The organism is Oligosphaera ethanolica (genome assembly GCF_030814695.1).
Taxonomy (GTDB): Bacteria; Verrucomicrobiota; Lentisphaeria; order Oligosphaerales; family Oligosphaeraceae; genus Oligosphaera; species Oligosphaera ethanolica.
Genome location: NZ_JAUSVL010000001.1, coordinates 4783250 through 4840920 on the forward strand (window position 1 = coordinate 4783250; position 57671 = coordinate 4840920).

A 57671-nucleotide genomic window follows, 5' to 3' on the forward strand; every position below is an offset into this window, starting at 1 on the left:
ACTCGGCGTTGCAGGCCGTGTTGACGGCGGCCGGGGTGGATTTGCATCAGCAATGCCGTTTGGTTCAGAGTTCGCTAGTTATGTACGGCGCCCCCGAGCCCCCGGGTATTATGTACGACATACCCTTTGCGCCGGCGGTGCGGGCAATAATCAGCAAACTGGGGATTTTTCCTGGCCTGAGTGATGCCGGCGGCCAGGAGGAGATTACCATCCGGCGCAATAGCTGAAAAAAATGGGAGAGTGGTCATGAAGAAGACGGATTTCACCCTGATCGAACTGCTGGTGGTGATAGCGATCATTGCGATTCTCGCCGCCATGCTGTTGCCGGCGTTGAGCAAGGCTCGGGAGAAGGCCCGCGCCATCAGCTGCACGAACAATCTCAAGCAGATTGGCGTGGCAACGATGCACTATGCGGATGAGAACGACGGCTATCTGTCCATGTACAACAAGTACGGTTTTTGGGCGCCGTATATCCTTGGTGGCGGAAAAACGTGGAATTATATCGAGCCGGGCTATCGCGACATCGTGAAATGCCCGTCGATGGAATACAGCGACAGCTGGTCGGACTCCCAGAAGTGCCTCTATACCTACGGGGCCTTTTATGCCAACAACTACGCCATACCGTCGAGCTTGAAAACTTCCGCAGTGATTCCTGGGTGGTCCACGGCGAATTTCATCTGCACCAAGGCCATCAAGTCCTTTTCCAAAACGCTGTTCTTGGCTGATTCCCGGGAGCAAGATCAAGACCGGATGCACTGCGTACTCCAAGTGAGTACCGACGACCCGATTACCCGCGGTATCTCTGACAATCACAATGGCCGTATGAACATCCTGTTACATGATGGCCACGCGGAATGCTTGCGGCCCGGGGAGTTCAAGAATGCCTATCTGGAGATGTTCGCGGCGCAGGAACAGACCGGCGTGAATTCGAAACTGCGCTACATATCGGCTCTGACCAGACAGCCCGCGCCATGCTATTGACGGCGGGGACAGCGGGGATGCCAAGGACGCCGATTGGCGCGGAATGCTCATATCGGGGATAGCGGCGGATACAAGACGCAAGGGTTTTTCGTCACGCCGGGCGGTGGTGCCGGCGATGGCGCGGACGAATAGGACAGGCAAAAGCAGCACATGGAGAAGCAGGTGATGACAGTGATAAAATGGCAACCGCAGGGGATGGCTTCCGGACGGTGCGATATGGCCTGGCGGGCGGTTGGGCCGGGGTTGCGGCGGCGGCTACTACTGGCGACGCTACTATTATGCGTGGGAGGTATGACGATGGCGCAGGAGGCAGATGACAAGAGCAATTATGTGCCGGATATGGCGTATTCGGATATCTACCTCGGGCATTTGCAGCGCCTGCCGCTGTCGGGCTGGTGGCGAATACGGCGGGTGTCGGCTGATCGCATTGATCATGCGGATGACGAAGGGCGCCAGCGCGGCTATACCGATCCTGATTGTGACGACTCGGGGTGGGATCGCGATTTGGTGCCGGGGAATTTGCAGAGTCCCTTCCTGTCCGAGGTGAAGACCAGGAGCAAAGAATCGCTGGCCTGGGGCGGTGTCGCCTATTTTCGCCGTGACTTCGTGGCGCCGGCGCAGCGTCCTGGCGAACGATACTTTTTGCACTTTGATGATGTCAATGGCAACATGGCGGTGTACGTCAACGGCAAGCACATGGTGTCGACAACGGTGTCGCGCATGGACATCAGCGAGTACAAGGGACCGACTGCCACACATGATATTGATGTCACTGCGGCGGTCATCCCCGGTGGCAGAAACCAGGTCGCGATACGCTTCTATCACTCGGGGAAGCCGGTTAAGCCGTGGGGCTACGGTAACACGATCGGCATTTTGGGGCCGGTGTATTTGGATGTCCGTCCAGCGCAGTTTGCCCGCGATATCCTGGTAACGCCGCAGGCGGACTTGGCGCACGTGCTGGTGGAGTGCACGACGGGCGGCGAAGGCGAAGGCGCCGCCGCTGGCTGGACCGGCGAGGTCTTCGAGTGGGACAGCGGCAAGGTGGTCGCGCAGTTGGCGTTGGCGGCCACGGCACGCGCTGGCGACGGCCCCCAGTTGTCCGGCGAGGCCCGCATTGACCAAGCGAAGCTGTGGAGTTGCGAATCGCCTTTCTTGTACGGCGTTAAACTCCGCGATCACAGTGGTGCGACAGTGGGTGTGAAGCGCTTCGGCATGCGTAGCTTCGGTGTCCGTGGCGGCGAATTTCTCCTCAATGGCCAGCCAGTGTTTTTGCGCGGCATCGTGCTTGATCAGGCACTGTTCGGGTTCATGACTCCGGGCAATCTCTTTGGCTTCAAGACCAACCAGCACCAGCTCCAGCGGCGTTATTGGCAGGCCATTCGCGACCTCAATGTGAATCACATCCGCTTTCACAGCACCTTGATGAACACCCTGACCTACGATCTCTTGGACGAAATGGGCATACTCTGTTGCGATGAACTGAGCTTTCCCCAGCAGGCCATCAAGGCGCCCAAACGCTCGGATAAAATCGACACCAAGCTGTTTGCCGAATTCTGCGACGACCAGGGCGAATTGAGTGACGAATTCCGGGACTATCTGTCCTGGCGCTTGCGCTATCTCTATTCCCACCCCGCAGCGGCTACTTTCAGTTTTGGCAATGAAATCCGTCAGGGCGACGACTATCCCGATGGTCGCGTGGGGAGGATGTTCAACCGGCTCTACGATTTGTATCACGGCTTAGACAAGCAGAACCGGCCTTGCACGCCGTCGTCGGGGCGCTTCTGGAAAGAGACGTCGAATATGGCGGAATGCGCCGCCGGCGACAAGCTCGACTATATCGACACCCACGACTATACGGGCACCATCAACAATCTGCCGCTGGGCTACGTGGAGTATTCCCTGCAGAATTTCATTGGCAAAGCCAAGGAGCATTTTTCGCCCTTGCCGCCGATTGTCAATGGCGAATTGTTGTGCATCATGAACAACTACTACCCGTGGGCGTTTGACGACACGTGGGCCAGCGAAGACGCTGACGAGCCCAACTGGCCGGTGCTACTCAAGGTCTTGAATACCTTCCATGAGGAGCACCGCGACTGCGCCCAGTGCTGTTTTTGCCCCATCCGCAATGCCGGCGTCAAGAGCTACCGCTTCCGACGCGAGGAATCATGCACGCGGGACATTGAGTTCATCCTGAGTGCCAACCGCAAGGCCTGGCCCGAACTCGACGGCTTTGAGGCCCTGCAGAAGCCCCTGGTGGTCAATTCCGCGAGCGGACCGCTTTTTCCCTACGACGGCGGCTGGCAGACGGCACCACGCGGCAAAGCACTGCAGAGGGCCAGCGCCCCCAGTATCGCTATTTTTGACTACGTGGCCCCGAATCGCTTTGGTGGTGATGAACTGCCGCTGTCCGCGCACGTCATCAACAACTCCGAAAGCGATATTGCCGCTGCCGTGCTGAGGGTGCAGATGGTCTTGGATGAGCGGCAAGTGGCCGAAGCTCGGGTCGCGGTCGGCGCCGTCAAACGCGGTGAAAAACACGCGGTGACGCTGGCTCTGCGGCTGCCGGCTGAACCCGGTTATTATGAGCTGCGCTACACGCTGCTGGACGGCGACAAGGCCCTGTCAACATCTGCACTAGAGATCAATCTGCGCGCGCGCGCCGCCGTGTTTGCGCCCATTCCCACGACCAAGGCCATAGCCCTCTACGATCGGTCGGATAAATTCGGACCGCTGAAAAGCAACAACACCCGCACCCTGCTGGACGCCTTCGGGCTGCAGTACACGCTGCTGGAGGATTTTTCGGCTCTGGCGGCAGTCGACGTGCTAATCATCGGCAGTGACTCTATGGACGCTGCAGTACGGCGTGGCCGTGACCGCATTCGCGAGTTCTTGCGCCGCGGCGGTCGCTGCCTGGTCTTTGAGCAGAGCGCCCCGGGCGGCGTCGCCTTCCTGCCGGGCCTCGAGTACCGTCAGGCCGGCGCCGTCCAATTCAGCGAGATATTGCGTTTCAAGCATCCGCTGTTGGCCACGCTGTCGCAGCGCGATTTCCACTGCTGGAATCAGCGTGACATGGCGATATACCACTACTTCATCAGCCCGGTGTCAGAAGCCGCCATTACCCACGGCGGCGACTCGACGACCTGGGGATCGGACAACTTCGGCATGACCAACGCCCACGTCCGGGTTGGCGCTGGGGACGCCATCCTCACGCAGATGGAGCTGAGCAAGCTCAGCGCGGTCGATTCTGCGGCGGCGCAAATGGCGCGCAATGCGCTGCTGGTCGTGCTGGATGACGCTACGCGTTCATGGGCGGCAGAGTATAGCGGGCATGCCGTGGTGGATATTGCGCCGGTCGAGCCCGCGCGGCTGCGGCGGCTGTCGTTGGCCGCTGCGGCGACCATGGGCTTCGCCGACCCGGTGGCCAAAGACGGGCAGGGCGGCTGGAGCGACCAAGGGCCGGATAATGATATCCATGCGTTCCCCATCGGCGAGCAGGAATTTGCCGGTATCGGCTTTGGCATAGTGGACCCAGCTAGCAATGCTGGTCGCAGCTGCGTGATTGTCTCTGCCAATTCTGACTTGCCCTTCAAGCCCGAGAGCCGGCCGATCGCCATCGGCATGGCACTGGAACGGCTGTTCTTCCTTCATTCAGGGGCGTGGATTCGCGGTAAGGAGCCCGTCGGGGAATACCTTGTCAGCTATGCCGATGGCAGTACGCTGAGCATACCGCTGACGCCGGGAGACAACTTTGACGACTGGTGGGGAGCGCCCTCGAAGACTATGCGCAACGCCGTCTGTGCGTGGAGTACGTCCAATGCCGGAAATGTGGTCGGGGTCTATCTTTTTGCCTGGCAGAATCCCCGGCCGGAGCAGCTTGTGGTCAGCATTACCGCGCGCAGTTTCGGCAACGCCATGATCGGCCTGATCGGTCTGTCGGCCGAAGCTACGACCGCACAGGGGGGCGCCAAGCCATGATTGTGCGGACCTGGACCCTGTGCCTGGCGCTGGCGGGGCTGTTCCTGGCCTTCGCGCTCCATGCTGAAGACTATCGCAGCGAGGGCATCAGTGCCACCATGGACGGTGCTGGCGGCATACGGGCCATTGCCTTTCGGGGGCGGCCCGTGCTTGATACCATCGTCCCCTTTGCCGAAGCCCGGCTGGCGCCGGATGCCACGGCGATGGTCAGATTGACGCCCGGGGCGTTACCAAGCAACACGTGCGTCTATGAGCGTGAGGGCGACACGCTACTGATGCGTGCCAGTGGCTGCCTGGGTAACGACGAGGTCACCCGCGCTGTGGATTACACCCTGGAGGCGACATTCAGTCCCGACGCGATCGCTATCGAGGTTACGTTTGTCAACGTTATCGACCTGTATGCGCAGAGCGACAACTACGTCAAGAGCCGCTGTTACATGCCTCTCGGAGCGTTCTTTGACTGCGGCCTGAAGGCGGTCGGCATGGCCGATGTCGAGCAGTATTTGGTCATTCCTGACCGCTACAGCAAGAGCTTTCGCGGCAATGGCCGCCGCATGCAGCTGTGGTCTGACGGCGTGCTCCTTGATCTGGCCTGCAGCAAAAGCTCTTGGAGCCTACAGGACTGCCGGGCGTGGGGGGAAAACCGCATGTTGTTGTCGATTATGCCTGATGGCATCTGGACCTGGGAATACCGCCATTTTCCGGCGGGCAGCAAAAAAGAAATCAGCTTTGTCTGGCGGGCATCACTGCCCTTGGATTAAGGAGTCGTTCACAAATTACGTTTACACTTTGCAGGGCAAACGCTCTTTGGTGTAATGCCTTGCCACCAGCCAGTATTTCCCTCGCCGCGAAGCGGCAGAAGCGCTGAAAGCGTGCTTGGGTATAGCTGTAAATGTAATTATCGAACAGCCCCTAAGCGGGTTGGTAAATGGGCGCGGGGGCCTGCGGCCGGCGCTTGGCGCGTATGTAATTCTTTGTGTTGAATGTGTTTACTGAAAGGACTTGTTGCATGTATGATTCCATAGCCCACGCCGAGGCCGACGGCACGTATCGCAGCATTCCCGCCGGCGCGATGTCCTGTGAACAGGTTTTGACCAGTCCGGTCATTGACCAGGCTTTGCGTGCAGGCTCGTGGCCGAGTTTGTCGCTGGTGCATGACTCCGCCCAGGGGCCCGAGGCGTGCCGCATCGCCATTGCCGCGACGGGGCCGGTGCGCTTGTACGCGTCCACCGCCGCCGGGGCCTTCTATGGCCTGCAGACCCTCAAGCGCCTCCGCCGCGATGACGGCGCTTTCCCCGGTGGCGTTTTTGCCGACTGGCCGGACTGCGCTTTTCGCGGCTACCATTTCACGCTTGATGGCGGCATGGCTCCCAGCATGACGCGGATGCGGGAGCTCATCGAGCAGTTGGCCGAATGGCGTTACAACAAGCTGGTGATTGAGTACGACAATCGTTTCCCGCTGAGTTGCCATCCCGAGCTGGTGCATCCCAACGCATGGTCGCTGGGCGAACTCAAGGCGCTGATCGCTTTTGCTGAAGACCATTTTATGGAGGTCGTGCCGGAGTTGGATTCCCTCGGCCATGTGAAACACTATCTCAGCCATCCGGATTACGCCCATCTGGCGGAGGAGCCTGGTAAGACACACGAGATGTGTCCGCAAAACCCGCAGACGCTGGCGCTGATGGAAGAGATATGGTCCGAGGTGATCGCTTGCCATGCGAATGGCTCCTATGTGCATCTTGGCTGCGATGAGGTGTTTCTGGTGGAGCATTTTTGCCCCCGTTGCCGGCCCTATGCCGAGTCGGGGCGTCTGGCCGAACTGTACTGCGACTACGTCAGCCGCTTGTCCCGCTTTATCCTTGCCCGCGGCAAGACACCGATCATCTGGGGCGACATGCTGCTCAAGTACCCCCAACAGATTCACAAGTTTCCGCGTGAGGTGATTATCTGTGACTGGCAGTACGTGTGCAACGACGACGCACGCTGGCCATTCAATGCTTTGACGCAGATGAACCCGCGGCACAACGGCAGCAACGAACACGAGGCGCTCTTCGCCCGCGCTGCCGACGCGCAGCCCGATGGCAGCTACCGGTCATTTCCGTCATTCGATTTTTTCCACGAGCAGGGCTTCACCGTCATTGGCTCGGGCGCGGGCAGCATCGGCCCAAGCAGCTACTACTTGCCGCACCAGACGCTTAGCGTGCGCAACCAGTACGGCGTTCTCAACGCCTTGCGCCGGCAGGACAGTCTGGGCTATCTCCACACGATATGGGGCAACACTGGCGGCGTCGAATACTGCATGTACAGCGCCTTCGCCGGCGGGGAATACGCCTGGCGGACAGAACCGGCGCGGCACGACGACATTCGCCGGCTTTTCAACCGCGACATCCTCCACGCCGCCGCCAATGACGACCCCATCGTGCTCGCCGATCGCATGTATGACTTTATCTATGGCAGGACCGAGGCCTTTACCGCCGTCGCGGCACAAGACGCCCCCGCGGCGCCGCGTTTTCAGCGGTTGCTAGCGGCCAACCTGGAGCTGGGCGCCATTGACAGCGAACTGCGGTCGTTGGCCCGCGCCAGAATTGCCAATCGCCAGACGACGGACTTTGCCCAGCTCGACCTCATGCCTGTGGCTAATGCGCGTTTGCGCGATGCGCTTGCTTCCGAGCAGAATCCATTTCTGCTGCCGCCGGGCCGTTATTGCCTGGGGGCGATTGCGTTGGTGATTGATCCCGATCACGTGGTCAATTTGGATCGTGAGCACTGCCGCGCGGTGGACCTGCCGCTGGCTGGTCGCTGCAATGAGTTTCAATTGGCGTTGTCCGGCACCTACGCGGCGAAAGGCGTACCCATGCTCAAATGCGTCATCCGTTATCAGAATGGCAGCGAACACACGCAGGTCCTTTGCGGAACCGACGATATACCCGACTGGTATGGCATGCCGAGCTTCGGCCGCAATAACACACCCGTGGCCACCGGGGCAAATTTCATGTGCAATCCTGGATGCATTGGCTTGGCCTGTGTGCGCAATCCCCACGCAGGCGAGGCCTTGGCGTCTCTCCGGGTGGAGCTGATTGCCGCCAATCCCCGCGCCAACGTGGTACTGGCCGCCGCGAGTCGCGCCAACGCCGATGCGTTTGTGCAGCCGCACGTGGACCTGCTGGCATGGCGCGAACGCTTGGAAAACAACGTCCAGCGGCAGTGCCGTATTCTTGATGGCTGCCTCAAAAAGGGCGATTTCGAGGACCGTATGCGGGAATGGCTGGTCGAATCGCGCTTGGCGCTGATTGCGCGGGCATTCGCTGGAGATCAATAAAATCTATCCACAGATTGCGCAGATTGTCGCCGATTTCTTTTTTAAGAGACATAAACCCAGTGCCATCCACGGATGAAAAAGGATATGCGTCACATCACTGTTGTTCGTGGAAGGCGAAGACGGTGAAGATGAAGAGTTTGACGTCCTGGCGGCGCCAGGCGTTGCCGGGGAGGCCGGCCTTGTGTTCGCAGAGGACGCTGAGGAACTGCTCTTTGTCTGGCAGTTGTTCCCACACCTGTGGCAGGAACAAGCCGCTGTGATAGCCCGCGCGGATCAGCACGCCGTGCTTGAACGGCTGCACGGCGTCGGCGGAAGCCACTGGCTGCATGGGCGACAGCACCGATATCTCCACGCGGAGCCGCTTCAGTTCGTCCTCCTGCACGGGCGTAAAGCGGTTGTCTTCAAAGGCCGCGGCGCAGGCGGCGTCTTCCACGGCGGCCCAGAGGGGCTCGCGAGCCATGGTCGTGCCGATGCAGCCGCGGAGCTGGCCGTCTTTGGTCAGCGTGACGAAGACCGCTGCCGGCTCCTGCAACTCTGTCAACGCCACCGGCGGCCGATAAGCCCAAGTCTCGCGGCGGGTCTCGGCGCTGATGCGGTTGCGCGCCAAGCTCAGCAGCTCGGCCTGCGCCGCCGCGCTCAAGGCGAACTCCGGCGCGGGCCCGGCCGCTGGCGTTGCGTTTGGCGTCGCCTTGGCGGCGGCGGCGGCGGCGTCGCCGGCGGACTGTTTTCCGGCGTTGGTTGTGCGCGTATCGACAAAGATTGCCGACGCGTAGCCGACCACGCTGGCGAGGTCGCCGCCACGCGCGTCGCCGGAATTGCCGCGGGCGAGAATTTTCACCTCGTTAGCGCCGTGTTTTTGGGCGAAAGTCAGTGCGGTGATGACGCCGCCGGCGGCGCAGATAGCGGTCTGGGTGTTGGGTGCATCGACGCCCTTGCCGGTCTGGCAGTCGCAGAGTCCCTGCAGGTCCATGGCGCTGACCAGCGCCATGGTCGTCTTGTCCAGCGCGATGGCGTCGTCATAGGCGGGGTAATGCGATAAGTCGGTGCTGGCGAGGATGAAGAGCCGGCTCCCGCCAGCGGCTTTCTCCAGTGCCTCGACAAAGCGGCGGCAGTTCTCGACCGACACCTCGCCCATGAATGCCGGAACGATTTTGACGCCGGGCTTGACCACCTGCAAAAAGGGCAACTGGACTTCGATGCTGTGCTCGCGGGCGTGGATGCCGTTGTGGATCATGATGCCCGGCACGTCCCGCAGGGCCTTGACCATGGCGACATCCACGGGCACTTGTCCGAGCGGCGTTTCGTAGGCGTCGACATCGCTGAGCACTGCGAGAATGCCTGGGGCGTTGGCACCCAGGTCGTGGCCGATGATGACCACGGTGTCGATCTCACATGCGCCCAGTGCCTTGAAGACCGGTGCCGAAAAGCGCGCTGAATACACGTAACCCGCATGTGGTGCCATGGCGCCCAGGACTTTCCCGCCTGGGTGGATGTCGCCGGCACCATCCAGTAGGCGCTGGACTTCCTTGCGCAAGGCATCGGCCTTGCCGGGATAGAACGAGCCCGCCACCGCCGCCGGCCGTACGGCCGCCGAATTTCCACCAGTCATAGAATTACTCACGGCACACACTCCCGTCATTAGAAAACCAAGTATAATGTGCAGAGGACGTATCACCGCATCGCCGCCCCTGGTTGATTTCACAGCAGGTCGTTGTCGCTGCTCTTTGGTGCCGCTTTCGGGCACGACTCAGGGCGTGCCTGCCGTCGCCATGGTCTTCCTTAAGATACCCCCCGCCGCCGCTCGGCGCAATGAAGGGAAAAGCTACTGTGGCACGGCGTTGCTTGGCAGAGAGCTATGCAATGGGCGTGGCTACGACGTGGAAAAACGATCCCAGCGTAAATATCAGCGGGTTTGCCGGCGTTCTCTGGCACAATGTCGGTATTTTGTCAACTGAGCAGGGCAGATTTTCGCAGTTTTAGTTTGGATTCGTTCTTGGACAATTGGTATAATGCGGTTTACACAGGATCTATCCATAGGTGGCCCTCGAATACGCAACAGGTTGCGAGTATCTCTAAAACCCAACAGACGAGAGAGTGACCCCATCATGAAGAACCGACTTATCCGCTTTACTCTGATTGAATTGCTGGTAGTCATTGCGATCATCGCCATCTTGGCGGCCATGCTGCTGCCGGCGTTGGCGAAGGCGCGTGACAAGGCGCGGACCATCAGCTGCGTCAATAACCTCAAGCAAATCGGGCTCTTTATGAGCCTCTATGCCGACGATCACAACGACACGTACCCCAAATCCAACCAGAATTTCAATGCCTACAATGTTACTGCGCAGTGGAGTGGCAAATGGCAGGACGCCTTGATGAAATACAGCCATCCGGGTGCGACCTATGGCAACGAACGCTATTTGACTACGGTCAGCGGTGGTCGCCTGCCCATAGACCCATACGCGTGTCCGACGTCCTTCCCTTACAGCGTCACGACTGACAGCCGGCACTACGGTCTGAATACTGCCGGCGGCAGTGACTACTGGGGCAAAGATTTGGGTTTGTTGAAATTTGGCAATCCCTCCAGTCGCATGTGCGTGATGGACATTGACCGCCGTGGCGGCAGCTATCCCGATCCCCATTGCGATCAGCGGTCAGTTATCGTGCAGAACACCGGCACCGTCAGGCATAACTCCATGAGCGCCATGAACGCCGTCTTCTGCGACGGCCACGCCGCGACCATGAAATTCAGCAACATACCCGTCAACAAGGATGCCGCGGACGGCGAATTCTGGTACAAGAAGTAAGGGATTGTTCTCAGCTGTTGTCACACCGCCGGCCATGCGCCAGAGCATGCCTCTGGCGCATGGCCGGCGGTGTTGTTTTATGGCCTGCGCGGTGATATACTTCCGGCAGTTCAGGCAGCCAGCAAGCAGCCTGGCACGAAGTGCCGCTTGATTGCAGTAATCCCACGCTATGAGTATGCCCATGAAATGTCCGGTCATTCGCCCCTTGTGTGTCTTTGCCCTTGTCATTGCGGTCGTCCTCGGTGGCTCCTGCAAAAAAGCGCCGCAGCGCGGCCTTGACGACATCAAGGCCAGCGGCCAGCTGCTGATGCTGACCAACGCGCCGTTTCCGCCCTATGAGTTTTACGCTGCCGACGGCGATCTCATTGGCGTCGATATTGACATTGCGCGCCGGATCGCCCGCCACCTCGGCGTGGAATTGACCGTGAGCATCAGGCCCTTTGACGAGCTGCTGCCGGCGCTGGCTGCCGGTGAGGCCGATATGGTGCTGGCCGGCCTGACTATCAACGACGAGCGTCTCAAACAGGCGTCATTTTCGCTGCCCTACATTGACGCCATGCAGTACCTGATCATCCCCAGCACTGAGAACATCAAGGTGCTGGAAGACCTCGGCGGCAAAACGGTCGGCGCCCAGGCCGGCAGCACCGGCGAAGAGATCATCGCTAAAGCGATCGCGGACGGGCCGCTGCGCAAGACCGGTTGTCAGCTGCTGGCGCTGGCCGATCCGGCCGAGGCCGTGGCGAAAGTCCTCAACGGCGAGCTGGATGCCGTGGTTGTAGACGACACGGTGGCCCTGCAGCTCACCGCCGGCCACGCCGCCCTCAGCGCCACGCCGTTGTTTTCACAAAGCGGCGCCATGCTCTCCGAGCAATACGGCGTGGCCGTGGCGCCGAGCAATCCCGAGCTGCTCAGCGCGGTTAACGAGGTCATCACCGAGCTCAAAAACAGCGGCGAGCTCAGCGCAAAGATCAAGAAATACGAAGCGATGGCACGCGAACAAACCGGCGCCAACGCGAACTAAGCCGCGCCGGCAGGCACAAAACCCTGGCCGCGCGAGGCTACGGCGGGGGCAAGGGTGGACAGGATGGACGCCTGGGACCGTGGGGACTGGTTGGCGCTGCACTGGGGCGAGGACTCACGACTCATAACCTGGATTCCCGGGAAATATAACAAGGCGCGCCTCGCGCCTTTCATTTTGAGCTGAAAAAAACGTCTGCCGGGCTCTTGCCCGGCTTGTTTTTTGCTATTCATTGTTATACTATATAACTAGTTTCATCTTGTTGTTGCTTATCACTGGTTCACGGAGGCAAGACCATGGCAGATTCTGAAGGCGCAGCGCCGAAACGGCGGGTTCAGGTGATCAATGGCGTTCCGCGGGTCTATGAGGACTACCCTTACTGGGACACGGATAAAAAACAATGCCGTCATCGGCGCACATACATTGGCCGTCTGGACGAGCAAGGCGCTTTCATTCCCAGCAAGTCCTACTTGGCCGGCCAAGCATTGTCGGCTGTGGATGCGGTCAAATCGGCTGAGCGGCGTTTTTACGGCGCCGGCTACCTGTTGGATCATATCGGCAAAGTGACTGGCGTGGAGGAGGATATCGCCCAGAGCTTCCCCTCCATGAAAGATCAGATCATCTCCTTGGCCTACTTTCTGGTACAGGAGGGAGAAAGCGCCGTCTATCGTTTTCCGCGCTGGATGCTCTCCCACTGGCATCGCCTCACCCATGCCTTGGGATCACAGGGCATCAGTCGACTGTTCGGGAGTATCACCGAGGAAGCCAAGCTGGACTTCTTCCGCCTGCAGGCGAAGCGCCGCCTGGAACGGGAATACCTTGCCTATGACACGACCAGCATCTCGTCGTATTCCGAACTGATCAAGCAGGTCAAGTACGGCCACAACAAGGACGGCGAGCGCCTGCCGCAGATCAATCTGGCCATGGTGTTTGGGGAGGAGTCGGGACTCCCCGTGTACTACCGCTTGCTGCCGGGTAACATCAGCGACATCAGCACCATGGAAAACATGATTGCCGACGCGGCGTTTCTTGAGTTCGCCAAGGTGAAACTGGTCTGGGATATGGGCTTCTTCAGCGCGAGGAATGTCAACGCCCTGTATCACGCACACTACAAATTCATCGGCGGCCTGCACCCGGACACGACCCTGGCCTGCAGCAGCGTGAAAGCGGTTAGGGACAGGCTGGTTCACTACGCCAACTATATTGAGGCTGACGATGTCTATTGCATCAGCACCATGATCAACTGGGACTATGCCTGGAGCATGCGTAATGGCGGTGAAGAACGGGGAAAGCGCCGCATGTACGTCCACGTGTACTATAATGAACAGCGCGCGGCAGCGGAAAGGGCCCAGTTCAACCACGATCTGACGGAACTCAAGACCGCCGTGCAAAGTGGCAAAGCCACGGACGCGCAGCTGAAGAGGGCGCAACGGCTGCTGACCATCAAAACCACACCAGTCAAGGGAACTCGAGTCGAGTACAATGATGAGGCTATCAAGCAGCACACGAACGATTTTGGCTACTTCGTGCTGTTGTCCAATGACGTGAAAGAAGGAGACAAGGCTCTGGAGTGCTACCGGAACAAGGACCTGGTGGAAAAGACCTTCAACAATCTGAAGAACCGCCTGGATTTCAACCGTACGCTGGTCAGTTCGGTTGAAAACCTCGAAGGTAAGCTGTTCGTGGAATTTGTCGCTCTGATCTACATCTCCTACATCCACAAGGTCATGAAAAGCAGGAATCTGTACCGCAACTATTCCATCCAGAGCCTGCTGGATGAACTCGACGTCATTGAGCGTTTCGACTATCAGGGGCAACGCGCACGATACAGCGAAATCACTGAAAGACAACGGCAAATCTATGAGGCCTTCGGCATCCTGGCCCCCGATGGCAAGCCGTCCAAGACCTACAAGCCGGAGACGGCGACCGCCACCCCCGCCCCGGAGGCATAGTTATATTTCCCGGGAATCCAGGTCATAAGGCATGGTCTCATGGATTGGACCGTGGGGACTTTCGGGACCGTGGGGAATGACGCTTTGGACTCAAGGGACCGATTGGCCGACGTCTGGGATGCTTGGGAGCGCCGCCGTCCCGGCGGCCTTTTGTTTTCAACGCCAAAGGCGCGGCCTAAGATAGCCCAGGGCAAGCGCCCGCAGGGCGCGTCGCCCTGGGTAAGAGTCCTATCCGAAAGGAGCCCTGAAAGGGCGACCTAAAAAACACTGCGAAGGTCGCAAGGCACAAAACGGGGAAAACGTTACATGGTTCCTCGGCCTCATGCGACGGCGCGGGCTGAAAGTCCGCTTGGAGTTTGGCAAAACTCGACATTGCGCCGTAGGCGCTTAACCATGCTTAACCCCAGGCTTTAGCCTGGGGAAATGGCTCACTCCCGGAATCCGTGCCTCGTAGAGGCACCACTTTGCCTGACTTTCGCCAAGGACTCTGAAAAATGTTCTTTTTGATCTACCGACTGCGCTGGCAGTACCAACTGGCAGTATAGTTGGAACCCCATCTTGGGACATCGAAAAAACGGCTTGTTATCAGCCATTTTCTCTCTCTCCCCATGAACGAAAACTGCAGCGATAGGCGACGTGGACGCCAAAACTGTAGTGCCTCTACGAGGCACTGTCTTTTGATGGTTGTCCACCCCAGGCTGAAGCCTGGGGTTAAGCATAGTAGTGCGCCTACGGCGCACCAAAGCCAAGCCAGTTTTTCTCCGTTCCGGCTCAAAACCGACCAGAGCCGGAAGGTTTTCCCGTGCCGCAAAAAGCCAAACTCCAGGCGGGCTGAAAGCCCGCCCCACGGCCGAAAGACGAGCGCGCCTAGGGCTCCCGGTTGCTCTACGGCTCAATTATCAATGGGTGACCGACATGCCCCCCTCCGGCGCGGCGGGAGAAGACGTGCCGGGCCAATGTGGCGCCCTCCGGGCGCAAATCCAAGTTGCTTTCAGACCCCGGGTTGCGGCGCCCTCCGGGCGCCTCACCCGGGGCTGTGCATGGTACGGCCCTTCGGGCCGAACTTGGCCGATCAGTCTGATGGTTTGCGGCTGGGCGATCAAAAAGGCCGCAGGGACAACGAGTGTCAGATGGTTTGCGGCTGGGCGATCAAAAAGGCCGCAGGGACAACGAGTGTCAATGGGTGAGACATTACTCGGAATGCGGCGTTTGCTGCTTTGGGGCGTGGAAAAAGACCGCTGCCGGGTTACGTTTATAGCTTTTCGTCTTGCAGCTGATCACCTCGGAGCCGCGCTTCATGGTCCCCTTGGCAGAACATCCCGCGCCGTGCGCAATAAAAAGACTCGGATTATTTGCGTTGTCGGGCGCGCCAGACCCTGTGCGCGCCGAGCGCGGCCAGGCGCGCCTGCGGGATTTCGGGGTGACCGTCCTTGCACCCGTGCCGACAACGCCCCGCCGCTATTTGGCGGGTGACGACCACGAGCGCCTGGCGAGCTTTTATGCCGCATTGACGCGGGACGACTGCGACGCCTGCATGGCCGTCCGCGGCGGTTTTGGCGCCGCCAGGCTGCTGGACGCCATGGACTGGGAGCGCCTGCGCCGCAATCGCAAGCCCGTCATCGGCTACAGCGACGTCTGCGCCTTGCATCTGGCCGCGCTTCAACACGGCTGTCGCGGGCATATCCACGGCCCGATGCTCTGCAGTGAATTCGGCCGCGAATTGAGCACGCCCGAGCAGGGCCGGTCGCTGGACCAGGTCTGGTCGTCACTGCTTGACTGCATGAACGGCCGTGAGGAACTCCTGCCGGCTTGGGCGACCAGCGGCGTGGAGATACTCAAGCCGGGCATGGCGTGCGGGCAGCTGCTGCCCACCAATCTCTCGCTGCTCAATTCGCTGTTGGGCACAGCGCATTTTCCCACGCGGGTTGATAATCCCATCTTGGTCCTTGAGGACATTGGTGAGGCTGCTTACCGCATTGACCGCTATCTCACGCAGCTACGCTCGGCGGGCTACCTGCGGCGCCTGCGGGGGCTGCTCTTCGGCCAGTTCAGTCAGGCCGACGACCGTGACTACATCCCCGATATTCTGCGCGAAGTCGCCTCCGAGATCGACGGTCCGGTGGCCTGTGGCTTGCCCTTCGGCCATGTCTTTCCCAGCATCAGCCTGCCGGTGGGGGCGGACGTGGTGCTGACGCTTGCCGACGCCGGCGGCATCCAGCTCCGGCGGGCCGGCGCTGGCCGGGCTGGCGCCGGGGAAGGGAGCCTCGCATGAGCCGCCCTCGCGTTTCTCCCTGGCTGCTTTACGGTGCGCTGGCGGCCCTGGTGCTGGTGGTGCTGGTGCTGGCGCCGTTTGCCGGTATCCGCACGATACCGCTGCGGGCGGTGTTTGCCGACGGCGGTCTGCCCCTGGAGCACCGCATCTTCTGGCAGATGCGGGTGCCGCGCGTGCTTACTGCGTTCATTGCCGGTGCGGCACTGTCTCTGAGCGGCATGTGTTTCCAAGGCCTGTTCCGCAATGTACTGGCGACGCCCTTTACGCTCGGGGTATCCGGCGGCGCGTCTTTGGGCGTGGCGATCTACGTCCGTTTCGGGGTCAGCGTGGGCATCATCGGCGTTTCCGGCATGAGCACAGCGGCTTTCCTGGGCGCGTTGTGCGCCATCGCCTTGGTCTATGGCCTGACGCGCCTGCGCGGCAACAGCTCCACGGCGGTCATGCTGCTGGCCGGCGTGGCCGTCAGCGCCTTCTTTTCCAGCCTCATCCTTTTCGTGCAGTATTTGGGCGATGCCAACGACATGTTCCGGGTCATGCGCTGGTTGATGGGCGGCCTGGACGCGGTGGACTATCCCACGCTCGGCGCCATGGCCGCGCTGTGCCTGGTGACCACGGCCGTGGTCATCAGCCAGGTCGAGGCGCTCAACCTGCTGGCCGTCGGCGAGGATTTCGCAGCCAGCCGTGGCGTGAACCGCGAGCGCAGCAAGCTGCTGTTTTTCTTCTGCGTGTCGCTGCTGGTTGGCGGTGTGGTGGCGATCTGCGGCCCGATTGGCTTTGTCGGCATGGTCTGTCCCCACATCTGCCGGCTGCTGTTCGGGGCCAACCACCGCGTGCTGGCGCCCGCCAGCGTGCTCTTCGGCGGCGCCTTCCTGGTGATCTGCGATACCTTCGGTCGCAGCGTCGTCGCGCCCGTGGAAATCCCTGTCGGCGTCATCACCTCGCTGGTCGGCGGGCCATTCTTCCTCTGGCTGCTGATCCACCACGACGTGTAGGCGAAAAGACTTGTTACGAACTAGATTAAGGCTCTGTGCGTCTTCCATCACGTCCTGCTGGAGTTGCTGCCACAATGTTTTTGGGAACAGCAGGTTCTTGGCCAGTGCTGGTATTGTGGTCGAGCTGGAGGATGATGCCGATCAAGCAACCGGGTGCCGGGATGGCCGCAGGTTCGCCAAGGAGTGTGACCAATGAGGAAATTGGAGAAGCTACAGATTGAGAACTTCAAATCAATCCGTCAGCAAACGCTGGAATTGGGCGACCTGAATGTACTCATCGGCGCCAACGGTGCTGGCAAGTCCAATCTCATGCAGGTTTTCCGTTTTCTGCGGGAGATTCGTCTGCAGAATCTGGCGCGTTATTCGCTTGAACGGGGCGCCGATGCGTTGTTGTACCGTGGCCGCAAAGTGTCGCCAGCGATGAGGGTTGCCGTGGAGTTTGGCGAGAAGGGCCGTCGCAACGGCTATCGCCTTGCTCTCATTCCTACTGACGAGAATACGCTGGCCGTTGATCACGAAACGGCGTACGTCTACGACCACCAGCCCAAGAATGGCCCGCGCACGGTAGAGCTTGGTGGCGCCAGCCGCGAAGCCCGTCTGGCTACCAGTGAAGAGAAGATAGCGCAGATTATCCGAACAGACTTGGAGAGCTATCGAGTCTATCATTTTCACGACACCGGCGCCACGGCGGCGCTGCGAGGGCCGGCGGAGGTCCACGACAACCGCTTTCTGCGTCCGGACGCGGGCAATCTGGCGGCGTTCCTGTACGGATTGCAACAGGCCCACCCGGAGCATTTCCGCAACATCCAGGATGTCTTTAGGCAGATTGCGCCGTACTTCGATGGCTTCAATCTCGCCCCAGCCAAGATCAATCCCGACAAAATCCGGCTTGAGTGGCGTGAAAAGGGCAGTGATTCCTATTTCAACGGCGTTGCCTTGTCGGATGGTTCACTGCGCTTCCTGTGTTTGGCCACACTGTTGTTGCAACCGGACCTTCCGGCCATCATCCTGCTTGATGAGCCGGAACTGGGGCTGCATCCGGCGGCAATTGGAGTGTTGGCTGACTTGCTGATTGCGGCGTCCATGCGCACCCAGCTGCTAGTGGCGACGCAGTCCGTGACGCTGGTTAATCATCTGGCGCCGGAACAGGTGTGGACCACCGAACGCAAAAACGGTGAAACCGTCTTCCAACGTCTTGCCAAGAGCGACTTAACGACCTGGCTGGAATCTTTTGCCGGAGCTGAAGGCTATGGTCTGGGGGATATGTGGGAGAAAAACCTGCTGGGAGCGCGACCGTAATGAAAAGGGCGCTGGTACTGGTTGAGGGCTATACCGAGGAACGCTTTGTCAAAGACGTTCTTCAGGAACATTTTTGGACGCTGAACCTTAGTCTGACCCCTACTCTGCTGGTGACGAAGACGGTCAAGGACGGCGCCGACTTCCGGGGAGGCGTGACCACTTTCAAGAAGTTCGCCAATGATGTCCGGCGGTTGCTTCAAGGCGCTGGGGATGCGTTGGTGACGACATGTCTTGATTACGATGGCCTGCCGGTAGATTTTCCTGGCATGGCGACTCGACCGGCAGACAAGGCCGGTGCTCACGTCGCACAGATTGAGCAAGCTATCGCGGCGCATTTTGCCGATCCACGTTTCCTGCCCTATCTGGCGTTCCACGAGTTTGAAGCGCTGCTTTTTGCATCGCCCGACGAATTGCCCAAGGCCATGACTGACATGAGCAAACAGGCACAATTCCAGGCCATCCGGGAGAGCTACCCGACGCCGGAAGATATCGACGAGGTCAATTGGCCGTCAAAGCGCATTGTCTCTTTGTTCCGGGCGTATCGGAAGGCCCTGCATGGCCCACTGGTGGCCAAGCGTATTGGTCTGGAACGGCTGCGGGCTGAGTGCCCACACTTCGCCGCCTGGATCAGTAAACTGGAAGATTTTGCCAGGCAATAGCATGTAGGTAATTCACTCGTTTAGCGGTTGCAGGCTGTTGCGCTTACGAGCGTGAATTGCTTGTCGGACCTTGCTGGCGACTAGCGTTCCTTGGCGCGGTAGGCGGCGACGGCGATGGCGGACATGCAGCCGGTGTTTTCGCCGAGGGCGGCGGGGACGATGCGGCACACGGCCAGGGCACTGGGGAGGGCTTCGCGTGCGAGTTCGGCGCGCATGGCCTGTTCGAGTAGATGTCCGGAGCGGGTGTAGATGCTGCCCAGGGCAATCACTTCGGGATTGATGATGTCAATGAGGATTGCCAGGGCGCGGCCCAGGTAGCGGCCGCTTTCGGTCATGATCGTGAGGGCCTCGGGCACGCCGCGGTCGGCGGCTTCGGCGACGTCCTTGGCGCTGGGCTTGTCCATGCCGGGGAGCCGCCCGGCGGCGAGTTGGGCGATGCCGCCGCCGCTGCAGAAGCCCTCGAAGGACCCGGCTTTGTGATAGCCCACGGGGCCGTTTTCGGCGAGCCGGACGTGGCCGAGTTCGCCGGCGTCGCCCGAGCTGCCTTCGTAAAGCGCGCCGTTGAGGATGAGTCCGCCGCCCATGCCGGTGCCGTGGGTGAGGAAGGCCATATTGCGTGTGCCTTTGCCGGCGCCGAACTGCCATTCGGCCAGCGCGCAGGCGTTGGCGTCATTCATCAGGTAGGCGCGGCCGCCGAAGCGCTCTTGGAGTAGCTGGCAGATGGCGATGCGGTCCCAATCGGGCAGATTGGGCGGCGAGAGGACCACGCCGGCTTTGGCGTCGAGGGGGCCGCCGCAGGCGATGCCGAAGGTCTGCTGGCCGTCCGGCCGGAGATCGTGCACGGCGGCGAAGATCGCCGCCAGCGTGTCGTGGACGTTCGTGGTCGGAAAACGTATGACCCGGCCCATATTGCCCTGGTCGTCCGCGGCGACCACCGCGCATTTGGTGCCGCCGATATCAATGCCGATGATCATGTTGCTGCGTGCTCCCTGGAAATCCGTGGCTGCTTTAGCGCCTGTGCGGTCAGACTTTGGGCAGGGCGGTGGGCGTCGCGCGCAGGACGGCATAGGCCTCCTGCACCAGCGCGCTGAGGGCGTTTTCCGGGGCGATGCCGGCGACGGTGGCGATGGTTGCGGCCACGCCTTGTTCGCGCAGTTGCCGTTGGAGTTCCTGGGCGCTATTGTCGTCGGTGGGTGCGAAGAGGAGGGCGGCGGCGATGCCCCAGGCGAGATGCCGCGGGCGCAGGCCGGCGGCGCAGGCGAGATTGGCCGCGCCGGTGAGGCGGTCCTCGGCGGCCAGTTTGCGCAGCGGGTCGCGTCCCAGGCGGTAGAGCGTGTCGCCGAGCTGGCGGTTGGCGAAACGCAGCAGGAGGTCGTCGACGTGGCTGTAGAGCCAGGCGGGATCGGCGCCGAACTCGGCGCAAATGCCGTCGACGCTTTCGCGCAGGCCGGCGAGCATGAAAGCGCGGATTTCGTCGTCAGCCATGGCTTCATAGCTGAAGGTGTAGCCGCGCTGATAGCCCACGTAGGCCAGCAGTGCGTGGCCGCAGTTGTGGACGTAGAGTTTGCGGGCGGTGTAGATGCCGAAGTTGTCTTCCGCGTGCATGGCGCTGATGGTCGGAATGGTGCCGACGAAGCCGCTGCGGTCCACCGGCAGTTCCTTGTAGGGCTCGACCTTGATGAAACTGACGTCCGCCGCGCGCATGTCCGGCGTGGGGGCCGGGACCATACGGCCGATGACTGTGTCCACGAAGCCCACGCTGTTTGCAAGATAGTCGCGCGCAGCCGGCTCGCTGCTGCGCGCTGCCGTCAAGTCCCGCAGGTGCTGCGCGGCGCCGTGGAGATTCTCGCAGACGATGATGTTGAGCGGTCCGGCGTTGGCTGCTGAGCGCAGAGCCAGGCCGGCAGCGAGATTCGGGGCGACAAAGCGCAGCGCGTTGGCGCCGACCGCCGTCGCGGCGATGCTCGCGCCGGCAATGGCCTGGGCGACGGCCGCGCTATTCGCGCCATTCACGGCCGACACCGGCCCGATGTGGTAGTCTTCCACGCCGGTGTTGCTCACGGTCTGCAGGTGGTAGCGGTGGTCGCGATTGAGGGCGGCGATCAAGTCCTGGTCGACGTCCACAAAAATGACCTCGTAGCCCGATTCGGAAAACAGCTGGCCGATAAAGCCCCGGCCGATGTTGCCGGCCCCGAAGATGACTGCCTGTTCTTTCATGATTCTCTCGATGATGGTGGTCGTAAGGTCGTAGTGAGGGACGCACGATATGCGACGTTTATGGGTGGCAAGGACGGCCTGAAGGGCTCAATAGCGAAGAGTGATGGCGCCTTCACATGTTCTCAAGCCGCCATTATTGATTCTTTTCAGCGTTGCCGGTTGGCGCGGCGGCTTCTGCGGGGGCTTTGGTGTTGGCGGTGACGACGACGGTGGTGGACTGGGCGATGCTCAGCGTGGTGGTTTCTCGCATGTCGAGCGTTTTGCCGCGATAGACCATGGTCAGCGCCATGCCTGCTGGCAGGTCAGCGGTATCCCAGCTTAGCTCGATGGGCTTGCCGGTGAAAGGCTGGCAGTTGAGTTCCCAGGACTGTGGCAGTTCCGGCGCACGGACGTCCTTGTAGAGGGTGGGCAGTTTGCCGCCGGGCGAGGGCATGGTGACCATGCCGGTCTGCATGCCGGGCGGGGGCGCAAAAATATCCTCGCCGCGGTCGTATTTCTTTGATGCGCCGGCCTTACAGCCGAGCCAGACGTCTTCGGTGTGAGAATTGACCAGGACAATGCGCAGGAGAAACTCCTCGGCCAGCAAAGCGGAACAGCCTAACAGCATGGCACAACAAAGCATCTTGGCGTACATCGGATGAACTCCCCGGGTTATGAATTGCTTTTTTCCTCAGAACGGCCTCAAAAAATAACCGCCTTGTTGCTGAAATCAACGTCAGGAGCGCCGGAGGAGGGCGGCGTAGGCGCCGTCGTGGCTTGCCGTGGGCAGGAGCTGGCGTTCGGCGAGCAGGACGAAGTCAGAATGCGAGTCCAGAAAGGCCCGGATCTGGTCGTGGTTTTCCTCTTTTTCGATGCTGCAGGTGCTGTAAACGACGCGGCCGCCGGGCTTGAGTAGCACTACGCCGGCGTGGAGAATCTGCGCCTGCAGCGCCGACAGTTCCCGCAGGGACGCCTCGCTGAAAGCCCAGCGCACATCGGGCCGGCGGCGGATGACGCCGCTGTTGCTGCAGGGAACGTCGAGCATGAGTGCATCAATGGTCGCTGCCGGCAGCACCGGGCTGCTCGCATCGGCGGCGGCGAAGCTGACGTTGGTGAAGCCGGCGAGGTTTTCCCGCACGCGGGGCAGCTTTGCTTCCGCGCGGTCGAAGCAATGAAGGTGGCCTTGGCCGCGCAGGGCTTCGGCCAGCAGCAGGGATTTGCCGCCCGGCGCGCAGCAGAGATCGGCGACCTGTTCGCCGGGGCTGGGCGCCAGCAGCGACGGCGCCAGCAGGGTCGATGGGTCCTGGATGTAAAAGGGTGTGCCGCGGCCCATGATCTGCGACAGCGGCACGCCGTCGGCACTCTTCAGCACGAAGAGCTCTTGGTCGGGCGCCCAGGGCAGAGGCGGCAACGGCTGCAGCAGTGCAGCGGTGGCCTCGGGTAGGGCGATTTCTGGCCAGCGGCGGCGCCGAAATACCGTGGGCGCAGGCTGTTGCAGCACGGCTGCCATGGCTGACAGATCGTCTGGCGTGAATTGCCGACGCCAGCGCTTCCAAAGCGTTTCGGGCAGTTCCAGCTGTACCCAGGCGGGCGCGCCGGCGGTCAGGCCATCGCGGCCCGCCTCGGCCTGCCGCGCGCAGAGCTGGCGTAGAAAGGCGTTGACGAAACCGGCTTCGGCGGCCGCATGGCGTTTTTTGACATAGGCGGTCGCGACATCGGCGACGACTGGCGCGGCGACGCCGTCCGACCACAGAATTTCGGCCATAGCCCACCACAGGACGCGGCGGGTGCGTGGACGGACGCGGCCCTGGCTGAACTCAGTGATGAGCCAGTCCATGCTGGCGCGGTGTCGGTGTATCGCCAGCAGCAGGTGCTGCGCGAGTTTGCTGACGGGCTGTTCTGAGGTTTTTGTCCCCCCAGGGGCAGAGTCGTTGAGCATGGCCGTGACGTCGGCGAGCGACTGGCTCAAAACACTGTCGTGATTGCGGGGGCCGTGGGCGGCAGTGGGCATGGTGGCAGCCCTATGGATGATGGGTGAAGTCACGTGAACAGAAAAGCCGCCCGTTGGCTCGGAAAATCGCCAGCACAACGGCGGCCCTTGTGGATTTTTTAGCGTTTGACCGATAAAGTAAGATCTTTTATGGCTCTTGCAATGCTGCAGGGCAATTATCGCCGCGGAACCATGTACCAACGGAGGTGCCGCCATGGGCATTTTTACATATTACGTCCTACCCGTCGCCAGCCTGGCGGCATTTCTTGCCACACAGAGCGTCAGTCTGGCCGGCGCTGCGACCACGGGTCGGCTCTACGCCCAGGCTGGTCGCCCGACGGTTGTGGTCAATGACGCAACCCGAATCCAGCGCGACGTCGCCGCCATGCAGGCCGACATGCGGGTCCTCCAGGAAGACCAGAAGATGCTGCTGGCGCGGATCATGGGTCTCGAACAGGAGATTCAGAATCGCGACGAACGCGTCAAAGAACTGCAGAATCTGCTTACAGCTACTGACAATCGCTTTGAGGCCCTCGACCGCGAATGGCGTCAGCGTTTCGATGCCCTCAATGCCGCTCTGGAACAGGAACGGGCCAGCCGCAGCCAGGAAATACAGGCCGTCGGCAAGGCCATGGCCGCTGAAATTGTCCGTGTCGAAAAAAGTGCTGCGGCGGCAGCCAAGCCGTCGGCGCCGTCGGCCTATTCCGGCAAGTACAAAGAGCTCGTGGTGCAGAAGGGCGACACGCTCAGCGGCATATCGTCTTTGGCCGGCGTGTCTATTGAGAGCATCCGCGAGGCCAATGGGCTCAAAAGCGATGTCATCCGGGTAGGGCAGGTGTTGAAGATACCGACGAAATAAGCGGCGATGCATGCTCAGGCGACGCCAAGCATGCGGACCGCATGCGTAACACAGAGGACAGATCATGAACGACGATGCGTTGAAAAAGGAAATCGTGGCCCTGCTGCGGCGGAATGCTCGCATACCTGAAAAGGAACTTGCGGACAGACTGAACAGCTCCGCCGAAAAGATCGCCGCGCTCATCCGCGAGTTGGAGAAGGACCGCGTGATCATGGGCTACGCCGCCATTATCAACCAGGAAGCCGAAAATGGCGAAGTGCGCGCCATCATTGAAGTTGGCGTGCAGCCTGAACGTGATACCGGCTTCGATACCATCGCCGAACGCTTGGGGAAATTTCCCGAAGTGCACTCGGTCTATCTGGTGTCGGGTCACTACGACCTCCGCCTGGAAGTCGTTGGGCAGTCCATGCAGGACGTTGCGTCTTTCGTGTCGAGTAAATTGGCTTCGCAACCGGGCGTAAAATCGACGGCGACCTACTTCTTGCTGAAGAAGTACAAGGAAGCCGGCGTGCAAATAAGTAAGGATGAGCATTATGAGCGACTCAAAATTGTCCCCTAAGCAGTGGGTGGCGCCGCACATTGCGGGCCTCCCACGCAGCGGGATACGTGATTTTTTCGAGCTGGTCAAGACGATGGACGACGTGATCTCGCTGGGCATTGGCGAGCCGGATTTCGTCACTCCGTGGCATATTCGCGAGGCCTGCATTTACGCCATCAATCACGGCTACACCAGCTACACGTCGAATTTGGGCGATCCACGCCTGCGCAAGGCCATCTGCAAGTATAGCGCCGAGAATTTCGGTCTTGAATACAAGCCAGAGAATGAGTGCATCGTCACCGTTGGCGTCAGCGAGGCGCTGGATATCGTTTTGCGGGCCGTACTCAGTCCTGGCGACGAAGTGTTGTACCACGAGCCCTGCTATGTGTCCTATGCGCCCAGCGTGCGCATGACCCACGCCGTGCCGGTGCCGGTGCTGACTCGCGAGGAAAACGATTTCGTACTGCAGGTCGAGGACCTGGAAAAGGCGGTGACCCCGCGCAGCAAGGTGCTGCTGTTGAACTACCCCAACAACCCCACTGGTGCCGGCATGACGCTGGCGGACAAGCAGCTCATGGCGGATTTTGCCATTCGTCACGACCTGCTGGTGCTCAGTGACGAGATTTACGAAGAGCTCAGTTACATCCCCCGGACGCCGTCCATCGCGTCGCTGCCGGGGATGAAGGAGCGCACGGTGACGCTCAACGGCTTCAGCAAGGCCTTCGCCATGACGGGCTTCCGCATTGGTTACGCATGCGGGCCGGTTGATCTCATCGAAGCGATGATGAAGATTCACCAGTATTCCATGCTCTGCGCGTCGAGCATCGCCCAGGCCGCCGCCATTGAGGCTTTGCAGAATGGGCAAGGGCCGCGGGAAGATATGCGCCGGGAATACGAACAGCGCCGCAATGTCATCGTCAAACGCCTGAATGAAATCGGCCTGCCGTGCTTTATGCCGCGTGGCGCTTTCTACGTCTTTCCCCGCATCAGCAGTACCGGGCTGGATTCGGCGACGTTTGCCAAGCGCCTCCTGCAGGAAAAACATGTCGCGGTTGTGCCGGGAACGGCCTTTGGCAGCTGCGGCGAGGGCTTTGTCCGTTGTTCCTATGCGACATCGCTGGAGGAAATTGAGATCGCCATGACTCGCATCCAGGAATTAGTGTCCGCGTTGTCATGATCCACGTCCTGACCAACACCTACCACCTCCACCCCGTGCCCGCTGCGGCGCGGGTGGAGTTGGACATGGGCTGCGGCAAGGGCCGCTTTACCCTCGCGTTGGCTCAGCGCTACCCCGAACGCGTCGTTCTAGGCAGCGACGTGATGTTCGGGCGACTGCGGCGCCTGGAAGCCAAACGCGAAAAACTCGGGTTGGACAACCTGTCGCTGCTGCGAGCGGAGAGCGGCCAGCTGGTGTCTTTCCAGCTGCCGCCGGCGTCCGTGGACCGATTGCATCTGTTGTGCCCGGACCCGTGGCCCAAAGCGCGGCATCAGGTGCGTCGGCTGGTCTGCACGGAATTTCTCTGTCGGTTGCGGCGCATCCTCAAACCGGGGGCCATACTACACCTGTCAACCGATCACCGGCCTTATTACGACGACTGGCTGCAATTGCTTGCTGCAGTGCCGTTCTATCAGCCGTCAACGGAGGGCATTGACGACATCCGCGACCTCAAAACGGATTTCGAACTACAGTGGAACGCCATGGGCAAAGAAGTCAATCATCTTTGCTATCGCGTTGTTGACGAGTAGAAAGCAACAGCAGAGAGGGAGTGACAAATGAGGAGTTTTTTTGTTTCGACACTGTTTGTGTTGGTCGTTCTGACCCTGGCTTACCTTGGTTACAAGCATTTTTATCTGCAGGACGGAGCGAGGACGGACAATGCGGCCGTAGAGCTTGACGACACTGCAGCCACTGCCGGGCCGGGCGTGACGGCGAACGGCAGGACTGAACCCGACCAGGCCAGTATTGCGGGAGATGTTATCAATTCCGATACCGTGCAAACAGGGATCGACCGCGTGATTGCGGTTGAAGAAAAAATCGAAGAAAAGTTCCAGAGCAATCAAAAGAACGAGGAGAATGCGGCGGCTATCAGCGACCTTGAAAAACAGATTGCGGACATGCAAGCCAAGATTACCGAAGAGGATATTGTTCACCGCCAATTGCTCAAGCCCTTGCCCCAGACGCCCATTTTTGATCTGGAGATACCTGGTGCGCAGGCGGAACGCGACAAGCAGATTCGCGCTCAGATGGAACGAAAAGAAAAGATCAAGGCATCGGGGCAGCGGCTTCGTGAGCTGAATAAGGAATTGCAGGGGCTGAGGAAGCTGCTGTATGATCTCAAGCATCCCCGCTGAAGATCACTAGCAGCCGCCTGCCTGCTTCCCACCAGGCCGGGTGAGACCCGGCGGTATTGTTGGAGCCGCAGTGACTTCCCGAGTAATCGGTAAGTTGTTGAGAATAGCTGGCCTTGCGGCCTTTGGTTTTCAGCGCCGAAGGCGCGCCCTAAGATAGCCCAGGGCAAGCGCCCGTCAGGGCGCGTCGCCCCGGGTAAGAGTCCTATTCTATCGGAGCCCTGAAGGGGCGACCTAAAAAAACACTGTGCTGCGCAAAGGTACTGGAAAGGAAAAAGACATCGTTCCATTGCCCCTTTTGCCCCAGTCAGCTTCGCCGACTGGGGCAAAAGGGGCCGAGGAACACGATCAATACTGGCGCTCTACCCAGGGCGACGCTCCGCCTTCGGCGTCGCTTGCCCTGGGCTATCATAGATCGCGCTTTCAGCGCTCAAATGCCACCGGGATGACGGTATGCGGTAGGACGGTCAAAAAGGCCGCAGGGACAACAGATATCAATGACTGACCGATGACTTTTTTCCCTCCATTAATTCTGAGTTTTGGGTGGCGAAGTTGAGATTGCTAGAAACAACTTAACGCTTATGGGCTAAAGCCTGGGGTTAAGCATGGTTATGCGCCTACGGCGCAAAAACATGGATATTTAATGATGGTGGTTTTCGGCCCGAATCGGACAAAGCAAGTCGTCTGATCGGCCAAGTTCGGCCCGGAGGGCCGTACCATGCATAACCCCTGGTGAGGCGCCCGGAGGGCGCCGCAACCAGGGGTGTGACAACAACTTGGAATTGCGCCTGGAGGGCGCCACATTGGTTAGGCACGTCCCGTCTCACCGCGTCGGAGGGGGCATGTCGTGCATCCAATAGCAATGGCTGACCGATGACGGGGCGAAAGTAATCGGTCAGCCATTGATAACAGCCATTCCTGCAGCCTTTGGTTTTCAGCGCCGAAGGCGCGGCCTAAGATAGCCCAGGGCGGCGCGCGCTTTCAGCGCTGCTTGCGCTGGGCTGTCAGAGATCGCGCTTACAGCGCTTCTGCCGCTTCGCGGCGATAAAATGCCGTGACGTCATAATTCCAATTAAAAATCAAATTGCACTAATCATCCAAGGCCAGCAAAACATTTGGGACACTTTATTGACCATTGTCAATGTTCCCTGTGCCAGTTTGCCCAGTTCGTGTTCAACTTTTTCCACCACATCATTCAGATTTTCAAAGTAACGATTAGCGCAGGCCTTTTCGCGAGTGTAATCCCAAAGGTGTTCAACAGGGTTCAACTCTGGGCAATAGGGAGGCAACTGTAGCAAATGGACGTTTGCTGGGATTTCCATCTCTTTTGAACGATGCGAACTGGCTCCATCGACTACCATTAACAAGTAATCATCAGGGTACTTGCGACTAATTTGCTGTAGAAACAAAATCATGTTTTCAGTATTCATCATGTCCGTCACACTCCAGTCAATGTCCCCATCAAACGGGCTTATGGCGCTGTATATGTATTTAAATTGTCGTTCAATAGCTGCTACTACTAATGGCCGGACGCCAGAGGGAACCCACGCTGCACGAATCACCGGTAATCTTCCAAAGCGAGCCTCGTCCTGGAACATTATGCGAAGATTTTTTCCCTCCAATTTGGACTGGATGGTTGCCATGTGTATCGCTTCAGGAAACGTTTTTTTTTGAATTCCTCAAGTTTTTCAGGGTCATTTTTGGGGTGCGCTTTGTCTGGAACCACTTTATGCCACCTGTGACGATAAAGAATATTGTAGACAGTTTGTTGACTCATTTTGCGGCCAGCTTTGGTTTCCAAGGCACTTTGGATGTCGCCGACTGTCACGACATGTCCTTGAATTGCTTCAGGGGTCATCTGATCGAGGACTTCATTCTCCTCTTCCCAGGTCAAAACCGATCGCCTGTCACCACCCCAAGCCGGGGCATTGATTTCTTCGTCTGCGGAACTTTTCTGTTTGAAATTCTTGATCATTCGTTTGACGGTAGATTGGGATACCCCCAAAACTTCACCGACATTCGCTTGGTCAAGCTTACCCTGAGATGTCAGCACAACGGCGAAGGCAACGAGAAGGTCATCACGATATGGCAAATTATCAATGATTTGTTTAGCCTTTGTCAATTCGGTTTCTGTAATGATAACGCGAGGCCCGGGTTTTCTCATTGTATGCTCCATGTTTTGTGTGGTGGAAAGAGACACCACACTTACCATACAGCAAGAAAACCAGGCAGCCAAGATTAATTGGGTCAATTTGATTTTTAATTGGAATAAGTTTATTTGCAGAAGCAACAAGCGCCATAAAGTTTCTGTGAAGGTATCCTGATCCGTCGTTTCCAAGGATCAGACATCATCAATGGCTGACCGATTAGCTGTCCGGTCACAATTTGGTATTCATTCGCTGACACGGGGCATTGGGGCGTTGGGGGGGATGGGTATAGTATTGCCCGGTCGTTGTGACGACGGCGCGTTATCAGGTGCGATGCAGTGGTCCGGTGTGGTGATCAGGCAATCCCGGGAGCCCTCTTCATGTTCAATACCTTCGCTGCTGACAAGTCGTATTTGCAGACCAAATTCAAGACGCCGAGTTTTGCAGCCGGCAGTGGCGTGGATAATGCGACGGTGAAGCGGCGCATTCTGGAGCTTGCCGACAGCATGCCCGACGCGTCGCATCCGGTGGTCAAGGGGCGGGCTTTCGAGCTGATCACCCGTGAAATCCAGATTGACGTGAGCAAGCACGACTGGTATCCCGCCTTCGGTTGCTACGATCGCAACGATCGGCCGCTGAGTGTACTGGTGCAGCGCTGGGATCGCGAGGTCAATGCCACGCGTTTGCAGTGTCGCCAGCTGTGGGACGCTATGCAAAAGAGCGGCGCCGGCATCATGTGGAAGGACTTCGACCACTCGGTGCCGGACTGGGACGCGGTGTATACGCTGGGTTTCCCCGGTCTGCGTGAACGTGCCCGGCAGTACCGCCGCCAACATGAGGAACGGGGCACACTCACGCCGGACGTCGCCGCCTATTTTGACGGCATCGACATCACCTACACGGCCATGCTGGACATGATTCTGCGCTTCCGGGATTTCGCGTTGGCTCAGCGTGGTGACAATCCGCGCGCGGAGGCGGTTGCTGCTTGCCTGCAGGCCCTGCATGACGGCCCGCCGCAAGACACCTATCAGGTCCTGCAGCTGGTTTATTTGTTTTTCATGTTCGGTGAGCACATAGACCGTTTCCAGGTGCGCTCCCTGGGCAATCTTGACCGCACGGTCATGCCTTACTATCGCCGTGACATTGACTCGGGGCGCTACAGCGAGGCGCAGATTCGCGAGTTCTTCGCGTACTTCCTGATGCAGTGGGCGGGCATTGACAACTACTGGGGCCATCCCTTCTACTTCGGCGGGACCCGCGCTGATGGCGAGAGTGAGATCAACGAGTTGTCGTACCTCATCCTGCAAGTCTATGACCAGCTCGGCATCTGGACGCCGAAGCTGCAGCTGAAGGTCTCGCCTAATACGCCGCAGGTCTTCATAGACCTGGCTCTGGACATGATCCGCCGCGGCCACAACAGCATCGTCTTCCTCTGCGAGCCAGGCATGTGGCGCGCACTGAAGAGCAAGGGCTTCAGCGACGAGGAGGCCCGCACCTGTTTCATCTCCGGCTGCTACGAATTTGGCGCGCTGGGCCGCTCCAACGGCACTGCCGCCGGCCACATAAACATGCTCAAGCCGCTGGAGTTCATCTTCAACAACGGCCTCGACCCGCACAGCGGCCTGGCCTGTGGCCGCAAGACTGGCCTGCTCAGTGAGCTGCGTCGTTTTGAGGATTTCTACCAGGCGTACCTCATGCAGCTCGAAGGCATCATCGAGAACATCATTACCTGCTCCACGGATTTTGAAAAGGACCTGCACATCATCAGCCCCGCGCAGGTCTTCTCAGCGACCATCAGCAACAGCCTGGAAACCGGCCGTGACGCCTTCAGCAATGGCTCGGTGCACAACCTCTCGGCCATTCTCCAGGCAGGACTAGGCACCGCTGTCGACGCGCTCATGGCCGTCAAGGAACTCGTCTACGAGATGAACCTGCTCAGCCTCGACCAGCTGCGCGACATTCTCGCCAACAACTGGCAGGGGCAGGAAAAACTGCGCCAGCGGGTGCTGCACGGCCGTCGGAAGTACGGCAATGGCATCGCTGAGGTGGATGCCCTCGCACAGGATATTGCTCGCTTTATCGGCGACAAGATCAACGGCCGCCCCAATAGCCGCGGTGGCATCTACGTGGCCTCGGCGCACTCGGCCAAGCAATTCCTCGACATGGGGGTGAAGACGGGCGCGACGCCGGATGGGCGCTTGGCTGGCGACGAGATGTCCAAGAACATCTCGCCGACCATGGGCATGGACCGCGCGGGCGTCACCGCCATGATCTCGTCCATCACCAGCATCGACTCGGCGCTCTTCCCAGGTGATTTTCCCCTTGATGTCATGCTGCATCCGACGACTGTTGCCGGCGACGAGGGCCTTGCGGCCATGCGCGCCTTGCTGTTCACCTATATGCAGCGCAATGGTATCGCCATGCACTTCAACGTCTTCGACGCGTCTGTACTTCACGATGCCCAGGAACATCCTGACAAATATCAAGGACTGCAAGTGCGCGTCTGCGGCTGGAATGTTCTCTTCAATAACATGGCAAAGAAGGAGCAGGACGCCTATATTTTCCGCGCGGAAAATATCCGGGACTGACCCGGCTGCGGCCAATCTTCTTGATCCAGAAGAGCGTGATCTCGGATCACCGAGGTTAGGAGCCGTTTACTAATTACGTTTACAGCTATACCCAGGCACGCTGAAAGCGTGCGACAGCGCAAACATAAAAAGGTTAGGTTCCATTGCCTCTTTGGCCCCAGTCAGCTGCGCCGACTGGGGCCAAAGAGGCCGAGGAACACGAGCGTAATAGGCGCTGTACCCAGGGCGGCGCTCCGCCTGCGGCGGCGCTTGCCCTGGGCTACGATAACAGCGCCCCTCCAGGGCGCTTGCCGCTTCGCGGCCAGGGAAATGTTGGCCGGCGACAAGGTATGACATGAAAGAGCGTTTGCACTGCAATGTGTAAACTTAATGAGTGAACAGCTCCTTGGCTTTTGTCTGAAAGCCAGGTGAAGGGATTATTGATGAGCAAATCCGAGCGTTTTCAGCAGGGCGCAGCGCGCCTGCAGGACATGGGCAACAACAGCCCCATTGGTTCACGGCTGCTGGAAGTTTGTCCCGATCTCAACGACTATATCCGCGAGTTTGCTTTTGGCGACGTGCATTCGCGTCCGGGCTTGAGCAAACGCGAGCACGAGCTGGTGATTCTGTCGGCGATTGCGACGCTGGGCTATGCGCCAGTGGAGCTCAAGAGCCACATCAACATGGCCCTGAATGTTGGCGTAACTCGCGCCGAGATTCTCGAAGTCTTCATCCAGCTGGCAGTCTATGCGGGTTTCCCGGCGGCGGTGAACGCTGTTTTCACGGCCAAAGAGGTCTTTGACGAACGCGACCAGCAGGGGCTGGACAAAGACTGCGGGAAGGACACTCACTAACATGTTGCAGGCCAATAGATTGGTGATAGGTGGTACGGTTCTTGGCTGTGGTCTGGCGATGGCAGATTCGGCGGGCACCCTGCTGGTGGAACGGGGCATGGTCCTCGGCTACGATTATAGCGCCGCGCTGCATGAACCGGCTTGCCCGGAAGCGACCACGCCCGCCGGCCGCGAACTCGCCGACGCTATGGTCGAATGGGGCCTGCTCCATGACGGCCGGGTGCATTTGCCGCCCGTGGCTGATCTGCTCGCGGCGAGACTCCATGAGCGGAATTGCCGGGTGCTGCTCTATACTGAGGTCTTGAAGATCGAGGCACACAACGACGGTGGCTGGGCGGTCACGCTGTGGAATCGCGATGGCATGAGCACAGTTGCGGCCGAGCAAATTGTCGACACCACTAGCGAGGGGGTCGGCCATGCGCTTGCTCAGGGCGTGCCACTGCGCAAGAGTTTCTGTGGCGCTATGGTGGCGACAGCGGCTGGCGCGCCGGCGCCGGAGTCCATCGAGCCCGAGCGCTGGTGCTGTCTGCGCGGAGCGTTGCCCGACGAGTTGATCCTCAAGGTCGCGCTGCTGGCAGACGCGGGCTGGCCACAGGCCCGCCAGGCGTTGCATGACACTTGGGCGGAATTGCGTGGGCGTGGTCTGGCGCGGTCCTGGCAGTTGGGCGCCGAGGCTGGCGCGATTGCGCACGAGTACATCGCGCCGATCAACCGGGCGGTCGGGCCATCTTGGCGCTGGCGGCCGTCGGCATCCTACGGGTCGCTGATGGCGGCTTACGAAGGGAGGACCGCCTGATGACAGCAACATTGCATACGCTTAGTGAACGCCGGCACATCGTGCTCGACGATGTTTTTGCTCCCCAGGCGAGTGTCGATCTGGCAGTGGTCGGTCTGGGCACGGCCGGCGCTGACGCGCTGATTACCGGTGCGCAACTGGGCCTCAGTTGCCTCGGCGTTGAGCGCCAGCACGGCCCCGGCGGCCTGATGACCCTCGGCTGCGTCTGGGATTATTACTACGGCAGCTGCGGCGGGCGCTGGCAGGAACTCGACCGGCAGGCCATGCTCCTCAGCCGTGTCGGCAATTACACTCAGTGCCAGAGCCATCCCGACGAGGGCCGCTGCATCCCCGGCATTGTTCGTACGGCTGTGCTGGAACAGGCCGCACTCAGGGCCGGTGCCGAGCTGGCTTACGAGACGACGCCCTGCGGCGTGTGGCTTGACGGCAACATAGTCTGCGGCCTGCGGCTCCTGCGGCGTGGCGTGGTGCGTGACGTCGCTGTCGCCGTGGTCATTGACGCCTCGGCCGAGGGCGCGGTCCTGCGCCTGGCCGGCGGCACCATGATCTATGGTCGCGAGTGGGACGGCGCGCAAATGGCCTTTTCCAAGACCATCGGTGATCTGAACAATGGCCTGGCGCGCGGCTGCTGGGCTTTCTGCGGCTTTCTCAGCGATCCCAGCGCGGAGGAGCTCAGCCGCGCCATCCTCGCTGCGTCTACCAAGGGGCCGCTGAAACGCAAATACGGCAACGGCACGCGGCTGCTCTACAACGGCGCGGTGCTGGGACAACGCGAGGAAGGCCACGCATTGTGCGAGGACATGCTGACTTGGGATGACGCACTTGCCGGCAAAACTCCCGCCAAGCCGCTGTTCTACACCTTTACGCCGCAAGACCTGACCAACATGAATGGCGATTACGCCTACGAAAGCGACACGATGGTCGATTGGCGGGTACTCTGTGGCATGCAGCGCTACGGCTTCTCAGCGGCGCTGTCCTACGACGCGCTCTTGCCCAAGGGGCTCGACGGCCTGTTGGTGGCTGGCAAAATCATGGGTTTGGACCACGATCTCGGTGGCGGGCTGCGCATGGAACGGGACTTCCGCAAAGCTGGCGAAGCGGCGGCCGTAGCAGCGGCGCTGGCTAAAAAGCACGGCGTGGCCCCCCGGGATGTCCCCTACGACGAATTGGCTGCGGAACTGCGCGCCAGTGGTTGTCTGAATGAAGAATGGCACTGCGGCATAGCCGACCTGCATGGCACGCGCCGACCCAACGGCGTGCCGGTGCCGGCGCAGTTGCCGCAGACGGCCGCCGAATACATTGCCGCGCTGAGTAGGGACATCGTCGCCTACCGCTGGCATAATTCCGATGTGCGTTTGCCAGCGGAAGAGCAGAGTCCGGCGCTGGCGCTGTGGGCCGCACGGGAACTGCGCCGGCAGCCTGCAGCGGTACGCAAGGCCATTTGCGATGGTATTTATGCTGAATTGAGCAAGGACGGTCCTTATGTGGAGAATCTCGCCATTGCGTTGGGCCTTGCCGGCGACGGCCGGGCCTGCGCGCAGCTGCGGCAGTCGCTTGCATCGCCGCGGCCGGTGCCGGCGGGTGCCTATCCCAATCGCATCAAGGCGTTGTGCCTGCTGGGACGCCTGGGCGATGGCGAAGCCGTGCCATTGCTGCTGGCGCTGGTGGAGGACTACGCGGCGGCTTTCTGTGCCGACCTCGCAGGCGACGGTGGGCCCTACGCGCAGGCAAATCACGTCAACAACGCGCTGTCCTACGCGCTCTTCGCTTTGGCGGCCATCAATGACCGCTATCACCCGGCGGGGCTGGCGGCGCGCTTGCGGCAGTGGTCGCAGCGGCCCTTCGTCCTCCATTGCGGTTTGAACGGCGACGACCGCGCGCCCATGCTCCGGGACATTGTCCAGCGTCGCTTTGCATGATCGCCCACGACGGACAAGAGGGACTTCTATCCGCAGATGTCGCAGATTTTGTTGATGTGCGAAGTTTTGTGATGAAACTTGTGGTTGCCAATCGGTAATTCCTTGTGCCAATGTGACCGATACTCTTATTGTGCAAAAAGGATTTTTACAATTGGCTGTTTATCAATCAGTTGTGCATGGATTTGCCCTGTAGTCGCAGGCAAGGGATTCAGAACCACTGCGCCAAGTTTCTCTTTCTATCACAAGATTTCGCACATTACCCAGATTTTGTTAATGTGCGAAGTTATGTGATGAAACTTGTAGTTGCGCCAATGTGACCGAAACTCTTCTTTTGCGAAAGGCTTTTTGACAATAGACTCCTTATCAGGTGTTTATGCATGAATTTGCCCCGTAGGCGCTGAGAAAGGCTTCAGAACGACTGTGTCAAGTCTCTCTTTCTATCACAAGATTTCGCACATTACCCAGATTTTTGGTTCTCAGCAAACAAAGTAATCTGTGTTAATCTGCGAAATCTGCGGAGAAGTATTCCCATTTCATTGGCCCTCACACCATATCTGCGCGTCGTCGTAGCCACCATTCGAGGCAGAAGAGGGCGATGAGTGCGGCCAGTGCGAGCCAGTGGTTCCAGATGGGGTATTCGGTGGACGATTCGCTTTCGCGGGGGCTGTGGTCGAGTTTGGCGAGCAGGTCTTGCTGTTCGGCCCAGGGGACGTATTTGCCGTTGCTCATGCTGGCGAGGCGCTGGAGGAGGCCGCGATTGGCGGGCTGGCCGGTGCGTTCGTGTTCGGGGAAGCGGGCGAGGAAGACGGTGCCGGCGTCCTGGGTGCCGTCGGGGCTGGTGACGGTGACGCGGTAGGGGCCGACTTCGTCGGGGACGAATTCGCAACGGAAGCCGTCGCTGGGTTGGCTAAGACCGACGTCGCCTTCCAGGCGTGCGGGGGCCATGGGAATGGCCAGTTCTTTGCCGTCGGGGGTACGGATGCGGCAGGTCACGCTGTTGACGCCGCTCTGCTTAAGGCCGCTGAGGCCGATGACCACGCGGGCGCGGAGATCGACTTCGCCGTCGGCGAGGAGAATTTGCATGAGGCCGCTGTCGTCGCGGTCGTCTTGGCTGGGGCAGAGCCAGGTGAGCAGCTGAGTGACGAAGCGGCCGTAGATGCCCTTGCCGCCGTTGTCGTCGCCGCTGCCCATCTGCCAGCGCCAGAGTGAGTCGCTGAGGATCATGGCGACGCGGCCTTGGCCGTAGCGGCGGGTGACGACCACGGGCGTGTTGTCGCTGCTGGTGAGGACGACGGTGGTGAAAGAGCCGGTTTCGACGGGCGACCAGAGGCTGAGGATGGGCGGCAGGCGCATTTCGTCAGCGAGGCTGGACAAGGCGGGGACGGCCCGGCCGGCGGCGGTGAAATCGACCATGAAGCGGCCTTCGCGCATGGCGGCGTCGGGGCCGGATTTGGCGGGCATCATGGCCTGGATATGCTCGTTGCCGATGATGCCGTCGCGGCCGTAGGCGCGGGCGGCGCCGAGGATGAGCAGGCCGCCGCCCTTATCGACGAAGTCCTGGATGTGCTTGGCGGCGTCGGCGTCGATGGCGCTGCCGGGCATATCGCCGATGATGATGGCCTTGTAGGCCTTGAGATTTTCGGCGTCGAGCGTGGGCAGGGCGCCGCCGGCGAAGCCGCTCTGTTCATCGAAGTTGATGAAAGCGCCGTCGCCGCCTTGGACGAAAGCGCTGAGTTGGTAGCTTTTTTCGGCCAGGAGGGCGCGTTTGAGGAATTTGAATTCCCAGCGCGGGACGCCTTCGAGGTACAGCACGCGTTGTTTGGCGTCGGTGACTTCGATGAGGAGTTCTTTGCGGTTGTTGCTGCTGTCCTGGTCGCCTTCGGGTTCGATAACGACCTCGTAGAGTTGACTGCCGATTTGGTCGGGGGTGATGGTGAAGGCGATTTTGCGGAAGCGTTCGTTGTCGGCGAATTCGGCCTGTTCGCTTTGGATGGTTGTGCCGTTGTGGCGCAGGTGCACGGGGAAAGCGGCGTTGCCGCTGCCGGTCTTGCGTTGGACAGACAGTTCGATGCGGGTGTCCCATTTGACGATGACGCGTTTGGGGTAGGCCAAGTCGGCGATGGCGAAATCGATTTGATCGCTGTCGGCGATGGGCGCTGGGTCTTCGAGTTCGGGAATGAGCAGCGGCGCGGTGAAGGCGATGCCGTCGAGGTCAAGCATGGACTGGTCGAGGCCATCGCTGAGGAGGACGACGCCGGCGAGGTTTTCGGCGCGGAGGCGGGCATTGAGGCGCTGGAGGGCGTTGAGCAAAAAGGTGCGCGGGGCATGGAAGGACAGGTCAGCCGTGGGAGCGAAGCCCTCATCGAGGTCGTTACCGACCGCGAAATAGAGCACTCGGAAGTCCTCTTCTGCCTGTTTGATGGCCTTCGAGCGGAGGAATGACGCGGCGCGGACGGCGCGGGTCTGGGTGGCGCGGGTGGGATTGTCGTCCATGCTGGCGGAGACATCGACGAGGACGGCGAGGGCGGGTTTTTCGCTTTCGCGGCGGGTATCGCGTCGCGAAGGCTGGGCGAGGATGAAGCAGAGGATGACGAATGCGGCCATGCGCAGCGACCAGAGCAGCAGGCGTTTGCGGCGTTCGATGCGGCAGTCGCGGTAGGTCCGCCAGGCGAGCCAGGCGAAGACGGCGCCGCAGAGCAGCATGACCACGGGTGGCAGCACGGGGTTCCAGAGGATGACGGCGGGGGAGGTCATGATACCGCGCCTCCCTGTTTGAGGATTTTGGCCAGGAAGCTCGGCTGGTCTTGCGGCCGGCTGCGGAGATTGGCGAAGATGACTTCGATCATGCTGAGGGCAAAGGCCATGATCAGCAGCAATGGCCAGAGGGGGCTGCCCTGGCGGAGGGTGGTGATTTCTTGTCGGAGCTGTTCGTGGCTGAGGCAATGCGCTGCCGGTATGCCCTTGGCGCCCGCGACCAGTTCGTTGCCACGCCAGTAACTGAGGTCGCTTTCGGCGGCGGGGATGTTCACGGCGAGTTTGCGGGTCATGCCGCCATATTGGACGCTGTGGATGCCTGGTAGGCTGAAGCCGCCGAGCACGAAGGGCTCGTTGGCGTTCTGGCGCTGCACGGTCAGGCGGCGTTCGGCGCCGTCTGGCGCGGTGATACTGAATTCGGCGCTGGTGATCTGGCCGGGCCAGGGAATGGCGATGGCGCCGCCGACTTCGGCCGCCAAGCGTGGCTGGCGCAGGCCAGCGGCTTCCTTGCACAGCTCCTGCATGAAAATGAAGAAGAACGGCGTCATTGGCCAGTCGGACCAGTCGCGGTTGGCGCTGGTGGCGCAGAGCCAGAGCCAGCCTGCGCCGCGGCTGGAACGCATCACGAAGGCGTTGCCGCCGCGGAAGCTCAGGACGGCTTCATCAGCCGTCGGCGGGTGAATGTTGAGGTATTTGCGGATGGGCACGGCCCATGGTGGCGGCAGCAGCGCCTGGAGTTTCTGCACGAGGGGATCGTGGGCGTTGCCGACGGCGACCGGCAGGCGCTGAATGTCGCCCTGGTCGGCAGGCGCGGCGCGCAGCTGCTCCCAGGGTGCGAAGGCACGCAGGGTGCTTTCGCTGAGGCCCTGTTCTTCGCCTGGGAAGAACATGACTACGCCGCCGCCCTGGAGATAGCCGTCGAGCTTCTGGCGCACAGCGTCGTCAAGCACGGGTGGATTGCAGATGAAGATGGCGGCGTTGGCGCTGATGTCACCGGCCATGAAGCCGGCCCAATCAACGACTTGCGGCAGCATCAGTGACGCGGCCTGGCCGCCGGGGCGCAACGCCCGTTCCAGGAAAAACGAATCGCGGTCGCTGCCGCCATTGACCAGCAGGGCCGGCGCGCCGGACAGCCTCGGCAGAGAGAAGTAGTGGCGGTTGTTGAGCGCGAAGACGTCGTCACTCAGTTCGAGGACGCCGGTCCAGTCGGGTGCGGCGCCGCTGCCCATGCCCTGCAGGCGTGTTTCGCGCTTGTCCTTGGGGAGGAGGTCCAAGGCGACGTGGTTGATTTCCTCGCCGGTGGCGCCCTGCAGGCGGAGGATGCTGGTGCCGACGAATTGTTCGTTGGTGCTGATGGTGGCGACGGTGGCGATGGTGCCGTCGCCGAGGATGGCCGGCGGCATGAAGAGCGCACTGGCGATGCCGCTGTCACCGCCGCCGGCGCTCACGAGTTGATTGAAGAACAGCGCGCCGCGGTGTTCCGCGATGCTGTCAAGCATGGGCTGGAGGGCGTCGTTGTTCCATGACGCGCGTTGGAAATCACTGAAGACGTGAATTTCGACATTAGCGAGGCCGCCGTCTTGGCGTTGCAGTTGATCGCGGATGCTTTCGGCGACGTCGGCCTGGCCGGTGCCGGCTTTGAGTTCGAGCAGCGCGCTTTTGACGGCCTGGTGGTCGGAGACGGGCGGGAAGACGACGCGTGGATCATCGCGACCGGGGGCGAGAATGGCCACGCGGTCGCCCTCGGCGAGGCCGTCAACGAGCAGGGCTGCCCAGGTCTGGGCGAGTTCGAAGAGACTCTTGTCGCCGCCGGCTGCCTGCATGCTGGCACTGCTGTCGATGACGATGACGGCCACGCGTTGCCCCTCTGAGAGGTATTTGTTGCTGCGGACCAGCGGCTGGGCGAAGGCCATGGCCAGGATGATGATGATGAGCACGCGCATGAGCAGCGTCACGCATTGGGTGACGCGGCGTGAGCGGCGGGATTTGGCGGTGGCGTCCTGGATGAAGCGTACGGCAGCGAAGAAATACGGCTGGGGCTTGCGCTTGTGGAGCAGATGCAGCGCCACGGGAATGAGCGCCGCGAGGCCAAAGAGGAGGAAGCCATTGAAGAGAAAAAAAGGCATTGTGCCCCTGTTGCCGGTGAATTATCGTTGGTCGTTGAGTTTTTCCAGCCAGCAGCGCAGGGGCTTCTGCAGCAGTTCGTGGCCGCCTGCGAAGATAGTCACGCGGGCCCTGCCGGAGCTGCGTCGGAACAGCACGGGCTTGGCGCCGTAGGCGGGGTCTTCGGGGGCGGCTTGGAGGTGGTCGGGAATGCGCCGTTCGCTGGTCATGATTGCGATATCGGCGGGGGCGATCCGATCGGCGGGATCGGCGACGGCGTTGAAGGCTTCGAGGCTGTGTGAGATGGGCACTGAGCCGGTGTGGCCGTCGTGGATACCAGCGTTGATGTCGAGGATGCAGGGCAGGCCGGGCTTGAGCCAGGTAATGGGCGAACGGCGGGCCAGCTGGGCATCGACCGCCGGTGACGAGCCCGGTTTGCCACCGCAGGCGCTCGCGATGTGCTTTGCGTAGTTGGCGATGTACTCGACGTCGCTCTGGCAGCAGTGCGCATGCCATTTGGCCAGATCGGATATGCCCACCCAGGCGCTGACGCCGGCCCAGAGCAGAGGATGGCGCGCGGCCATCATCATGGCGAAATGGCCGCCGCCGGAACAGCCGACCAAATAGATGCGCGAGTCGTCAACGGCGGCATGCTGACGGGCGTAGGCGACGGCGTCGAGGACGTCTTGAATCGCCAAGTCCGAGGCGCAGGACGATGCATTCCATGATGGGCCGCGGAAATCGGGCGCCATGATATGCCAGTGCTGGTCGTGAGCCCACTGCTCGACATCGGGCGCCAGCCGCTGCTGGTAGGTCGCGCTCCACGCATGCAGGAAGACAATCATGGGACGCTTGGCGCTGTCGGGCGCCAAGTAGGCCCGAGCGGGCTGGACGTTGTGATCAATGCTGCTGGTGATTTCAATGTCGCTGGTCACCCATGGAATCTCAGGCTGGGCCGTTGTCGCACTCATGAAACACATGCTCCTGCGTTGCGGATAAAGACTACGGGGGAAGGTGCTGAGTCGAGGAGCAATAAGGTATAACCCGCTACGGGGAAATCAATGCGCGCGGGCGGGGAGGTGGCCAGCGTGGACAGCGTGGACAGCGTGGACAGGGGTGGTGCCTGCCGGGAATTTCACGGCAGGGCGATATCGGCGAGTTTTTTTGCTTTGGTGCCGACGCGGATGCCGGAGAGTGTTGGCAGCAGGCTATGTTTGAAGAAAGTTCGTGCGAGTATTTCGTCGCGATAGACCTGTTGGCGGTTGATGACCTGCCAGCCGGCGCCTTCGGCGATGGCTCGTTCGACCCAGATGACATCGATGCTGTGGATGCAGCCTTTAAGGACGGCGCCGCTTTCGGCCAGGGCGGTGCCCAGGCGCATCTGCTGCATGAGGACGCCGGCGCGGTTGTCGGCCACGTCGATGCGTTCGATCTGTTTGTTGTCAAAGAAGCCTTCCCAGCCGCCGATGCGGTCGTCGCGGAGGCCGAGGCTCTTGCGGATTTCGTCGATGTAGAGTTTTTCGCGTTCGCTGTCGATGCTGTCGGCGAGGGCGTTTTTGATGAGTGATATGCCCTCGTGGAAGGTCATGGTGCTAGCATCAATGACCATAACATCGTAGTAATCGGGCGGGAGTTTGGCGAAGAAGGCGCAGCGGCCGTCTTCGCGCAGTTCGGCTAGGCGCGGCTTGAAGGCTTCGCGTTCGGGCTCGGTGGTGCCCTCGCGGCCTTTGCTGTCCTTGCGGTACTTGCGGCCGAAGGCGATGACGAGGCGATGAGGGCCGGGCGTGGTGAAGCGCAGCTCGAGACTGCCGGTGGCGTCGGGGACTTTTTCGAGGTCGGCATAGAGGTAGGTCCCGACGGGCACGACGCTGCCGCCGGCGAACAGCGCTGGCATGCCGGCGAGGACGAGCAGGACGAAGGCGCTGGCGATGAGTTGCTTTGGCATGGCTGAATGACCTCAAGGCTGAGTAAAAGTGAGATACAAGGCTGACGCTGTTTTATTTGATTTTTGTTCTGGCGCTGTCGGCGAGGGGGTGGTTGGGGTATTCGGTGGCTATTTTCTGGTAGAGCTTGTGGGCGTCGTCCTTGCGGCCCATGTCGTCGTAAATGCCGGCCTGTTCGAATTCGACTTCGGGGAGATTGGGCAGGAGGGGCTCGGCGAGAATGGCCGCGTTGAGTTCGCCGATAGCGCCTTCGAGCCAGCCGCGCTGGCGGAAGATGCGGGCTCGTTCCAGACTGAAACTGCCATCGCCGCGGGCCATGGGGGCAATTTCGTCCCAAGCGCGGAGGGCGACAATGGCATCGAGCAGGCGATTTTCCTCCCGGGCGCGTCGGGCACTTTCGGCGAAGGCGTTACCCTGGACGGCGGCGATGCGTTGGTCGTCGCGGTTGCTGCGGCCGCGGAGGAGCGCCGCGTAGTGTTTGCGGGCGTCGTCGATCTTGCCGGCCTGGAGGGCGATATCGAGTTGGAGGGCGAGGCGAGTTTTGTCCTTGTTGCGCAGATTGCGGCCGTGTCGGTCGAGCATTTCCTGGGCGAGGGGGAGGTCGCGCAGGCGAAAGACGACGAATTCGATCAGTTCCTGGATGAGTTCGCTGCTGTCGTCATTGGGGCTGTCCTTGAGCGCGTCGGCGTACGCCTTGACGGCTTTTTGGGGCTCGTCTCTGGCGGCGGCGCGAGCGAGGGTGAGGTTGGTTATGGCGCGTTCTTCGCGGTTGCCGCCACGCGCCTGAAGCAGCGCTTCGCAGAGCGGCACCTGCGCGGGATGGAGGTCCACGAGCATATAGAATTCGAGGAAGTTGCGAATGCTGTCGCGGTCCTTGAGTTTATCGACGCCGGCGGCCAGGATGAGCTGTTCGTAGTGCTTGTAGTCCTGTTGGCGTTCGGAGAGCAGGCGTTTTGGCGGGGCTGCTTCCGGGAACATCACGGCGCCGCTGGCGGTGGCGCGGCCGCTGCGGACTTCGACATCGCAGGATGCGAGGGTGGCGAAGACGCGGCGGATTTTGGCGCCCTTGAGGGTGACGCCGTCGGCGAAACGCCAGGTAGCTTCGTCGCCGCTGTAGGTGCTTAGCTCGGTTTCGGTGAGCGGTGCGCCTTCGGGGAGATTCATGTAGGAGAGATGGGTGTAGGTGAAGGCCGGGTTAGGCGCGTTTTGGCGAGCTTCGACGGCGCTGAGGGTGCCGTTGCCGAAGCGCACGAAGGCGGACGGCGGCACGGGCTCGACCTTTTTGGCGTTGACCCAGCGCCCCAGCGCAGCAGTGAAGGGATTGCGAGTGTTGACAGCGATGAGCCGCAGTGAATGGGCGCCGGGCTTCAGGCTGAGCTCCTTGCGGTTTTCACCGCGCAGGGAATTGTGCACGCTGGTGGCGCCCTGGCGGTCGATGACCAGCACGTCGTCAAGGAAGAGAAAGCTGTTTTCGTCGCTGGCGATAAACAGCGATTGGTTCTGTTGCTGTTCAGCGAGGATGCTGCCTTCCTGGACCATGACAAAGCTGCTGCGGGAGTCGATGGGATTGCAGACTTGCTCCATGCGGTCAGTGACGAACTGGCCGATCAGGCGGCCAGCTTGGAGGCGGCCGGAGAGATCAGCCCAGCCGGTGTTTTTGAGGTCGTTGACGGCATAGACAGAACAGATAAGCGGCATGACTACGAATTTGGCCGTCGGAGCGCGTTGCGGGGAGCCGAAGTAGGCCAGAATACTCTTGCTCTCCTTTTCGGTCTGGACCAGCATGAGGGCGCAGTTGTTGGTGGCTGGACCGAGATTGGCGGCGGGGAGTTGCCGGCCGCGCTGGTCGAAGCAGAAGACGTCCTTGCCGTCGGCGTCACCCAGGCCGCAGACCGGCACGGCGATGGCTACGCCGGCGCGTGGGTGATTGCCCACGTCCTTGATCGCAAAGATCGCGCGGTATGGCGAGCTGCCGTGATGCCAGGTGATGCCGCGGCGTTCCTGGGCATGGAGCGATAATGCAATGCCGAAGAGGGCGAAGAGACTGCATAAACGTGAAAGCAATAGCATGGTGGGAACCCTGTATGGTGACGGCAGCTGGCGAGGTTATCGGGCGGTGGGCAAGATCGCGAAGAGCGTTACGAGCGACGGCTAACTTAATACCACTGCGGCGTTTTGCCGAAACACGCAGGGTGAGTTGGCCGGAATGAGGTTGGCGCTTGGTGATGGATAACGGCTGGCCCCAGGGGACACTTGAGACCGATGGTACCGGCTATTCACAATCACGGATCGATTACGTATTTTCTAGCAAATTGTCTATCAGTGACTTGCGAAAATGCCATTGTTGGATATAGTATTCATTCTGCAAAACGCTGCGCGTAGGAACGCGATGATGCGCCAAGACTGGCTGCTGGAGCGTTTTACGTTGTAGCAACCCTTTTTGAGAGACTCATGGATTTTACAAATTTCGGCCTTCATTCGCAGCTTCTCCCGCTCATATCCGCCGCTGGTTACAGCAATCCGACTCCGATTCAAGAACAAGCCATTCCGCATGTGTTAGCTGGCCGGGACGTCCTTGGGCTGGCTCAGACCGGCACGGGTAAGACCGCTGCCTTTGTCCTTCCCATTTTGCATCGCCTAGAGGCGGGGCCGCGTCGGCAGGTCCGTTGTCTGGTGATTGCGCCGACGCGTGAGTTAGCGGCGCAGATTGAGGGCGTCTTCGAGCAGTTTGCGGGGCCTTTTGGCCTGCGTTCATGCGCGGTTTACGGCGGTGTGGGCGCCAAGCCGCAGCTGGATCATTTCCGGCGTGGCACGGAGATCATCGTGGCCTGTCCCGGTCGGCTGCTGGATCATTTGCAGCAGAAGAGTGTTGATCTCAGCCATGTTGAGACCCTGGTGTTGGATGAAGCGGATCACATGTTCGATATGGGCTTCCTGCCGAACATCCGTCGCATCATCAGCTATTTGCCCCGTCAGCGTCAGACCATGCTGTTTTCGGCGACCATGCCGAGTGAGATTCGTCATCTGGCCATGGAAGTGCTGCACAATCCCGAGACGGTGGAGATTGGCCACGCAGCGCCGGTTGACACTGTGACGCACGCGTTATACCCCGTCGCGCAACATCTCAAGCCGCAGTTGCTTTTCCATATTCTTGATGATCTGAAGAGCGACTCAGTGATCGTGTTTACGCGGACGAAGTTTCGCGCGAAGCGCTTGAGCGAGCAGCTGGTGAAGCGCGGGATGCGCGCAGCGCAGCTACAGGGCAACATGTCTCAGAACAAGCGACAGGACTCGCTGGACGGTTTTCGCAAAGGCGACTACCACATCCTGGTGGCTACGGATATTGCCGCGCGCGGCATTGATGTGAGCTGTGTGTCGCATGTCATCAATTTTGACATTCCGGACACTGTTGATGCCTATACGCACCGCATTGGCCGTACCGGCCGGGCGTTGCAGACTGGTCAGGCCTTTACCTTGGTGACCGAGGAAGACCGCGGCGAGATTGCCGCCATTGAACGGCTGCTGGGCTATTATATCAAACGCCAGCTCATGCCCGGCTTCGACTACAACGAGGCGCCGAGCCAGCAGCATCGCGAGGCCTTTTCACGGCCGCCGCTGCCGCCCCGTGGTGGTCGTTCGGGTCGGCCGTCGTCTTCGTCTTCGTCATCGCCGCGTCCGCAGGGCGCGTCGGCATCAGCGGGCGTTGGTGCCCATCGTGCTGGCGGTTCAGGTCGTCCGGCGCGGCCGAGTTACGGTGCCTCTTCGGGTGCGGCCGGTGGCCGTGGTGGCTCGGGGATGCGCTCTCGCGGTGGCCGGTCGTTCGGCTGAGTTGTTCCGACGCCAAGGCGCAGGCTTTCTTTTCTCTGCGCGGCGGGTTGTTCTCGGCTGATAATCGTAGTAAAGTGATTCGTTGTTTTCACGCTAACAATGACTCACCCTGAACTCCGAGGAGCCCGCCATGCTGAATGCCAGGACGACGCGACTTTTTCTACTTGCCTTGCCCGCCATGCTGAGTGTGCTCATGGCCCAGGATGCGTTCATGCCTTTGTGTGCCGATGGCGGCGTGGTCAAGGCCGCGCTGCAGCCGGCGGTGGGCGTGGACGCCAGCTTGGCAGCGCTTCCCGCCGGCGAGGCAGGCGGGCCCCTCTGGCGCATCGCGTTTACGAAAAAAGGTGCCGAACGGCGTTTTGTGCCGCTGACGATTGAGGCTCCGGCCGCCATGCCGGCTTTCAAGGCTTTGGAAGTGACGGTCGCCGCCAACGCAGATGAGGCAGTTGCCATCCGACCGGCCATCATGTTCTTCGACAAGAATGGGGATGCGTGGTATCGCTATGGCACGCCAGTGGGCACCGACGGCAAGGCCGCGACGTTGCGCATGAACTTGGTCAGTCTGCGGCGGACGAATTTCAGCAGCGGTGCTGGCAAAGAGCTGGACTGGTCGGGGCTGAGTCATTTTTGGGTTGGTTTTCTGGCCGATGGCGAAGGCGCTGGCCGGGTCGAGCTCAGCAATGCAAGCTTGACGAGCAGGCCCTATGTGCCAACGGCGCCTCTGGAGATAGCGTTGTTGCCGATTCAGAAGTGGTCGCTGGGCATTGACAAGGCCGCCACGCAGAGCACGGCGATGGTTAAGGACGGAGACGTGGACGTGCCGACGGTGTCCTTCCGTTTTCCGTTGAACCGTCACATGTTCGTGACGCCGGTGATGCCATTGCCGGAGGCGGAATACGCGTCCTACAAGGGCCTGCGTCTAACCTACAAGGCGAAAGTGCCTGCAGGTATCAAGGGCCTCCTCATTATGCTTGGCGAGGGTGGCGGGTCATTCTACACGACGGTCGCGGTTCCTCCTAGCGCGGACTGGCGGAGTATCGAGCTGCCTTTTGACAGCTTCATGATGGCATCCTGGAGCAAAAAGCTCAGCGGGAGCGACCTCGATGTGAGCAACATCAAGAGTATCACCATCGGTTGCCACGGCTCGGCGACGGGCGATAATGGCGAAGGCGAAATCGCCGTCAAAAAACTTGAGCTGATGCCCTGATGGCGGTGAACGGTGGATGCACTCAGCGTAGTTAGGTGGTCTGAACATGGCCCAGCAGCGCATTCTGCTTACGGGTATGTCCGGCACCGGCAAGAGCAGTGTCATTGACGCCTTACGGCAGCGGGGCGTTGCTGCCGTGGATATGGACGAACCGGGCTGGTCTACCTGCAACGAACTTGGTCACCAGCTTTGGCATGAAGAGCGGCTGCAGCGCTGGCTGGACGCTCACGCCGGCCAGGCGCTGGTGGTGAGTGGCTGCGCAGAAAATCAGCGGCAATTCTATGCCCAGTTTGATCACATTGTCCTGCTGAGCGCACCGGCGGCGGTCATTCGCCGGCGATTAGCTGAACGGAGCAACAATCCCTATGGCAAGCGCCCCGACGAGCTGGCGGAGGTCATGGCGAACCGCAAGGAAATCGAGCCGTTGCTGCGCCGCCGCGCTACCCACGAAATCGTCACGACGAAGCCCCTGGCCGACGTCGTGGCGGAGGTGCTGGCGTTACTGGTAGGAGATAGCACCGGCGGGGAGTAATCGGTCACCCATTGATAATTAAGCCATAGAGCTTCTAGCTGAGTCAAACGCGCCCGTTTCCCTGGCCGCGAAGCGGCAGAAGCGCTGAAAGCGCGAAACATACCAGCCCAGGGCAAGCGGCGCTGAAAGCGCGCGCCGCCCTGGGTACAACGGTGACACTGTTCGTGTTCCTCGGCCCCTTTTGCCCAGTCGGCGAAGCTGACTGGGCAAAAGGGGCAATGGAACTCACTTGCTTACCTGGAATTGACATCGGCGGCATGTTTGGCTGTCATTATCAATGGGTGACCGATTACGGCGGCGATAGGTCTTCGTGCATGAAGTTGCGGCAAAGCGCTTGTTATTCGTCTCGGCGAGTCGCTTTCCATTGGCGCGGTGTACTGTGACATCACGTCTCCTCACTCAGTTCAATGCGGTGACGCTTTGGGGGGCGCGGCGGCCTTTCCCTGAAAAAAGACGCTGTCAGATGTCTTTAGGTAATCGGTCAGTGTACCCCCCGGCGCTTCGCCAGGGTGTACACTCCTATGAAACACGCTACCGCAAAGGTCGGCGGAAATCAAGGTCGGATGGCTGGGCGGCGGCGGGCCGTGGGTTTCCTGCAAATTGTCCCAGCGAAGCGCTGGGAGTGTACACTGACCGATTACTTCTTTAGCAGGATGCCTGCGTAGGGCTCTAGACAATGAAATTACCTGGCTGTATATTCGCGGATCAATGTATAGGTTGTGGGTGGCTTTGACCTGGGCATGAGTGGTGGTTAAGGGGAAATAGGCATATTATGTCTGAGGGTGAAGAGAAGAAGTCGCGTGGCAAGGATCGCCTCGGGGTTGTCATCCCCGTTTACAACGAAGAGGGCGCATTGTCGGTAGTGCTGGACAGTTGGCTCGCTGCGCTTACGGCCTGCGGCTGTGAATTTGTAATGCATCTTTATGATGACGGTTCGCGCGACGCATCGGCGGCGATATTGGCGGATTACGCAACGAAAGATTCCCGGGTTGTAGTTCATCACAAAGCTAACACCGGCCATGGCATGACGGTGCTGCAGGGATACCGGGAGAACATTGGTTGTTTTTCGTGGCTGTTACAGATTGATTCAGATGACGAAATGGGCCCAGAGGAGTTTAAAACCCTGTGGACTATGCGGCAAAATTTTGATTTCCTGATTGGCATTCGAACCGGTCGCCGGCAAACTTTGAGCCGCAAACTGGTGAGCTGGGGGGCGCAGTTGGTTGTCCGAACTTGCTTCAATGGTGGGATTCACGATGTCAACTGCCCGTATCGTCTGCTGCGCTGTGAGGCATTCGCGCCGTTGATAGCGCGGATGCCCGTTGGAACCTACTCACCCAATCTCATTATCTCGGGCTGGGCGATGACTGCGCGTCTTCGCTGTTATCAGCTGCCTGTTCAGCATTGGGGACGAAGCACCGGGGTGGTCACGCTACGAAATTGGAAGCTGCTGAAGACCACCTTGTTGTCGATTATTCAGCTTGCTGTCTTCGCCGTAAGACATCGTACCCTTGTAAACGAAAGGTGACATATATGGACACCGCATTCGTTTTAGCATCGTGGCGTCGCCGTTTTATGTGTTGGCCGGCGGCATTGTACTGCCTGTTTGCAGCGTTGGTCGCTTTTTTTTTCCAGCTCGGCGATTTGGTGACGGTTGGCAATCACGGCTATGTCTTACTGGAGTGCGCCTGGGATGGCCGGCTACTGTCATTTTACGAAATTGCCGGTGCCTATGAGGGCTTGGATATTGTCTGTTACGAGCTGCCGATGTATATGACCTTCGCCTTGTGGAATCTGCCGCTCTTCATTATCAACAAGGTCTTTGGCCTGGCCTTGAATTACGGCGTGGTCACCTATTGGTGTCGTTTGCTGTTATTCCTGATGTTTCTGCTCCTTGGCGCTGTGCTTGAACGCATTATCCATCACGATTTCCAAGCTGAGGAAAAGACCGGCGAAGACGCCTTTGATCTTTTTTTGACCGCGCCGCTGGCGTTCTTCTGCATCGTTCTGTTGGGTTGTTACGATGTCTTCTGCGTTTTTTTTATGCTTTTGGGGGTTCATCACCTGCTGCGGGGCAACAAACGGCTTTTTGTCATCATGTTTGCTTTGGCGAACTGCTATAAATTCTTTTCGTTTTTTACCTTCGTGCCGTTGTTGTTGCTATGCGAGAAGCGTTTCTGGTGGTTGTTCAAGGCAGTTGTAAAGAGTCTCGTACCGATCCTATTTTTTGTTTTGGTATCCTGGCGTTTGCCTGGTCGTGACGTCACCAGTGATTTTACGTCGCGGATGCTGAGCAAGTTGTTTGCGGTGTCGTATCCGATGGGTTCCGGCTATTATGGCAGTGTTTTTGCGGCGTTTTTGGCCCTGCTGTGCATTTTGGTCTATGCGTACATCCCGCCGGATGTCGCCACTCGGCGTCGCCTGATAGCGTACATTCCATTGGTTGTGTATTCACTGTTCATGTTGTTGATTCCCTGGCATGGCCAGTGGGTGCTGTTGCTGGTACCATTTATGATCATCAATTTGCTGTTGTGCCCATCGCAACGGCGGACCTTGCTCTATCTGGAGGGCGGTATGGCGTTGACTTTTTTTGCGGTCAGTTCTCTGCACGGCGGTTTTGACGAGCGACTGATCACAATTTGTTCGGCGGCGTCATGGCTTTTCGGGATGGCGAAAGCTCACGCTTTCGAGTATAGCATGCGGACTTTTCTGCTTGCTTCGCCGATGATTTCTGCGTTGGCGATATCCTTGTTTTCGGCAAGCCTAGTGGCCTATCCGTTGCTTTGTTGTCCATTCTGGTATAAGCGCTTGGAGCGGGCGGCTTTTCAGCCTTCTTTCACCCGCGCGGAAAAAGTGCTGCGGCTGTGCTGTGTGTTGGCTTTTATCGCTGCCGCGTTCCTGGGGTGGTCACTTAGTACTTACTGCTCGTAAGTGATGCGCTTCCCCTCCGATCTGCCAAGAGTGACGTGGATCGGAAGGAGGAGCGGGAGTAGGTTTCTGTGGGGAGGAGATGCTTATAGGTTATCGAGGGCGTCGGCGAGGGCGCTGGTGATATCGTCGATATGTTCGAGGCCGATGGAGAGGCGGATGAGTTCTGGGGCGACGCCGGCGGCGCGTTGGTCGTCGTCGCTGAGTTGTGAGTGGGTGGTGCTGGCGGGGTGGATGATGAGGCTTTTGGCGTCGCCGACATTGGCGATGATGCTGAAGAGGCCGATGTTGTCCACGAGCTGCCTGGCACGTTCAGCGCCGCCGTGGACGCCGAAGACGACCATACCGCCGAAGGCGTCGCCAGTGAAGAGGTGTTTGGCCAGGGCGTGGCCCGGGTCCTCGTTGAGGCCGGGGTAGCGCACCCAGGCGACTTTCGGGTGTTTCTGCAGGAAGCGGGCGACCGCGCGGGCATTTTCGCTATGTTTCTGCATGCGCAGGACGAGCGACTCCACGCCCTGGAGGAAAATCCAAGCCGCGTCGGGCGCGAGGGTCGCGCCCTGGTTGCGCAGGCCGACGATGCGCAGGCGGAGGATAAAGGCGAGGGGATTGAGGTCGCCGAGGTCATGGGCGAAGCGCAAACCGTGGTAGCCGCGGTCGGGTTCATTGAAGAGGGCGAATTTGGGGTCACTCCAGTCGAAATTGCCGGCGTCAATGACCACGCCGCCGATGCCGGTGCCGTGTCCGCCGATCCATTTTGAGAGCGAGTGGATGACGATGTTAGCGCCGTGGGCGATGGGGCGGAGGAGGCTTGGGGTGGTGAAGGTCGCGTCGACAATCAGTGGCAGGTGATATTCGCGGGCGATGGCCGCGTAGCCGGGGATGTCGGCAACGTCGAGAGTGGGATTGCCAACGGCCTCAATGTAGATGGCGCGGGTGCGCTCATTGATGGCGGCGCGCACAGCGGCAAAGTCGTTGACCGCGGTGAAATTGACCTTGATGCCCTGTTGGGGGAGGATAGCGTCGAACTGCGTGTAGGTGCCGCCGTAGAGATTGTTTGCCGAGACCAGCTCGTCGCCTTGGCGGAGGATGTTGGTGATGGTGAAATAGATGGCAGCGGTGCCGCTGGCGAGGGTCAGGGCGGCGGCGCCGCCGTCGAGGGCGGCCAGGCGTTTTTCGAGCACGTCGTTGGTGGGATTCATCAGGCGGGAGTAGATATTGCCTGATTCTTTGAGGGCGAAGAGGTCCGCGCCGTGCTGTGAATCACGGAAGGAATAGGCCGTGGTGCGATAGACCGGCACGGCGCGGCTCAGGGTGGCGGGGTCCGGCACTTGGCCGGCATGGAGGGCGAGAGTTTCGAAGCGATACGATGGGTTTTTGATCATGCAGGGCCCTCCATTATTACTCATACAACCAGGTTGACAGATATCGCTCGCCATTGTCGGGCAGGACGGTGACGATGCGTTTGCCGGACCATTCCGGCTTTTTGCTCAGCTGCAGCGCGGCGTACAATGCCGCACCGGACGAAATGCCAATGAGCAGACCCTCCTGCTTTGCCGCGGCGCGGGCGGTGGCGCCGGCGACATCGGCACCGACTTGGATGATCTCGTCAACAATGTCCGTGTTGAGCGTGCCCGGCACGAAACCCGCGCCGAGGCCCTGAAGTTTATGCGGGCCGGGCGCACCACCGGAGAGGACTGGGCTGGCGTCCGGCTCGACGGCGAAGGCCTTCATGGCCGGATTGCGCTGCTTGAGGACTTCGGCCACGCCGGTGATGGTGCCGCCGGTGCCGACGCCGGCGACCAGTGCATCAATGCGGCCATCGCAGTCACGCCAGATCTCCTCGGCGGTCGTGCGACGGTGCACGGCCGGATTGGCCGCGTTTTCAAACTGCTGGGGCATGAATGCGCCCGGCGTGGCATCCAGGATTTCCTGTGCCTTGGCAATGGCGCCCTTCATGCCGCGTGTGCCGTCGGTTAGGACCAACTCGGCGCCAAAGGCCAGGAGGAGTTTGCGACGTTCAATGCTCATGGTCTCAGGCATGGCCAAAATGAGCTTGTAGCCCTTGACTGCCGCAGCCAGCGCCAAGCCAATGCCGGTATTGCCACTCGTCGGCTCAACAATCGTGCCGCCGGGTTTGAGCAGGCCGCGAGCCTCGGCGTCCTCAATCATCGCCAACCCGATGCGGTCCTTGACGCTGCCACCAGGGTTGAAATACTCAATCTTCGCCAAGACCTCCGCTGAGCCAGCATTCAAACGACCAATGCGGACCAGCGGCGTGTTGCCAATCAACGATAAGATGCTGTCGTGAATTCTTGTCATGAGCGGTGCCTCCTTCGTGACGAATATGGGGACGCGTAAAGTTTAAAACCGGCATTACTATCGTTTGGTTGTGATGTAATACAAGCGATTAACTTAAGAATTATTTTCTGGGGGCTGGGAAGACGGGGGGATGTGGCGGACGCATAGGTCCGCCCCTACAGAATTCGACGGCAATCGCGGGCAATCGCGGGCAATCGCGGGTAATCGGCGCTGTGAACAGGGGGGGCTCAGTCCACGGGAGGGCGTCAGGCGCGTTGAGGGCGCTTTATTTGGTGCCTGGGAGTAAGCGGTTGAAGAAGGCGACGGCTTCATCGCTGCGCTGGGCGGCCGAGAAAACGTACTTGCCGACGGCGTTGCCACCGAGGGCATAGTAACCGACAGCCAGGCCGCCGATGGCGACGCCGCCGACAGCCATGCCACCGATGGCGACAGCGCCGATGGCCATGCCGCCGAGGGAGAGTAGCCCCAGCGACACGCCGCCGAAGGCGAAGGCACCGATGCTGACGCCGCCAAGAGCGAAGACGCCGCGGGCGAGGCCGCCCAGGGCCAGGAAGCCCACGGCGATGTCGCCGATGGCGATAAAACCACGGGCGACGCCGCGCATTTCGTTGTGCTCCGAGTCCGGCCCCATGGCGATGTCGTAGAGGTGCTGGCCGCAGAAGGTGCGGGACGAGCGGATGCGGATGGACCGTGTGCGCGTGCGGTAGTTCATGACGGACCTCCTGGAGTTGTTTGGCGCAGGATAGTTGCGGATCTCTGTTGACACGGCTCTGAAACCGGTAGTGATACTCTTGGAGTTGTTTGGCGCAGGTCGTTGCGGATCTCTGTTGACACGGCTCAGAAACCGGCAGTAATACTGCAGGTGTTGCTTAACGCTGGTCGTTGTGGAACAGCTCGTCCTCAACGAGGGAGCAGGGCGCAGTCAAGGGGAAGAAGGTACGTGCCCGTTTGTCGCTGGCGAAACGGCTGAAGAGAACGTCGAATTCACGGTAGCTCTGATTGGGGATCATGCAGGGGACGCGGATGAGACCGCTGTCGGCGAGATACTCGGGGTGGCCATTGATGGCTAGCAAGTCCATGGCGTGGCCGTTGAGCTGGTTGCGTTCAAGTTCCACGCCATAGACCAGCGGGCCGCGCATGAGCGCTGCCCGGCCTTGTTGTGCCATAGTGCCGCGGACGAGGCGTGGCGTCATGGGCATGCTCAGGCGCAGCTGGTGGGTGCCGGACCAACGTCGGCGCAGGCTGAACCAGCCGCCGCCCGGCGCGCTGAAAGACTCGTCGTCGAGGCATATTTCTGCCTGGCGGCACCACGCCGGGATGCGCAGTTGCAGCGTCATATCCCGATTGGCGGTGATACTCATCGTGATGCAGTCGTCTTCGGGGTAATTGCCGCGCTGGGCGATGTGGACATTGGGGAGGTTGAGGGTGGCGTCGCCGTAGAAATTGACGGCATAGCCGTCGGGGGTCTGGAAGAAGAACGCGTCCGGTAGCTCGAACATCATCCGACGCAAGTTATTGGGGCAGCAGTAGGTTTCATTTTCGTACCACTGGCCGGCTTCATTGAAGGGGATGAAATAGCGCTGGCGGAGGCCGTCGGCCGACTGGGCGCCGAAGAAGGCGTTGTAGAGCACGCGTTCGCAGAGATCGCCATAGACGCTGTCGGCGTCGAGTTCGAGCATGGTGAGGCTGCAGCGCAGGAGGTATGCGGACACGCAGGTCTCGCCCCATTTGCCGAGGCCAGTCTGGGTGTTGTCCCAGATTTCGCCCCAGTTGATGCCGCCAGAGCAGGAGCCCGTGATGGATGTGTAGCCGCCGTGGAGAACGCGGGTGTAGAGTTCGCGGGCGCCGGCGAAGAGCTCGTCTTTGTCGTCGCCGGTGATTTGCGCGTACTGGAGTTGGGCGAGGACGCGGGCGATCCAGGTGTAGACATGGGCAATGCCGTTGACGGTGAGCATGCGGTTGTAAACATCAAGATTGCTGCAGAGCTTGAACTGATTGACGCAATAGTCCAGGAAACGCTTGTCGCCGGATTCCTGGTAGAGCATGAGAAAAGCTGTTTCCAAGCCGAGGTTCAGGCCGGTATGGCGCTTGATCAGGAAGTCGCCAAGGCGCAGTGCCGCCGCGAGAGCGGCGTTGTTGCCGGCGTGGCGGTGATCGAGGACGAATGCCTGAATCATGTAGGCCTGCTCGTGGTTGTCCCAGAAGCCGATCTTGTCGGCGAAGGCCGTGATTGCGCCGTCTGCAGACTGGGTGGCGATCAGTTCAGCGATGCGTTCGTCCTTCAGGAGCCGCAGTTCCTCGCCGCCAATGCTCCGCGCGGCGGCCTTGACGATGCCGTCCATGAGCATGCCATAGCCGACAAAGCCGCCGGGGACCTCCGGCTCGCTTCGGCGCTGTTTGAAGTGCCGGGCGAATTTCCCTTCGAGATCGAGGTGATGGAGAATCTTGTCGGCGCTGATGGCCAGGCGCTGGCCGATTTCGCCGCCGACCGTAACGGAGCCGACGGGCACTTTCTGGAAACGGTTTGTCATGGTGAGCCTGCCTATTAGGTGGTCGTTGAGGAACGGTATTTGTGACGTGTGGCTAGGTCAGTGCGGGTAGGCATCGCTGAGTTTACTGATGACGCCAGGCGCACCGGGCATGGGCAGGCCGCGGGTCTGGATGGTCCGGCTCAGCTTGTCCACTTCACGGTCGGGTATGCGGGTGACCGTACCCAGTGATTTGGCGACAAAGAGCGACTGGGCCATGGCTTCGACCATTTCCAGCAGTTCGAGGGCGCGCCAGGGGCCGTCTGGACTGCAGATCATGACACCGTGATTGCGCATGATGAACGCGTTGGAACGGCGGATGACGCTGTCAAAGGCGGCCGCTAGCTCAGCGGACAACGGCTCGGCGTAGGGCACGTAGAGCAGGGGGCCAAGTTCTATGATCGGCTCGGGCAAGAGTGGCGCGGAAAGCAGCGGCTCATCAATCAGCGAAAAGCCAGTGAGGACCGGCGGATGGGCATGCACCAGGCCTTTGATGTCCGGTCGCTGCCGCAGGATATTTAGGTGAATAGGCGTTTCGCCAGTTGGCTTGCGGCTATTGCCGGCGTAGCGCGTAGTGCCGTCCATGCCGATGATGACGATGTCGTCAAAGGTCAACGCGCGCTTGGCGACTTTGGTCGGCGTGATCAGCACGGTCTCGGCATCGACTCGGCTGGAGAGATTGCCGCCGTGAGAACTCACATAGCCCAATTCGCCCAGACGGACTGCTGCCGCAACCAGTTCGCTGATGGCTGATTCGTATTTCTTCTGCTGATCATGCATCGCCGAGTGCTCCCGTTGTGTCTGGATGGTGCTGGGCGGCGCCGCCCAGCGTGACAGAGGCTAATGTAGTCCCTGGAAACTGCGTAAAAAAGTGTGGGCTGAACAAGTGGTTACTGGACGTAGCCGGCAATTTGCCACGGTTACGGTCTTTCATGTATGGTAAACAAAGCTAGGTTGAAAAAAGTCATGGAACGTGTTATAACTCCCTTAAATCATCATGAGTATGATGCCCGTTGGGGAAGCGTGAACACAGGCAGAAAACTGTCCAGGAGGTTGCGATGAACGTATGGCTGATAGCGGCGGTGGTGGCGGCGTTGGGACTGGCGTGGGTGAACTTCCGCATCGTTTGCGGCCAGCAACCGGGAACGGACAAGATGCAGGCCATTGCCAAGGCCATTCAGGAAGGCGCCGACGCCTTTTTGCGCCTGCAGTACCGGAAGATCGCAGTCATTGCAGTGCTGATTCTGTTGGTACTGGCGGTGGTGGTATCCTGGCAGGCCGCGGTTGCCTTCGTCATCGGTGCGAGTATGAGCGCGACTGCAGGCTGGATCGGCATGAAGACGGCGACGCTGGCGAACGTGCGCGTGGCCAACAAAGCTCGGGAGACTGAGAGCCTGGGCGAGACGCTAAAAGTGGCCTTCCTCGGCGGGAGTGTGATGGGCCTGGCGGTGGGCGGCTTCGCCTTGTTGGGCCTGGGCGTGGTTGTTTACGTCTTTGGCCATCTCATGGGGCAGATGCGACCGGAGATGCTGACCGTGCATGGCAATTGGCTGGGCATTCCAGGTATTCGCGACATTCCCTTCACCATGACGGTGTCTGGCTACGCTCTTGGCTGCTCCATCATTGCCATGTTCAACCGCGTAGGCGGTGGCATCTACACGAAGGCGGCTGACATGGGCGCCGACCTCGTCGGCAAAATGGAAGCCGGCATACCTGAGGACGATCCGCGCAATCCAGCAACCATCGCCGACAACGTGGGCGACAATGTCGGCGATGTCGCTGGACTTGGTTCGGACCTGCTTGAGAGCTACGTCGGCGCGATGATTTCAGCGTTGGTGCTGGTTTCCTGCCAATTCTTCAGTCGGGCGCAGAGCGCTTCGCCCATGACGGCGATGCAATTGGAGAAGCTCATTGCTTATCCGCTGCTGTTTGGCGCGCTGGGGCTTTTGTCCTGTGTGGTGGGCATAACGACGATGCTCGTGCGCAAGATGTCCAATCGGCCGCATCGCGAGCTCAATGGCGTGACCATGCTTTCGGCGGTGT

General features: G+C 60.2%; 44 protein-coding genes (2 of these 44 running past the window's edge). 27 read left to right on the top strand and 17 right to left on the bottom strand.

The genetic code is table 11. The features are described from left to right. The 5 genes from J3R75_RS16590 to J3R75_RS16610 form a co-directional block, all read left to right on the top strand. Window positions 1-227: the 3' end of a GntR family transcriptional regulator gene (locus J3R75_RS16590; protein ID WP_307263911.1), read on the top strand. The gene continues 823 nt to the left of window position 1, outside the view; 227 of the gene's 1050 nt are visible here — the last part of the coding sequence; its start codon lies off the left edge, out of view; its stop codon occupies window positions 225-227. Between the two features lie 19 nt (window positions 228-246). Continuing rightward, the gene (locus tag J3R75_RS16595) at window positions 247-981 is read left to right on the top strand and encodes a DUF1559 family PulG-like putative transporter (protein ID WP_307263916.1); all 735 of its coding nucleotides are present in this window, start codon (window positions 247-249) and stop codon (window positions 979-981) included. Window positions 982-1278: 297 nt separating this feature from the next. Next, window positions 1279-4956, top strand: coding sequence for a glycoside hydrolase family 2 protein (locus tag J3R75_RS16600; protein WP_307263919.1), 3678 nt, complete (start codon window positions 1279-1281; stop codon window positions 4954-4956). Next, entirely contained in the window at window positions 4953-5717 is a 765-nt protein-coding gene (locus J3R75_RS16605; RefSeq protein ID WP_307263922.1) for a hypothetical protein, read from the top strand. The genes J3R75_RS16600 and J3R75_RS16605 overlap by 4 nt, the downstream gene beginning before the upstream one ends. Before the next feature lie 248 nt (window positions 5718-5965). Then, window positions 5966-8275: a family 20 glycosylhydrolase gene (locus J3R75_RS16610; RefSeq protein WP_307263925.1), complete on the top strand. Its 2310-nt coding sequence runs from the start codon at window positions 5966-5968 to the stop codon at window positions 8273-8275. Between the two features lie 94 nt (window positions 8276-8369). Here the strand turns inward: J3R75_RS16610 and amrB are convergent, their stop codons facing one another. Next, entirely contained in the window at window positions 8370-9896 is a 1527-nt protein-coding gene (gene amrB / locus J3R75_RS16615) for an AmmeMemoRadiSam system protein B (protein ID WP_307263928.1), read from the bottom strand. Window positions 9897-10380: 484 nt separating this feature from the next. Between amrB and J3R75_RS16620 the strand changes: the two genes are divergently transcribed. The 7 genes from J3R75_RS16620 to J3R75_RS16650 all read left to right on the top strand — a co-directional run bounded on the left by J3R75_RS16620 (window position 10381) and on the right by J3R75_RS16650 (window position 19271). Then, entirely contained in the window at window positions 10381-11079 is a 699-nt protein-coding gene (locus tag J3R75_RS16620; RefSeq protein WP_307263931.1) for a DUF1559 family PulG-like putative transporter, read from the top strand. A 181-nt stretch (window positions 11080-11260) separates the two neighbouring features. Continuing rightward, on the top strand, window positions 11261-12100 hold the full coding sequence (locus J3R75_RS16625) for an ABC transporter substrate-binding protein (RefSeq protein WP_307263934.1): 840 nt from the start codon (window positions 11261-11263) through the stop codon (window positions 12098-12100). Window positions 12101-12393: 293 nt separating this feature from the next. Beyond that, entirely contained in the window at window positions 12394-14049 is a 1656-nt protein-coding gene (locus J3R75_RS16630; protein ID WP_307260783.1) for an IS1634 family transposase, read from the top strand. 1297 nt (window positions 14050-15346) lie between these two features. After that, window positions 15347-16321: a S66 peptidase family protein gene (locus J3R75_RS16635; RefSeq protein ID WP_307263937.1), complete on the top strand. Its 975-nt coding sequence runs from the start codon at window positions 15347-15349 to the stop codon at window positions 16319-16321. Further along, complete coding sequence (locus J3R75_RS16640; RefSeq protein ID WP_307263940.1) at window positions 16318-17313, top strand: FecCD family ABC transporter permease; 996 nt, start codon at window positions 16318-16320, stop codon at window positions 17311-17313. Before J3R75_RS16635 ends, J3R75_RS16640 begins: the two co-directional genes overlap by 4 nt. Window positions 17314-17505: 192 nt before the next feature. Further along, window positions 17506-18612, top strand: coding sequence for an AAA family ATPase (locus J3R75_RS16645; RefSeq protein ID WP_307263944.1), 1107 nt, complete (start codon window positions 17506-17508; stop codon window positions 18610-18612). Next, the gene (locus tag J3R75_RS16650; protein WP_307263947.1) at window positions 18612-19271 is read left to right on the top strand and encodes a DUF4276 family protein; all 660 of its coding nucleotides are present in this window, start codon (window positions 18612-18614) and stop codon (window positions 19269-19271) included. The genes J3R75_RS16645 and J3R75_RS16650 overlap by 1 nt, the downstream gene beginning before the upstream one ends. A gap of 80 nt (window positions 19272-19351) precedes the next feature. Here the strand turns inward: J3R75_RS16650 and J3R75_RS16655 are convergent, their stop codons facing one another. The 4 genes from J3R75_RS16655 to J3R75_RS16670 form a co-directional block, all read right to left on the bottom strand. After that, window positions 19352-20245, bottom strand: coding sequence for an ROK family protein (locus J3R75_RS16655; protein ID WP_307263950.1), 894 nt, complete (start codon window positions 20243-20245; stop codon window positions 19352-19354). A gap of 49 nt (window positions 20246-20294) precedes the next feature. Next, the gene (locus tag J3R75_RS16660) at window positions 20295-21488 is read right to left on the bottom strand and encodes a mannitol dehydrogenase family protein (RefSeq protein ID WP_307263953.1); all 1194 of its coding nucleotides are present in this window, start codon (window positions 21486-21488) and stop codon (window positions 20295-20297) included. Between the two features lie 133 nt (window positions 21489-21621). Next, entirely contained in the window at window positions 21622-22122 is a 501-nt protein-coding gene (locus J3R75_RS16665) for a hypothetical protein (RefSeq protein WP_307263955.1), read from the bottom strand. Between the two features lie 81 nt (window positions 22123-22203). After that, entirely contained in the window at window positions 22204-23478 is a 1275-nt protein-coding gene (locus J3R75_RS16670; RefSeq protein WP_307263957.1) for an RsmB/NOP family class I SAM-dependent RNA methyltransferase, read from the bottom strand. A 193-nt stretch (window positions 23479-23671) separates the two neighbouring features. On the opposite strand from J3R75_RS16670, the gene J3R75_RS16675 reads away from it, so the two are divergent. The 5 genes from J3R75_RS16675 to J3R75_RS16695 all read left to right on the top strand — a co-directional run bounded on the left by J3R75_RS16675 (window position 23672) and on the right by J3R75_RS16695 (window position 27206). Next, the gene (locus J3R75_RS16675) at window positions 23672-24316 is read left to right on the top strand and encodes a LysM peptidoglycan-binding domain-containing protein (RefSeq protein WP_307263960.1); all 645 of its coding nucleotides are present in this window, start codon (window positions 23672-23674) and stop codon (window positions 24314-24316) included. Window positions 24317-24380: 64 nt separating this feature from the next. Continuing rightward, entirely contained in the window at window positions 24381-24875 is a 495-nt protein-coding gene (locus J3R75_RS16680) for an Lrp/AsnC family transcriptional regulator (protein ID WP_307263962.1), read from the top strand. Next, a complete protein-coding gene (locus tag J3R75_RS16685) occupies window positions 24850-26031 on the top strand; it encodes a pyridoxal phosphate-dependent aminotransferase (protein WP_307263964.1) in 1182 nt (393 codons plus the stop codon). The genes J3R75_RS16680 and J3R75_RS16685 overlap by 26 nt, the downstream gene beginning before the upstream one ends. Next, a complete protein-coding gene (gene trmB / locus J3R75_RS16690) occupies window positions 26028-26600 on the top strand; it encodes a tRNA (guanine(46)-N(7))-methyltransferase TrmB (RefSeq protein WP_307263966.1) in 573 nt (190 codons plus the stop codon). The genes J3R75_RS16685 and trmB overlap by 4 nt, the downstream gene beginning before the upstream one ends. 27 nt (window positions 26601-26627) lie before the next feature. Then, window positions 26628-27206 (top strand): hypothetical protein, encoded by a 579-nt coding sequence (locus J3R75_RS16695; protein ID WP_307263969.1) that lies wholly within the window; start codon window positions 26628-26630, stop codon window positions 27204-27206. 1076 nt (window positions 27207-28282) lie between these two features. On the opposite strand, the gene J3R75_RS16700 is transcribed toward J3R75_RS16695, so the two are convergent. Both J3R75_RS16700 and J3R75_RS16705 read right to left on the bottom strand, forming a co-directional pair. Further along, on the bottom strand, window positions 28283-28846 hold the full coding sequence (locus J3R75_RS16700) for an IS630 family transposase (RefSeq protein ID WP_307261930.1): 564 nt from the start codon (window positions 28844-28846) through the stop codon (window positions 28283-28285). Then, the gene (locus J3R75_RS16705; RefSeq protein WP_307263971.1) at window positions 28801-29541 is read right to left on the bottom strand and encodes a helix-turn-helix domain-containing protein; all 741 of its coding nucleotides are present in this window, start codon (window positions 29539-29541) and stop codon (window positions 28801-28803) included. The genes J3R75_RS16700 and J3R75_RS16705 overlap by 46 nt, the downstream gene beginning before the upstream one ends. A gap of 189 nt (window positions 29542-29730) precedes the next feature. On the opposite strand from J3R75_RS16705, the gene J3R75_RS16710 reads away from it, so the two are divergent. From J3R75_RS16710 to J3R75_RS16725, 4 genes are all read left to right on the top strand, one after another. Next, complete coding sequence (locus J3R75_RS16710; protein WP_307263974.1) at window positions 29731-31938, top strand: pyruvate formate lyase family protein; 2208 nt, start codon at window positions 29731-29733, stop codon at window positions 31936-31938. A 422-nt stretch (window positions 31939-32360) separates the two neighbouring features. Next, window positions 32361-32771, top strand: a complete 411-nt coding sequence (locus J3R75_RS16715; protein WP_307263978.1) for a carboxymuconolactone decarboxylase family protein — start codon at window positions 32361-32363, stop codon at window positions 32769-32771. A 1-nt stretch (window position 32772) separates the two neighbouring features. Beyond that, on the top strand, window positions 32773-33567 hold the full coding sequence (locus tag J3R75_RS16720) for an FAD-dependent oxidoreductase (protein ID WP_307263982.1): 795 nt from the start codon (window positions 32773-32775) through the stop codon (window positions 33565-33567). Next, on the top strand, window positions 33567-35486 hold the full coding sequence (locus J3R75_RS16725) for an FAD-dependent oxidoreductase (protein ID WP_307263986.1): 1920 nt from the start codon (window positions 33567-33569) through the stop codon (window positions 35484-35486). The genes J3R75_RS16720 and J3R75_RS16725 overlap by 1 nt, the downstream gene beginning before the upstream one ends. Window positions 35487-36029: 543 nt before the next feature. Here the strand turns inward: J3R75_RS16725 and J3R75_RS16730 are convergent. From J3R75_RS16730 to J3R75_RS16750, 5 genes are all read right to left on the bottom strand, one after another. Continuing rightward, window positions 36030-38240, bottom strand: coding sequence for a hypothetical protein (locus J3R75_RS16730; protein WP_307263990.1), 2211 nt, complete (start codon window positions 38238-38240; stop codon window positions 36030-36032). Next, complete coding sequence (locus J3R75_RS16735; protein ID WP_307263993.1) at window positions 38237-40366, bottom strand: BatA domain-containing protein; 2130 nt, start codon at window positions 40364-40366, stop codon at window positions 38237-38239. Before J3R75_RS16735 ends, J3R75_RS16730 begins: the two co-directional genes overlap by 4 nt. Before the next feature lie 21 nt (window positions 40367-40387). Then, complete coding sequence (locus J3R75_RS16740) at window positions 40388-41314, bottom strand: alpha/beta hydrolase family protein (RefSeq protein WP_307263994.1); 927 nt, start codon at window positions 41312-41314, stop codon at window positions 40388-40390. Window positions 41315-41478: 164 nt separating this feature from the next. Further along, window positions 41479-42288: a hypothetical protein gene (locus tag J3R75_RS16745; protein ID WP_307263995.1), complete on the bottom strand. Its 810-nt coding sequence runs from the start codon at window positions 42286-42288 to the stop codon at window positions 41479-41481. Window positions 42289-42340: 52 nt separating this feature from the next. After that, window positions 42341-44356 (bottom strand): hypothetical protein, encoded by a 2016-nt coding sequence (locus J3R75_RS16750; RefSeq protein WP_307263997.1) that lies wholly within the window; start codon window positions 44354-44356, stop codon window positions 42341-42343. Window positions 44357-44737: 381 nt separating this feature from the next. Here J3R75_RS16750 and J3R75_RS16755 point away from each other — a divergent pair, with 381 nt between their 5' ends. From J3R75_RS16755 to J3R75_RS16775, 5 genes are all read left to right on the top strand, one after another. Further along, the gene (locus J3R75_RS16755; protein ID WP_307264000.1) at window positions 44738-46114 is read left to right on the top strand and encodes a DEAD/DEAH box helicase; all 1377 of its coding nucleotides are present in this window, start codon (window positions 44738-44740) and stop codon (window positions 46112-46114) included. Window positions 46115-46244: 130 nt separating this feature from the next. After that, window positions 46245-47321, top strand: a complete 1077-nt coding sequence (locus J3R75_RS16760; protein ID WP_307264002.1) for a CIA30 family protein — start codon at window positions 46245-46247, stop codon at window positions 47319-47321. Window positions 47322-47367: 46 nt separating this feature from the next. Next, entirely contained in the window at window positions 47368-47853 is a 486-nt protein-coding gene (locus tag J3R75_RS16765) for an ATP-binding protein (RefSeq protein ID WP_307264005.1), read from the top strand. A gap of 772 nt (window positions 47854-48625) precedes the next feature. Then, window positions 48626-49381 (top strand): glycosyltransferase family 2 protein, encoded by a 756-nt coding sequence (locus J3R75_RS16770; protein WP_307264008.1) that lies wholly within the window; start codon window positions 48626-48628, stop codon window positions 49379-49381. A gap of 5 nt (window positions 49382-49386) precedes the next feature. Further along, window positions 49387-50784, top strand: a complete 1398-nt coding sequence (locus tag J3R75_RS16775; RefSeq protein WP_307264011.1) for a hypothetical protein — start codon at window positions 49387-49389, stop codon at window positions 50782-50784. Window positions 50785-50867: 83 nt separating this feature from the next. Here the strand turns inward: J3R75_RS16775 and J3R75_RS16780 are convergent, their stop codons facing one another. The 5 genes from J3R75_RS16780 to J3R75_RS16800 form a co-directional block, all read right to left on the bottom strand. Further along, window positions 50868-52163, bottom strand: coding sequence for an O-acetylhomoserine aminocarboxypropyltransferase/cysteine synthase family protein (locus tag J3R75_RS16780; RefSeq protein WP_307264014.1), 1296 nt, complete (start codon window positions 52161-52163; stop codon window positions 50868-50870). A gap of 16 nt (window positions 52164-52179) precedes the next feature. Next, window positions 52180-53100, bottom strand: a complete 921-nt coding sequence (gene cysK, locus J3R75_RS16785; protein ID WP_307264017.1) for a cysteine synthase A — start codon at window positions 53098-53100, stop codon at window positions 52180-52182. 265 nt (window positions 53101-53365) lie between these two features. Then, a complete protein-coding gene (locus tag J3R75_RS16790) occupies window positions 53366-53812 on the bottom strand; it encodes a hypothetical protein (RefSeq protein ID WP_307264020.1) in 447 nt (148 codons plus the stop codon). Window positions 53813-53969: 157 nt separating this feature from the next. Then, window positions 53970-55631 carry a beta-L-arabinofuranosidase domain-containing protein gene (locus J3R75_RS16795; protein ID WP_307264022.1) on the bottom strand — a complete coding sequence of 554 codons (1662 nt, stop codon included), beginning with the start codon at window positions 55629-55631 and terminating at the stop codon, window positions 53970-53972. A 57-nt stretch (window positions 55632-55688) separates the two neighbouring features. Continuing rightward, window positions 55689-56408: a class II aldolase/adducin family protein gene (locus J3R75_RS16800; protein WP_307264024.1), complete on the bottom strand. Its 720-nt coding sequence runs from the start codon at window positions 56406-56408 to the stop codon at window positions 55689-55691. Window positions 56409-56686: 278 nt separating this feature from the next. On the opposite strand from J3R75_RS16800, the gene J3R75_RS16805 reads away from it, so the two are divergent. Beyond that, a protein-coding gene (locus J3R75_RS16805) for a sodium-translocating pyrophosphatase (RefSeq protein WP_307264027.1) crosses the window boundary here: on the top strand, window positions 56687-57671 show its 5' portion. The gene runs 1199 nt beyond the window's last position; 985 of the gene's 2184 nt are visible here — the first part of the coding sequence; it begins with the start codon at window positions 56687-56689; its stop codon lies beyond the right edge, outside the window.

What these genes read in the sequence shown, in the direction of transcription:
- J3R75_RS16595 (WP_307263916.1), top strand. Translation starts at nt 247, where the DNA reads ATGAAGAAGACGGATTTCACCCTGATCGAACTGCTGGTGGTGATAGCG.
- J3R75_RS16600 (WP_307263919.1), top strand. Translation starts at nt 1,279, where the DNA reads ATGGCGCAGGAGGCAGATGACAAGAGCAATTATGTGCCGGATATGGCG.
- J3R75_RS16605 (WP_307263922.1), top strand. Translation starts at nt 4,953, where the DNA reads ATGATTGTGCGGACCTGGACCCTGTGCCTGGCGCTGGCGGGGCTGTTC.
- J3R75_RS16610 (WP_307263925.1), top strand. Translation starts at nt 5,966, where the DNA reads ATGTATGATTCCATAGCCCACGCCGAGGCCGACGGCACGTATCGCAGC.
- J3R75_RS16620 (WP_307263931.1), top strand. Translation starts at nt 10,381, where the DNA reads ATGAAGAACCGACTTATCCGCTTTACTCTGATTGAATTGCTGGTAGTC.
- J3R75_RS16625 (WP_307263934.1), top strand. Translation starts at nt 11,261, where the DNA reads ATGAAATGTCCGGTCATTCGCCCCTTGTGTGTCTTTGCCCTTGTCATT.
- J3R75_RS16630 (WP_307260783.1), top strand. Translation starts at nt 12,394, where the DNA reads ATGGCAGATTCTGAAGGCGCAGCGCCGAAACGGCGGGTTCAGGTGATC.
- J3R75_RS16635 (WP_307263937.1), top strand. Translation starts at nt 15,347, where the DNA reads ATGGTCCCCTTGGCAGAACATCCCGCGCCGTGCGCAATAAAAAGACTC.
- J3R75_RS16640 (WP_307263940.1), top strand. Translation starts at nt 16,318, where the DNA reads ATGAGCCGCCCTCGCGTTTCTCCCTGGCTGCTTTACGGTGCGCTGGCG.
- J3R75_RS16645 (WP_307263944.1), top strand. Translation starts at nt 17,506, where the DNA reads ATGAGGAAATTGGAGAAGCTACAGATTGAGAACTTCAAATCAATCCGT.
- J3R75_RS16650 (WP_307263947.1), top strand. Translation starts at nt 18,612, where the DNA reads ATGAAAAGGGCGCTGGTACTGGTTGAGGGCTATACCGAGGAACGCTTT.
- J3R75_RS16655 (WP_307263950.1), bottom strand. Translation starts at nt 20,245, where the DNA reads ATGATCATCGGCATTGATATCGGCGGCACCAAATGCGCGGTGGTCGCC.
- J3R75_RS16660 (WP_307263953.1), bottom strand. Translation starts at nt 21,488, where the DNA reads ATGAAAGAACAGGCAGTCATCTTCGGGGCCGGCAACATCGGCCGGGGC.
- J3R75_RS16665 (WP_307263955.1), bottom strand. Translation starts at nt 22,122, where the DNA reads ATGTACGCCAAGATGCTTTGTTGTGCCATGCTGTTAGGCTGTTCCGCT.
- J3R75_RS16670 (WP_307263957.1), bottom strand. Translation starts at nt 23,478, where the DNA reads ATGCCCACTGCCGCCCACGGCCCCCGCAATCACGACAGTGTTTTGAGC.
- J3R75_RS16675 (WP_307263960.1), top strand. Translation starts at nt 23,672, where the DNA reads ATGGGCATTTTTACATATTACGTCCTACCCGTCGCCAGCCTGGCGGCA.
- J3R75_RS16680 (WP_307263962.1), top strand. Translation starts at nt 24,381, where the DNA reads ATGAACGACGATGCGTTGAAAAAGGAAATCGTGGCCCTGCTGCGGCGG.
- J3R75_RS16685 (WP_307263964.1), top strand. Translation starts at nt 24,850, where the DNA reads ATGAGCGACTCAAAATTGTCCCCTAAGCAGTGGGTGGCGCCGCACATT.
- trmB (WP_307263966.1), top strand. Translation starts at nt 26,028, where the DNA reads ATGATCCACGTCCTGACCAACACCTACCACCTCCACCCCGTGCCCGCT.
- J3R75_RS16695 (WP_307263969.1), top strand. Translation starts at nt 26,628, where the DNA reads ATGAGGAGTTTTTTTGTTTCGACACTGTTTGTGTTGGTCGTTCTGACC.
- J3R75_RS16700 (WP_307261930.1), bottom strand. Translation starts at nt 28,846, where the DNA reads ATGGCAACCATCCAGTCCAAATTGGAGGGAAAAAATCTTCGCATAATG.
- J3R75_RS16710 (WP_307263974.1), top strand. Translation starts at nt 29,731, where the DNA reads ATGTTCAATACCTTCGCTGCTGACAAGTCGTATTTGCAGACCAAATTC.
- J3R75_RS16715 (WP_307263978.1), top strand. Translation starts at nt 32,361, where the DNA reads ATGAGCAAATCCGAGCGTTTTCAGCAGGGCGCAGCGCGCCTGCAGGAC.
- J3R75_RS16720 (WP_307263982.1), top strand. Translation starts at nt 32,773, where the DNA reads ATGTTGCAGGCCAATAGATTGGTGATAGGTGGTACGGTTCTTGGCTGT.
- J3R75_RS16725 (WP_307263986.1), top strand. Translation starts at nt 33,567, where the DNA reads ATGACAGCAACATTGCATACGCTTAGTGAACGCCGGCACATCGTGCTC.
- J3R75_RS16730 (WP_307263990.1), bottom strand. Translation starts at nt 38,240, where the DNA reads ATGACCTCCCCCGCCGTCATCCTCTGGAACCCCGTGCTGCCACCCGTG.
- J3R75_RS16735 (WP_307263993.1), bottom strand. Translation starts at nt 40,366, where the DNA reads ATGCCTTTTTTTCTCTTCAATGGCTTCCTCCTCTTTGGCCTCGCGGCG.
- J3R75_RS16740 (WP_307263994.1), bottom strand. Translation starts at nt 41,314, where the DNA reads ATGAGTGCGACAACGGCCCAGCCTGAGATTCCATGGGTGACCAGCGAC.
- J3R75_RS16745 (WP_307263995.1), bottom strand. Translation starts at nt 42,288, where the DNA reads ATGCCAAAGCAACTCATCGCCAGCGCCTTCGTCCTGCTCGTCCTCGCC.
- J3R75_RS16750 (WP_307263997.1), bottom strand. Translation starts at nt 44,356, where the DNA reads ATGCTATTGCTTTCACGTTTATGCAGTCTCTTCGCCCTCTTCGGCATT.
- J3R75_RS16755 (WP_307264000.1), top strand. Translation starts at nt 44,738, where the DNA reads ATGGATTTTACAAATTTCGGCCTTCATTCGCAGCTTCTCCCGCTCATA.
- J3R75_RS16760 (WP_307264002.1), top strand. Translation starts at nt 46,245, where the DNA reads ATGCTGAATGCCAGGACGACGCGACTTTTTCTACTTGCCTTGCCCGCC.
- J3R75_RS16765 (WP_307264005.1), top strand. Translation starts at nt 47,368, where the DNA reads ATGGCCCAGCAGCGCATTCTGCTTACGGGTATGTCCGGCACCGGCAAG.
- J3R75_RS16770 (WP_307264008.1), top strand. Translation starts at nt 48,626, where the DNA reads ATGTCTGAGGGTGAAGAGAAGAAGTCGCGTGGCAAGGATCGCCTCGGG.
- J3R75_RS16775 (WP_307264011.1), top strand. Translation starts at nt 49,387, where the DNA reads ATGGACACCGCATTCGTTTTAGCATCGTGGCGTCGCCGTTTTATGTGT.
- J3R75_RS16780 (WP_307264014.1), bottom strand. Translation starts at nt 52,163, where the DNA reads ATGATCAAAAACCCATCGTATCGCTTCGAAACTCTCGCCCTCCATGCC.
- cysK (WP_307264017.1), bottom strand. Translation starts at nt 53,100, where the DNA reads ATGACAAGAATTCACGACAGCATCTTATCGTTGATTGGCAACACGCCG.
- J3R75_RS16790 (WP_307264020.1), bottom strand. Translation starts at nt 53,812, where the DNA reads ATGAACTACCGCACGCGCACACGGTCCATCCGCATCCGCTCGTCCCGC.
- J3R75_RS16795 (WP_307264022.1), bottom strand. Translation starts at nt 55,631, where the DNA reads ATGACAAACCGTTTCCAGAAAGTGCCCGTCGGCTCCGTTACGGTCGGC.
- J3R75_RS16800 (WP_307264024.1), bottom strand. Translation starts at nt 56,408, where the DNA reads ATGCATGATCAGCAGAAGAAATACGAATCAGCCATCAGCGAACTGGTT.